Annotated in this window: 49 protein-coding genes and 1 pseudogene (1 of these 50 running past the window's edge); 28 read left to right on the forward strand and 22 right to left on the reverse strand. The window is 65.8% G+C overall.

Annotated features, from left to right (window positions below):
* From Q8J98_RS02615 to Q8J98_RS02630, 4 genes are all read left to right on the forward strand, one after another.
* Window positions 1-596: the 3' portion of a Gfo/Idh/MocA family protein gene (locus tag Q8J98_RS02615; protein ID WP_305293022.1), read on the forward strand. It extends 442 nt beyond the left edge of the window; only the last 596 of its 1,038 coding nucleotides appear in the window; the start codon falls outside the window, past its left edge; the stop codon is at window positions 594-596.
* Window positions 597-614: 18 nt separating this feature from the next.
* Window positions 615-1,379 carry an HpcH/HpaI aldolase/citrate lyase family protein gene (locus tag Q8J98_RS02620; protein ID WP_305293023.1) on the forward strand — a complete coding sequence of 255 codons (765 nt, stop codon included), beginning with the start codon at window positions 615-617 and terminating at the stop codon, window positions 1,377-1,379.
* 49 nt (window positions 1,380-1,428) lie between these two features.
* Complete coding sequence (locus tag Q8J98_RS02625; protein WP_305293024.1) at window positions 1,429-2,355, forward strand: AEC family transporter; 927 nt, start codon at window positions 1,429-1,431, stop codon at window positions 2,353-2,355.
* A gap of 687 nt (window positions 2,356-3,042) precedes the next feature.
* Window positions 3,043-4,974 carry an elongation factor G gene (locus tag Q8J98_RS02630; RefSeq protein WP_305293025.1) on the forward strand — a complete coding sequence of 644 codons (1,932 nt, stop codon included), beginning with the start codon at window positions 3,043-3,045 and terminating at the stop codon, window positions 4,972-4,974.
* A gap of 28 nt (window positions 4,975-5,002) precedes the next feature.
* Here the strand turns inward: Q8J98_RS02630 and Q8J98_RS02635 are convergent, their stop codons facing one another.
* The gene (locus Q8J98_RS02635) at window positions 5,003-7,453 is read right to left on the reverse strand and encodes an FAD-dependent oxidoreductase (RefSeq protein WP_305293026.1); all 2,451 of its coding nucleotides are present in this window, start codon (window positions 7,451-7,453) and stop codon (window positions 5,003-5,005) included.
* A gap of 123 nt (window positions 7,454-7,576) precedes the next feature.
* On the opposite strand from Q8J98_RS02635, the gene Q8J98_RS02640 reads away from it, so the two are divergent.
* The 3 genes from Q8J98_RS02640 to Q8J98_RS02650 all read left to right on the forward strand — a co-directional run bounded on the left by Q8J98_RS02640 (window position 7,577) and on the right by Q8J98_RS02650 (window position 8,711).
* Entirely contained in the window at window positions 7,577-7,891 is a 315-nt protein-coding gene (locus Q8J98_RS02640; protein WP_305293027.1) for a hypothetical protein, read from the forward strand.
* A gap of 70 nt (window positions 7,892-7,961) precedes the next feature.
* Window positions 7,962-8,147 carry a CTP synthetase gene (locus tag Q8J98_RS02645; RefSeq protein WP_305293028.1) on the forward strand — a complete coding sequence of 62 codons (186 nt, stop codon included), beginning with the start codon at window positions 7,962-7,964 and terminating at the stop codon, window positions 8,145-8,147.
* Window positions 8,148-8,222: 75 nt separating this feature from the next.
* On the forward strand, window positions 8,223-8,711 hold the full coding sequence (locus Q8J98_RS02650; protein WP_305293029.1) for a cytochrome b: 489 nt from the start codon (window positions 8,223-8,225) through the stop codon (window positions 8,709-8,711).
* Here Q8J98_RS02650 and Q8J98_RS02655 read toward each other — a convergent pair.
* A complete protein-coding gene (locus Q8J98_RS02655) occupies window positions 8,708-9,469 on the reverse strand; it encodes an alpha/beta fold hydrolase (protein ID WP_305293030.1) in 762 nt (253 codons plus the stop codon). The two genes, Q8J98_RS02650 and Q8J98_RS02655, sit on opposite strands and share 4 nt — an antisense overlap.
* A gap of 89 nt (window positions 9,470-9,558) precedes the next feature.
* Between Q8J98_RS02655 and Q8J98_RS02660 the strand changes: the two genes are divergently transcribed.
* Entirely contained in the window at window positions 9,559-9,930 is a 372-nt protein-coding gene (locus Q8J98_RS02660) for a hypothetical protein (protein ID WP_305185538.1), read from the forward strand.
* Here the strand turns inward: Q8J98_RS02660 and Q8J98_RS02665 are convergent.
* On the reverse strand, window positions 9,921-10,712 hold the full coding sequence (locus Q8J98_RS02665) for a DUF817 domain-containing protein (RefSeq protein ID WP_305293058.1): 792 nt from the start codon (window positions 10,710-10,712) through the stop codon (window positions 9,921-9,923). The two genes, Q8J98_RS02660 and Q8J98_RS02665, sit on opposite strands and share 10 nt — an antisense overlap.
* 59 nt (window positions 10,713-10,771) lie before the next feature.
* Window positions 10,772-12,067, reverse strand: a complete 1,296-nt coding sequence (gene glyA / locus Q8J98_RS02670) for a serine hydroxymethyltransferase (RefSeq protein WP_305293031.1) — start codon at window positions 12,065-12,067, stop codon at window positions 10,772-10,774.
* Between the two features lie 343 nt (window positions 12,068-12,410).
* Between glyA and Q8J98_RS02675 the strand changes: the two genes are divergently transcribed.
* On the forward strand, window positions 12,411-13,178 hold the full coding sequence (locus tag Q8J98_RS02675) for an NAD kinase (protein ID WP_305293032.1): 768 nt from the start codon (window positions 12,411-12,413) through the stop codon (window positions 13,176-13,178).
* A gap of 30 nt (window positions 13,179-13,208) precedes the next feature.
* Here the strand turns inward: Q8J98_RS02675 and prpE are convergent, their stop codons facing one another.
* Together prpE and Q8J98_RS02685 are read right to left on the reverse strand one after the other, a co-directional pair.
* Window positions 13,209-15,101: a propionate-CoA ligase PrpE gene (prpE, locus tag Q8J98_RS02680; RefSeq protein WP_305293033.1), complete on the reverse strand. Its 1,893-nt coding sequence runs from the start codon at window positions 15,099-15,101 to the stop codon at window positions 13,209-13,211.
* Between the two features lie 266 nt (window positions 15,102-15,367).
* The gene (locus tag Q8J98_RS02685; protein WP_305293034.1) at window positions 15,368-17,647 is read right to left on the reverse strand and encodes an NADP-dependent malic enzyme; all 2,280 of its coding nucleotides are present in this window, start codon (window positions 17,645-17,647) and stop codon (window positions 15,368-15,370) included.
* Between the two features lie 143 nt (window positions 17,648-17,790).
* Here Q8J98_RS02685 and Q8J98_RS02690 point away from each other — a divergent pair, with 143 nt between their 5' ends.
* The 6 genes from Q8J98_RS02690 to Q8J98_RS02715 all read left to right on the forward strand — a co-directional run bounded on the left by Q8J98_RS02690 (window position 17,791) and on the right by Q8J98_RS02715 (window position 23,565).
* On the forward strand, window positions 17,791-18,183 hold the full coding sequence (locus Q8J98_RS02690; RefSeq protein ID WP_305185533.1) for a cytidine deaminase: 393 nt from the start codon (window positions 17,791-17,793) through the stop codon (window positions 18,181-18,183).
* A complete protein-coding gene (locus Q8J98_RS02695; protein ID WP_305293035.1) occupies window positions 18,183-19,493 on the forward strand; it encodes a thymidine phosphorylase in 1,311 nt (436 codons plus the stop codon). The genes Q8J98_RS02690 and Q8J98_RS02695 overlap by 1 nt, the downstream gene beginning before the upstream one ends.
* Entirely contained in the window at window positions 19,490-20,701 is a 1,212-nt protein-coding gene (locus tag Q8J98_RS02700) for a phosphopentomutase (protein WP_305293036.1), read from the forward strand. Before Q8J98_RS02695 ends, Q8J98_RS02700 begins: the two co-directional genes overlap by 4 nt.
* Window positions 20,698-21,687 carry an adenosine deaminase gene (locus Q8J98_RS02705; RefSeq protein ID WP_305293037.1) on the forward strand — a complete coding sequence of 330 codons (990 nt, stop codon included), beginning with the start codon at window positions 20,698-20,700 and terminating at the stop codon, window positions 21,685-21,687. The genes Q8J98_RS02700 and Q8J98_RS02705 overlap by 4 nt, the downstream gene beginning before the upstream one ends.
* Window positions 21,680-22,312, forward strand: coding sequence for a uracil phosphoribosyltransferase (gene upp, locus Q8J98_RS02710; protein WP_305185529.1), 633 nt, complete (start codon window positions 21,680-21,682; stop codon window positions 22,310-22,312). The genes Q8J98_RS02705 and upp overlap by 8 nt, the downstream gene beginning before the upstream one ends.
* Window positions 22,313-22,377: 65 nt before the next feature.
* The gene (locus Q8J98_RS02715) at window positions 22,378-23,565 is read left to right on the forward strand and encodes an SPOR domain-containing protein (protein WP_305293038.1); all 1,188 of its coding nucleotides are present in this window, start codon (window positions 22,378-22,380) and stop codon (window positions 23,563-23,565) included.
* A gap of 32 nt (window positions 23,566-23,597) precedes the next feature.
* On the opposite strand, the gene Q8J98_RS02720 is transcribed toward Q8J98_RS02715, so the two are convergent.
* Complete coding sequence (locus tag Q8J98_RS02720) at window positions 23,598-24,587, reverse strand: hypothetical protein (RefSeq protein WP_305293039.1); 990 nt, start codon at window positions 24,585-24,587, stop codon at window positions 23,598-23,600.
* Between the two features lie 192 nt (window positions 24,588-24,779).
* On the opposite strand from Q8J98_RS02720, the gene Q8J98_RS02725 reads away from it, so the two are divergent.
* Entirely contained in the window at window positions 24,780-25,703 is a 924-nt protein-coding gene (locus Q8J98_RS02725; protein ID WP_305293040.1) for a DMT family transporter, read from the forward strand.
* 9 nt (window positions 25,704-25,712) lie between these two features.
* Window positions 25,713-26,360 carry a sulfotransferase family 2 domain-containing protein gene (locus tag Q8J98_RS02730; protein ID WP_305293041.1) on the forward strand — a complete coding sequence of 216 codons (648 nt, stop codon included), beginning with the start codon at window positions 25,713-25,715 and terminating at the stop codon, window positions 26,358-26,360.
* 61 nt (window positions 26,361-26,421) lie between these two features.
* On the opposite strand, the gene Q8J98_RS02735 is transcribed toward Q8J98_RS02730, so the two are convergent.
* From Q8J98_RS02735 to Q8J98_RS02775, 9 genes are all read right to left on the reverse strand, one after another.
* Window positions 26,422-28,614, reverse strand: coding sequence for a 3-hydroxyacyl-CoA dehydrogenase NAD-binding domain-containing protein (locus tag Q8J98_RS02735; protein WP_305293042.1), 2,193 nt, complete (start codon window positions 28,612-28,614; stop codon window positions 26,422-26,424).
* On the reverse strand, window positions 28,611-29,108 hold the full coding sequence (locus Q8J98_RS02740) for a cupin domain-containing protein (RefSeq protein WP_305185523.1): 498 nt from the start codon (window positions 29,106-29,108) through the stop codon (window positions 28,611-28,613). The genes Q8J98_RS02735 and Q8J98_RS02740 overlap by 4 nt, the downstream gene beginning before the upstream one ends.
* Entirely contained in the window at window positions 29,108-30,319 is a 1,212-nt protein-coding gene (locus tag Q8J98_RS02745) for an acetyl-CoA C-acetyltransferase (protein ID WP_305293043.1), read from the reverse strand. The genes Q8J98_RS02740 and Q8J98_RS02745 overlap by 1 nt, the downstream gene beginning before the upstream one ends.
* A gap of 10 nt (window positions 30,320-30,329) precedes the next feature.
* Window positions 30,330-30,965 (reverse strand): glutathione S-transferase family protein, encoded by a 636-nt coding sequence (locus tag Q8J98_RS02750; RefSeq protein WP_305293044.1) that lies wholly within the window; start codon window positions 30,963-30,965, stop codon window positions 30,330-30,332.
* Window positions 30,966-31,229: 264 nt separating this feature from the next.
* Window positions 31,230-31,442, reverse strand: a complete 213-nt coding sequence (locus Q8J98_RS02755; RefSeq protein ID WP_305185520.1) for a hypothetical protein — start codon at window positions 31,440-31,442, stop codon at window positions 31,230-31,232.
* 48 nt (window positions 31,443-31,490) lie between these two features.
* A complete protein-coding gene (locus tag Q8J98_RS02760; RefSeq protein ID WP_305293045.1) occupies window positions 31,491-33,269 on the reverse strand; it encodes an acyl-CoA dehydrogenase C-terminal domain-containing protein in 1,779 nt (592 codons plus the stop codon).
* Window positions 33,270-33,294: 25 nt separating this feature from the next.
* Window positions 33,295-33,693: a MerR family DNA-binding transcriptional regulator gene (locus tag Q8J98_RS02765; protein ID WP_305293046.1), complete on the reverse strand. Its 399-nt coding sequence runs from the start codon at window positions 33,691-33,693 to the stop codon at window positions 33,295-33,297.
* Window positions 33,694-33,828: 135 nt separating this feature from the next.
* Entirely contained in the window at window positions 33,829-34,197 is a 369-nt protein-coding gene (locus Q8J98_RS02770) for a MerR family DNA-binding transcriptional regulator (protein WP_305293047.1), read from the reverse strand.
* Window positions 34,198-34,255: 58 nt separating this feature from the next.
* The gene (locus tag Q8J98_RS02775; protein ID WP_305293048.1) at window positions 34,256-34,723 is read right to left on the reverse strand and encodes a putative manganese transporter; all 468 of its coding nucleotides are present in this window, start codon (window positions 34,721-34,723) and stop codon (window positions 34,256-34,258) included.
* Window positions 34,724-34,901: 178 nt separating this feature from the next.
* Here Q8J98_RS02775 and Q8J98_RS02780 point away from each other — a divergent pair, with 178 nt between their 5' ends.
* From Q8J98_RS02780 to Q8J98_RS02790, 3 genes are read left to right on the forward strand one after another with little or no spacing between them, the layout of a single operon-like run.
* The gene (locus Q8J98_RS02780; protein WP_305293049.1) at window positions 34,902-35,351 is read left to right on the forward strand and encodes a PaaI family thioesterase; all 450 of its coding nucleotides are present in this window, start codon (window positions 34,902-34,904) and stop codon (window positions 35,349-35,351) included.
* Complete coding sequence (locus Q8J98_RS02785) at window positions 35,348-35,893, forward strand: PaaI family thioesterase (protein ID WP_305185514.1); 546 nt, start codon at window positions 35,348-35,350, stop codon at window positions 35,891-35,893. The genes Q8J98_RS02780 and Q8J98_RS02785 overlap by 4 nt, the downstream gene beginning before the upstream one ends.
* The gene (locus tag Q8J98_RS02790) at window positions 35,886-37,193 is read left to right on the forward strand and encodes an MATE family efflux transporter (RefSeq protein WP_305293050.1); all 1,308 of its coding nucleotides are present in this window, start codon (window positions 35,886-35,888) and stop codon (window positions 37,191-37,193) included. The genes Q8J98_RS02785 and Q8J98_RS02790 overlap by 8 nt, the downstream gene beginning before the upstream one ends.
* 36 nt (window positions 37,194-37,229) lie before the next feature.
* Here the strand turns inward: Q8J98_RS02790 and trpS are convergent, their stop codons facing one another.
* A complete protein-coding gene (trpS, locus tag Q8J98_RS02795) occupies window positions 37,230-38,261 on the reverse strand; it encodes a tryptophan--tRNA ligase (RefSeq protein ID WP_305293051.1) in 1,032 nt (343 codons plus the stop codon).
* Between the two features lie 116 nt (window positions 38,262-38,377).
* Here trpS and Q8J98_RS02800 point away from each other — a divergent pair, with 116 nt between their 5' ends.
* A complete protein-coding gene (locus Q8J98_RS02800) occupies window positions 38,378-39,091 on the forward strand; it encodes a rhomboid family intramembrane serine protease (RefSeq protein ID WP_305293052.1) in 714 nt (237 codons plus the stop codon).
* A gap of 4 nt (window positions 39,092-39,095) precedes the next feature.
* Here Q8J98_RS02800 and murJ read toward each other — a convergent pair whose 3' ends face one another.
* The 3 genes from murJ to Q8J98_RS02815 form a co-directional block, all read right to left on the reverse strand.
* Complete coding sequence (gene murJ, locus Q8J98_RS02805; RefSeq protein ID WP_305293053.1) at window positions 39,096-40,643, reverse strand: murein biosynthesis integral membrane protein MurJ; 1,548 nt, start codon at window positions 40,641-40,643, stop codon at window positions 39,096-39,098.
* Window positions 40,640-43,354, reverse strand: coding sequence for a [protein-PII] uridylyltransferase (locus Q8J98_RS02810; protein ID WP_305293059.1), 2,715 nt, complete (start codon window positions 43,352-43,354; stop codon window positions 40,640-40,642). The genes murJ and Q8J98_RS02810 overlap by 4 nt, the downstream gene beginning before the upstream one ends.
* Window positions 43,355-43,424: 70 nt before the next feature.
* Window positions 43,425-44,600 carry a penicillin-binding protein activator gene (locus Q8J98_RS02815; protein ID WP_305293054.1) on the reverse strand — a complete coding sequence of 392 codons (1,176 nt, stop codon included), beginning with the start codon at window positions 44,598-44,600 and terminating at the stop codon, window positions 43,425-43,427.
* 161 nt (window positions 44,601-44,761) lie between these two features.
* Here Q8J98_RS02815 and rsmI point away from each other — a divergent pair, with 161 nt between their 5' ends.
* Genes rsmI through gshB form a run of 3 tightly spaced genes read left to right on the forward strand, consistent with a single transcriptional unit; the run spans window position 44,762 to window position 46,979 of the window.
* Entirely contained in the window at window positions 44,762-45,622 is an 861-nt protein-coding gene (rsmI, locus tag Q8J98_RS02820) for a 16S rRNA (cytidine(1402)-2'-O)-methyltransferase (protein WP_305293060.1), read from the forward strand.
* On the forward strand, window positions 45,619-45,975 hold the full coding sequence (locus Q8J98_RS02825; protein WP_305293055.1) for a YraN family protein: 357 nt from the start codon (window positions 45,619-45,621) through the stop codon (window positions 45,973-45,975). Before rsmI ends, Q8J98_RS02825 begins: the two co-directional genes overlap by 4 nt.
* Before the next feature lie 59 nt (window positions 45,976-46,034).
* Window positions 46,035-46,979, forward strand: a complete 945-nt coding sequence (gshB, locus tag Q8J98_RS02830) for a glutathione synthase (protein WP_305185506.1) — start codon at window positions 46,035-46,037, stop codon at window positions 46,977-46,979.
* Window positions 46,980-46,981: 2 nt separating this feature from the next.
* Here the strand turns inward: gshB and Q8J98_RS02835 are convergent, their stop codons facing one another.
* Together Q8J98_RS02835 and Q8J98_RS02840 are read right to left on the reverse strand one after the other, a co-directional pair.
* On the reverse strand, window positions 46,982-48,496 hold the full coding sequence (locus Q8J98_RS02835) for a YifB family Mg chelatase-like AAA ATPase (protein WP_305185505.1): 1,515 nt from the start codon (window positions 48,494-48,496) through the stop codon (window positions 46,982-46,984).
* 77 nt (window positions 48,497-48,573) lie between these two features.
* Window positions 48,574-49,320, reverse strand: coding sequence for a glutathione S-transferase (locus tag Q8J98_RS02840; RefSeq protein WP_305293056.1), 747 nt, complete (start codon window positions 49,318-49,320; stop codon window positions 48,574-48,576).
* 49 nt (window positions 49,321-49,369) lie between these two features.
* Here Q8J98_RS02840 and Q8J98_RS02845 point away from each other — a divergent pair.
* From Q8J98_RS02845 to coaBC, 4 genes and pseudogenes are all read left to right on the forward strand, one after another.
* Window positions 49,370-49,573, forward strand: a pseudogene (locus Q8J98_RS02845) (sigma factor); the annotation flags it as partial.
* 49 nt (window positions 49,574-49,622) lie between these two features.
* The gene (locus Q8J98_RS14775) at window positions 49,623-49,763 is read left to right on the forward strand and encodes a sigma factor-like helix-turn-helix DNA-binding protein (RefSeq protein ID WP_370868048.1); all 141 of its coding nucleotides are present in this window, start codon (window positions 49,623-49,625) and stop codon (window positions 49,761-49,763) included.
* On the forward strand, window positions 49,760-50,560 hold the full coding sequence (locus tag Q8J98_RS02850) for a ChaN family lipoprotein (protein WP_305293057.1): 801 nt from the start codon (window positions 49,760-49,762) through the stop codon (window positions 50,558-50,560). Before Q8J98_RS14775 ends, Q8J98_RS02850 begins: the two co-directional genes overlap by 4 nt.
* Before the next feature lie 57 nt (window positions 50,561-50,617).
* Window positions 50,618-51,817 carry a bifunctional phosphopantothenoylcysteine decarboxylase/phosphopantothenate--cysteine ligase CoaBC gene (coaBC, locus tag Q8J98_RS02855; RefSeq protein ID WP_305185502.1) on the forward strand — a complete coding sequence of 400 codons (1,200 nt, stop codon included), beginning with the start codon at window positions 50,618-50,620 and terminating at the stop codon, window positions 51,815-51,817.
* Window positions 51,818-51,954: the final 137 nt, after the last annotated feature.

Consider the following 51,954-nt stretch of genomic DNA (forward strand, 5'->3'; position numbering starts at 1 on the left):
ATTCGATGTTCTGGCTCTTCAAGCCCGACGACTATTTCGATGTTGCCTGGCGGCGCGAACCCGGTGCCGGGCCGGTATTCATCAACCTCATCCACGATGTCGATCTGTTGCGGTATCTGGTCGGCGAAATCACTGCCGTGCAGGCCGCGCAATCAAGCGCCGTGCGCGGCAACCGGGTAGAAGAAACCGCTGTTCTGACACTCGAATTCGCCAATGGCGCGCTTGGCACCGCCAATGTTTCCGACACCATTCCCGCGCCTTGGTCGTGGGAGTTGACCAGTGGCGAAAACCCCGCCTATCCGCAGAGCTCCGAGGCCTGCTACCTGATTGGCGGCACCCATGGCGCGCTGGAATTGCCTGCGGGCAGGCTCTGGCACAACGCGGGCAAACGCGGCTGGTGGGAGCCGCTTTCGGCCCGCATCGGCCCGCGGCCGTCGGGCGACCCGCTGGTGTTGCAGATTGAACAATTCGCCCGGGTCATTACCGCTGCCGAGGCACCGCTGGTTCCCGGGCGCGAAGGGCTGAAAACGCTGGCGGTGATCGAAGCCGTCAAAACCTCCGCCCGCGAGGGGTGCCGGATAATAGTGCAGAACTGACATCAGGGAGAGACGCAGATGGATTTGCCCAAGAACCACTTCAAGGCCGGGCTGGCCGCAGGCCGACAGCAGATCGGCATCTGGGTTACGATCGCCGGTTCCGGTCATGCCGAATCAATCGCCGGATGCGGCTTTGACTGGATGCTGATCGACACCGAACATTCGGTGATGGATCTGGCGACCGTGCAGGCCATGCTGCAAGCGGCAGCGCCCTATGCCACGCAGGTGCTGGTGCGGCCCGGCTCGCTCGACCTCGTGGAGATCAAGCGGCTACTCGACATCGGCGCGCAGACGATCCTCGTGCCTTATGTGCAAAGTGCCGAGGAAGCCGCGCGCGCGGTGCAGGCAGTGCGCTACCCTCCGCATGGGGTGCGCGGTGTCGCGGGCATCACCCGTGCCAGCCGCTACGGCGCGATACCTGATTACAACGCCCGCGCCAATGCCGAGGTCTGCCTGCTGGTGCAGGTCGAAACCGCCGCAACCCTGCCCCATATCGAGGCGATCTGCGCGGTCGAGGGGGTGGATGGCGTGTTCATCGGCCCTGCCGACCTTGCCGCCTCGATGGGCCATCCCGGCAACCCCGGCCACCCTGAGGTGAAGGCCGCGGTGCTCGACGCCGTGCGGCGCATCCGCAAGGCTGGCAAACCCGCGGGCATCCTGTCGCTCGACCCGTCGCTGCTTACCGAAGCGATGGCGGCGGGCACGCTTTTTACCGCGGTCGATGTCGATCAGGCAATCATGCTGCGCGGTGCCCGCGATCTGGCCAAGAAGTGGAAGACCTGACCCGGCACCACCCTGACTGCGCCACATCTGCGCCCCGCCGGGGGCGCTGATGCTGGCGGTATTTGCGCTGACGCTGCCGATTTACCTCATGATTGCGCTTGGCTTTTCCGTTGCCAAACTGGGCTATGTCGCGGTTTCCGACATGCGCGCCATCGGCCGCGTGGTGCTGCGCGTGGCGATGCCCGCGCTGATCTTTCTGGCGCTGGCCCGCGCGCCGCTGGCCGAAACCCTGCGCTGGGATTTCATCGCGGGCTACGCGGCGGGCTCGCTGGCGGTCTTTGCAGCGGGCTTTGCGCTGGCGCGCGGGCCGCTGCGCCGGCCGATGCCGCAAGCCGCGCTCGAGGCGCTGGGCATGTCATGCTCCAACTCGGCCTATCTCGGCATGCCGGTGGCGGCACTTCTGGTAGGTGATGTGGCGCTGCGGGCGTTTGCCATGGCGATGCTGGTGGAAAACATCCTGATCATGCCGCTGGCGGTGACGCTGGCCGAAGCATCGGGCGGCGGCGGGCGGCTGGCGGCGCTGCGCCGAACGCTTGCGGGCATGGTGCAAAACCCGCTGCTGATCGCGGTGCTGGTGGGGGTCGCCGCCTCGGTCACCGGCTTCGTGCTGCCCGACGCGGTGCTGAAGGTGCTGGGCATGCTTGCCCCGGTCGCGGCACCGGTGGCGCTTTTGGTGATCGGCTCGGCGGTCGCGGACCTGCCGCCATCGGGCATCGGAGGCGCGGCGGTGGCGCGGGTGGTGTTCGGCAAGCTGGTGTTGCACCCGGCGGCGGTGCTTGCCGGGCTCTATCTGCTCGGCCCCTCGCCGCCCGCGCTCCTCACCTCGGGCGTGCTTATCGCCTCGGTGCCGATGCTCTCGATCTATGCGCTCTTTGGCCTGCGCTGGGGCAACGAGGCGATGGCCGCCACCGCGCTTATCGTCGCCACGGTGGTTTCCTTCTTTACCGTCTCCGCGCTGCTGGCGCTCATGGGTTAGGCCGGTTCATTGAAATTATGCTCGAAATTGGCCCGAATCTTTGCATTCGCAGTGGTGAAAAGTCTGACAAATGCAACCAGAGCACAACGACCCCGCGCCCTGATCGGCCACCGATTCCACCCGCAACGCCACGCCAGCCAGAAAACCGCGGCCTGACCCGAAATGGAACGCCATGGCCTTTGACCGCCGCGCCGCCATTGACGAGTTGGCAACCGATCTTTCTGTCGCCTGGAATGGCGGGCCGCGGGTTCCGTCGCCCGGCCCCGCGCCTGCACCGCAAACACCGCCCGGCATCCGCGCCGCACCCCCCGTGCTGCGCTGATATATGTGGTGAACCACCCCGCCGCGCGTGGCATCAGGATTTGGGTCGGCATGGCCGTTAGCGTGGGTGCGCACTCCGCTTCCCTGCCAACGCCCGCAGGTCCGTGTCCTTGCGCTGATCTTGGAACGCTTGGCAGCATCGCCCCTGCGGCTGCCTGATTGCCCGCCGCAGCGGACCGATTGTCGCGGCAGCGCCGATAGACCGGTGCACGGCCTCTGAGCAGTTGCCCGTGCCGCTGACCCATGCAATTGTCGGAACGGGCCGCGGTCATGGTGGCCACAGGCAATCGGGGTGACGGATCGCAATCCGACCCGAACCCCGCCGGGTGCCATCCAGGTGCCCGGACAGACAGGAGGGTTTGACGGATGCGATGCTTTACAGTTCTTGGGCCATCCCAATCGGGCAAGACAACGCTCGTACGGGCACTGAGCCAGCTTGAGGGCGCGACCCCGCGCACGGAAACTGCCGGCAACCTCGCACTGACCCGCTTCACATTTCTGAACGAACCCTGGTGCGCGCTCGATGTCGCGGGCGGTGCCGAACCCTCGGGCACCACCGGCAGCGCGCTTGCCGCCAGCGATGCGGTCATTCTGTGCGTGCCATCCGACCCCGCGGCGGCGGTGCTCGCCGCGCCCTATCTGCGCGTCATCGAGGCCTCTGGCACGCCCTGCCTGATCTTCATCAACAAGATGGATACGCCGCAGGGCCGCGTGCATGACATCGTTTCATCGCTACAGGGGTATTCGCAGCACACCCTCGTTCTGCGCCAGATCCCGATCCGCGAAGGCGGCATGGTGGTCGGCGCGATTGACCTGATTTCGGAACGAGCCTGGCATTACCAGGAGGGCAAACCCTCGTTCATGATGGAAATTCCCGATTCGATGCGCGAGGTCGAGCATCAGGCCCGCGCCGAGTTGCTCGAACACCTGTCGGAATTCGATGACGGGTTGCTCGAGGAACTGATCGAAGACCGCGAGCCGCCGACCGGAGAGCTGTTCCAGACCGCCGCCCGCATCCTGCAAGACAACAAGCTGATCCCGGCCTATCTCGGTGCCGCAAGCCATGTGAACGGTGTCATGCGCCTGATGAAGGCGCTGCGCCACGAGGCCCCATCGGTCGCCACGTTGCGCGCCCGCCTCAGCCCAACGGGCGAAGCGATCGCGGTGGGCTTTCATGCCGAATTCCAGAAGCACCTCGGCAAGGCGGTTTATCTGCGGGCGCTTGGCGATGGCGTGAAGGCAGGCACCACGCTTGCCGGTGGCAATGTCGGAAACCTGACCGAGTTTGGGGAAACTGGTGCTGCAACGCTGGCTGCGGGCAGCGTGGGGGTTGCGGTCAAGGCCGATCATCTGAATTCCGGGCGGCTCTTTACTGCCAGCAGCGCGGTTGAGTGCCCAGATTGGGTGCGCGGCCACCGCCCGATTCTGGCGCGGATCCTGCTGCCATCCAACGAGCGCGACGAGGCGCGCATGTCAACCGCATTGGCGCGGATGCAGGAAACCGACCTTGGCATCGAAGTGGCGCAAGACGAAGATACCGGCCATTCTGTGTTGCGCGTGCAGGGGCCGTTGCATCTGCGCCGTATCCTTGCGTCGATCGCCGACGACTTCGACGTGAAGGTGACCGACCAGATCCCCGGCACCAGCTACCGCGAAACCATTTCGCGTCAGGCCGAGGAACACTATCGCCACCGAAAGCAGTCGGGTGGCTCGGGGCAGTTTGCCGATGTGGTGCTGATCGTGCGCCCGCAGGAACGCGGCGCGGGCTTTGCCTTTGACGAGGTGGTAAAGGGCGGCGCGGTGCCGCGCAACTTCATCTCGTCGGTCGAAGAGGGCGCGCGCGACGCCACAAAATCGGGTCCGCTCGGATTTCCGGTGATCGACGTTGCGGTGACGCTGACCGATGGCAAGCACCATGCCGTTGACAGTTCCGACCACGCCTTCCGCACCGCCGCCAAGATGGGTACGCGCGAGGCGCTGCAAAACGCCGGACCGGTGCTATTGCAGCCGATCGAGCGGATGGAAATTCACGCGCCGTCAGTGTTTTCGGGTGCCATCGTCTCGCTAATTTCGACGCTCAAGGGGCAGGTGCTCGGCTTCGAGCCGAACCCGGAGGCGCGCGGCTGGGATGTGACGCGGCTGCTGTTGCCCGGATCATCGCGCGATGATCTGATCCGGGGCCTCGGAACTGCCACGCAGGGCACCGGCTGGTTCGAGTCGAGCTTTGACCACTATCAGGAACTGCACGGCAAGGAAGCCGAGGCGATCTGCCGCGCGCACGCCAAGGAACACGCCTGAGCCGCCCCGGAACCGCCCGTGCGCCCGTTCAGGCGCGCGGGCGCTCCGACTTCGGGTCGTAAAGCGGCGCAAGGCTTGCCCGCGCCGCGATCCGCTGGCCCGCCACCTCGATCTCGTAGCGCGCCGCCAGCATTTCCGCGCCGCTTTCGCCCGCATGCGTGCAGGGCACATAGCCAAGCCCGACCGAACCGCCAAGGCTGTGTCCATAGGCCCCCGAAGCCAGCACCCCGACAATCCGGCCGTCGCGCAGGATCGGCTCGTTGTGGTAAAGCATCGGCTCGGGGTCGCTGAGAAGGAATTGCACCAGGTGCCGTGTCAGCCCGGCCTCGCGCTTGCGCAGCACTGCCTCGCGGCCGATGAAGCCGCCCTTGTCGGTTGCGACGGCAAAGCCAAGCCCTGCCTCAAGCACATGATCTTCATCGGTGATGTCATGGCCAAAACTGCGATAGGCCTTTTCCATCCGGCACGAATTCATCGCGTGCAGCCCGCAAAGCCGCAGCCCCGCCGCCGTGCCCGCTTCGGTCAGCGCCTCGAACACATGCGCGGCCTGATCGGTTGAAACATATAGCTCCCAGCCCAGTTCGCCCACATAGCTGATCCGGTGCGCCCGCGCGAGACCCATGCCCACCTCGATTTCGCGTGCCGTGCCAAAGCCATGCGCGGCATTGGAAAGGTCGGCAGGTGAGCAGGCGGCGAGCACCTCGCGGGCGCGCGGCCCCATCAGGCAGAGCACCGCTTCGGCAGCGGTGACATCGGTGATGGTGGCGAGATCGCCGCCGAGGTTGCGGCGCAGCCATGCCAGATCGCGCTGCAAGGTGGCGGCGGGCACCACCAGCAAGAACGCCGTTTCGGAAAGCCGGGTGATCGTGAGGTCGGATTCGATACCGCCGCGCGCATTCAGCATCTGGCAATAGACGATGCGCCCGTTGTCCACATCGATCTGCGCCGCTGCGACCCGCTCCAGAAACGCCAGCGCCCCCGGCCCCTCGACCCGGATCTTGCCGAAACTCGACATGTCGATAAGGCCCACGCCCTGGCGCAGCGCCCGGTGCTCGGCTGCGGAGTTTTCAAACCAGTTCTGCCGCCCCCAGGAATAGCGGTATTCCGGCACCTCGCCCGCTGCCGCGAACCAGTTCGCCCGCTCCCACCCAGCGGTCTCGCCAAAGACCGCCCCGGCAGCCTTCAGATGTTCGTGCACCGGCGAGCGGCGGATGCCGCGCGCCGTGGCTGGCTGGCGGCAGGGGAAATGGTCGGCATAAAGAAGGCCCAGCGTTTCGCTGACCCTTTCGCGCAGATAGCGGCGGTTTTTCTGGAAAGGCTGGGCGCGGCGGATATCGACATCCCAAAGGTCGAAGGGCGGCTCGCCACCATCCATCCAGGAGGCCAGCGCCATGCCCGCGCCGCCCGACGAGACGATGCCGATCGAGTTATACCCTGCCGCCACCCAGTAGCCGCTCAGCTCCGGGGCCTCGCCCAGATAATAGCGGTCGTCGGGGGTGAAGCTCTCTGGCCCGTTGAAAAACGTGTGAATCCCGGCGCTTGCAAGCATCGGCATGCGGTTGACAGCCGCTGCGAGGATCGGTTCGAAATGGTCGAAATCCTCGGGCAACTGATCAAAGCAGAAGCTTTCGGGAATTCCCTGCATGCCCCAGGGCTTGGCCTTTGGCTCGAACGCGCCCAGCAATATCTTGCCGGCATCCTCCTTGTAATAGGCGCATTCATCGGGCACCCGAAGCACCGGCAGCCTCTCAAGGCCCGCAATGGGTTCGGTGACGATGTAGAAATGTTCGCAAGCATGCAACGGCAGTGCCACGCTCGATGCCGCCGCCAGATCGCGGCCCCACATGCCGGCCGCGTTCACCACCAGATCAGCGGCAATGTGGCCCTGCGCCTCGCCCTGCACCCAGGTGACTCCGGTCACCCGGCCCGCCGCTTGCGTCACACTGGCAACTTTCACCCCCTCGGCGATCAGCGCGCCTTTCGCGCGCGCACCCTTGGCAAGCGCCAGCGCGATGTTGCCGGGGTCGGCCTGCCCGTCGGCTGGCAGATGCACCCCCATCGTTACGCCTTCGGTGTTCAGATGCGGATACATCGCCTTGATTTCGGCCAGCGAAAGCTCGGCCACCTCGACCCCGAAGGCCCGCGCCAGCCCGGCTTGCCGAAGCAATTCCTCGCGCCGCTCATTGGTCAGCGCCACCGAGATCGAGCCGCAGGCACGAAAGCCGGTGGCAAGCCCGGTTTCGTCGCCAAGGCGCGCGTAAAGATCGGCGGAATACTTGGCCAGCCGGGTCATGTTGAGGCTGGCGCGCAACTGCCCGACCAGCCCGGCGGCATGCCATGTGGTGCCCGAAGTCAGCTTTTGGCGCTCCAACAGCACGATGTCGCGCCAGCCAAGGCGGGCGAGGTGATAGGCCACCGAACAGCCCGAAATGCCGCCGCCAATGATGACGACGCGGGCAGAGGCAGGCAGGGCAATCATGGCGCACTCCGGGGTTCAAGGGAACGGTGCCAGAGTGCGGAGGCATGTGCGGAACTGCAACGCGATTCGGTGCCGCAGGCAGGCGGTAACTTTTGATTAACCATGCTGCGGCAGTCTCGCCGCATGCGCAGCCCGCTTCTCGTCTTCGCCCTCGTCACCGCTTGCGCCTCGCCCGCGCCCGAGTTCTTTGGTGCCACCCGCCACGAGATCACGCTCGAAGGCATTCGCTTTGTCGTGCTGCACAAGGGAAACGCCGCCGAGGTGATCCGCATGGGTTATCTCGGCCGCGCCGAACGCGTGCCGGTGGCGGAACTGATGCTGCGCGCTGTCGCCGAGACCACCGGCTGCCGGGTGCTGCCAGGAACTGTGGTCACCGGCCTGCCGGGTGATACCGGCGAGGCGCGGATGCGGCTTGCCTGCCCGGCCCCGACACCATGACCCAGATCAATGTCGGGTCCCGGGAAACCTGTTTTTGTGCCCATGAAGCGCGCGCTTTCAGGAGGCTTACATGTTTCGTCTTGCATCACTGATCTACGCTGTTGCGGGCCCGACCCTTGCTGGTATTCTCATTGTCGTGGCGCTGAGCACCGGGCGCGATGGTCTGAACGCGATCCTGTATGCGGCAGCCATTGGCGCGGTGCTGGCGCTACCGGCGTCTTGGCTCGTGGCCAAGAAAATGCTCGCGACCGCCTGAGATCGGCGACGGAAAGCCTTGTGGCGCACGTTGCACCCCAGGGTGCGACGGCGCGCTCTTGTATTTGAGGATAATATGCCAAACCCAACCGGATACTCCGCCTCGCAAATCTGGCTGCACTGGATCGTGGCGCTGCTGATCGTGCTGCAATTCGTGCTGAAAAACCCCATTTCCGAAGCCTGGCGCGCGATGGGCCGGGGCGAAGAGGTTGCGTTCAGCACGCTGATCGGGGCGCATGTGGCGGGTGGGCTGCTGGTGCTGGCGCTGGTGATCTGGCGGCTGGTGTTGCGCGTCACCCGAGGCGCGCCGCAACCGCCCGCCGAAGAATCGGCCCCGCTGAAGCTTGTGGCCAAGGCGACGCATGGGCTGCTTTACCTGCTGCTGATCGGCATGCCGGTTTCGGGCGCGACGGCATGGATTGGCGGCATTGAGGCTGCCGCCGGGGTCCATAGCGTGTTGAGGGTTCTGATGCTGCTTTTCGTGGCGCTCCATGTGGCGGGTGCGCTCTATCACCAGTTCGTGTTGAAAAACAAACTGCTGGCGCGGATGAAGCGCCCCGGCTAGGCGAGGAAACCGCGCACGATCTCTTCAAATTCGCGCGGGGCATCGGCGTGCAGCCAGTGCCCCGCGCCCGCAATTTCGCTGAACCGCGCCGCCGGAAACAGCGCAAGGATTGCGGCGTGGTGTTCAGGCCGGATGTAATCCGACAGCGCGCCTTTCACGAAAAGCGCCGGTCCCGCAAACTGCCCCGAGGTGTTGGGCCAACCGGTGATGCGTTCCATTTCGGCATCAAGCGCCGCGAGGTTCAGCTTCCAGCGCGCCGGTGTTGCCTTGAGGTCGAGCGATTGCAGAAGGAACGCCCGCACCGCCGCATCGGGCACCGAAAGCGCCATCCGCCGGTCGGCGTCGGATCGCAGGCTGAGCCCGCCAAGGTCAAGCGCCCGCATTGCCGCCACCAGATGTCGCTGGCTGTGGCCATAGGCCACCGGGGCAATGTCGGCCACCACCAGGCGGCGCACCCGCGCAGGGTCGCCGAGCGCCAACAGCATTGCCGCCTTACCGCCCATGGAATGGCCAAGCACATCGGCCTGCCCGCCGTTGGCGGCAATCACCTTGGCAAGGTCGTCGGCAAGCTCGGCGTAGCCATGCGCCGGGTTCCATTTGCTGTCGCCGTGGTTGCGCATATCGACCGCAAGCACCTGCCTGCCCTCAGCCAGGCGGCGGGCGATCACACCCCAATTGCGGGCCGAGCCAAAAAGGCCATGCACGATGAGTAGCGGCGGAAGTGCGCCAGGCGCACCATGGCTGACAAGGTTCAACATGGTGCCAGGCTAACGCAGCGCCCCCGCCGCTGCCAGTGCCGTTGCGTCGGCGCGACGCTGCGCATAGGCTTTGCCCAGCCGGAGGCCGCATGAACCCCCAGACCCTGCACCAGATGTCGGAACGCGTCGCGCAACTGATGGAAGAGCGGCTGAAGGCGCGCGGCACCGGCCTGCGCGCCAAACTGGCGCACCGTGGCCGCGCGCTGCCACGCAAACTGCGCGCCGAGGCGGAATTGCTGGTCGAGGCCGAAGCGCGCTCGGTCAGCCCCAAGCTGGCGCGGCAGATAGATATGGAGCGAGTATCGCTGGCCTATGACGCGCTGGTGCGGCACCTGAAGCCGATCGGTGCCAGCGCGCGCCGCGCGACGCTTGCCGTCAACCTCGCCGCGACCGTGGTTTTCGTGCTGGTTGTTACCGCCGCTGCGGTGCTCGCGGTAATGGTCTGGCGCGACTATCTGTAAAGCGGCGCGCGGCTGATCGCGCTGCGCGACACCAGCGAAACGGTGACAAAGCTCACATGCAGCAAGAGATACCACGAGCCGAGCTTGCCCAGCGAAACGATCTGCTGCGGGCCTTGCCCTGAATAAAGCCAGGTGCCGGTCGCGGTGCCGATATTCTCGGCCAGCCACAAGAACAGGCTCGCCAGAAACGCCGCCAGCGGCATCGGCATCCAGTAGCGCCGCCCGACCGTGAACCAGACCCGTGTGCGCCCGAACATCAACAGCGTGGCGGCAAAGAGCGCCAGCCGGATATCGGGCAGAAAGTGATGCGCGAAGAAATTGGCGTAAATCGCCGCCGCCAGCGCGAGGCTCTGCCAATAGCGCGGGTAGGGGGCAAAGCGCATGTCGAAAATCCGGATCACCCGGGCAATGTAGGAACCAACCGAGGCATACATGAAGCCCGAGAACAGCGGCACGCCGAGAAGTTTGAAAAGACCCGGCTCCGGGTAGCCCCATGACCCGGCACCGACCTTGAACCATTCCATCGCGGTGCCGGTGAGGTGGAAAAGCAGGATGACCCGCGCCTCGTCCCAGGTCTCAAGCCGCCACCACAGAAATGCCGCCTGGGTGAGCAGCGCAAAGGCAAAGAGCGCATCGTAGCGTTGCACCGGCCAATCCGGCTGCCAAACCGCCTTGCTGGCAAGGATTGCCGCCAGCATGAGCGCACCGAACAGGCAGGCCCAGCCCTGTTTCAGCCCGAACATGACGAATTCGGCCAGAACATGCGGCAGCCTTGCCCGCACCGCATCGCCCAGCCGCCGCTCGATCTCGGCGGTAGGCGGGGTGCTGCGGTGGTCCGGGTTCACAGCGCCGGATAAATCGGAAACCGGGCGCAAAGCGCCGCGACCTTGGCCCGCACGGCGGCCTCGACCGCGCCGTTATCCTCTTCGCCATTCGCCGCCAGACCATCGACGACATCCACGATCCAGCGCCCGATGTCGCGGAACTCGGCCTCGCCAAAGCCGCGCGTGGTGCCTGCCGGGGTGCCAAGCCGCACGCCAGAAGTCACCGTGGGCTTTTCGGGGTCGAAGGGAATGCCGTTCTTGTTGCAGGTGATATGCGCGCGGCCCAGCGCCTTTTCAGTGGCGTTGCCCTTCACCCCCTTGGGGCGCAGATCGACCAGCATCAGATGCGTGTCGGTGCCGCCGGTCACAATCGCCAGCCCGCCCTTCATCAGCTGATCCGCCAGCGCCTGCGCGTTCGTCACCACCTGCGCCGCGTAGGATGCGAACTCGGGCCTCAGTGCCTCGCCAAAGGCGACCGCCTTGGCAGCGATCACATGCATCAATGGCCCGCCCTGAATACCTGGGAAGATTGCCGAATTGACCTTTTTCGCGATCTCGTCGCTGTTGGTCAAGATCATGCCGCCGCGCGGCCCGCGCAGGGTCTTGTGCGTGGTCGTGGTGGCGACATCGGCAAAGGGGAAGGGCGAGGGGTGCGCGCCGCCCGCCACGAGGCCCGCGAAATGCGCCATGTCCACCATCAACAGCGCGCCCACCTCGTCGGCAATGGCGCGGAAGGCGGCAAAGTCGATCTGCCGCGGAATTGCCGACCCCCCGGCAATGATCAGCCGCGGCTTGTGTTCGCGCGCCAGCCGCGCCACCTCGTCATAATCGATGCGGTTATCCTGCGCGCGCACCCCGTATTGCACCGCATGGAACCACTTGCCCGACTGGTTCGGTGCCGCGCCATGCGTGAGATGCCCGCCCGAAGCAAGGTTCATGCCCAAAATCGTGTCGCCCGGCTTCAAGAGCGCGTTGAACACGCCCTGGTTGGCCTGACTGCCCGAATTCGGCTGCACATTGGCGTAGCCGCAGGCAAAAAGCTTTTTCGCCCGTTCAATCGCCAGCGTTTCGGCCACATCGACGAATTCGCAACCGCCGTAATAGCGCTTGCCGGGGTAGCCTTCGGCGTATTTGTTGGTCATCACCGAGCCCTGCGCTTCCAGCACCGCCGCCGAAACGATGTTTTCCGAAGCGATCAGCTCGATCTCGTCTTGCTGACGTCCAAGCTCCCGACGGATCGCCCCGGCAATCTCGGGGTCGCGGCTGGCAAGCGTTTCGGTGAAATAGCCGGGGTCGCGGACCGATGCTGTCATGGCGTGCTCCTGAAAATCGATGCGGGTTTGCAGGGTCTTTAGCCGAGGTGCAGACTTTCAGGAACAGCGAAATTGCGCGGCGCGTGCAAAATCCGGCGCGCTCAGGCCGCTCAGACCACGGTGAACTGGTCCATCAGGCCGCCGTCTTCTTGTTCGAGAACCTGGCAAGCAAGTAGCCCGGGGGTTCGCGGGTGAAGCCTGCCCTGCTTGCCTCACCGCCACGACAATGATTCCCGTCGAACGCCGTTGCGCGCTTGTCGCGGGGGTGCGCGCATTAAGCGCTTGTGCCGCCCGCCCCCAGCGGCAAGATTGCAGTCGCACCGCAACCGCGAGGATCAGGCGCATGTCATTGTCGGCCCATCTGAAAATCCGATTTGTCGCGGCGGGCACCGAACCCGCGCAAGCGGCACTCGCCGAACTGGTGGCGCGCTACGGGCAAGTTTCGCGCGACGTGGCAGAGGTGATCGTGGCGCTTGGCGGCGATGGGCTGATGCTGCAAACCCTGCACGAACGCGCGGGATTGCCGATTTATGGCATGAATTGCGGCACCATCGGCTTTCTGATGAACGATTACGCGGTCGAGGGCCTGCATGCGCGGGTGGAGGCGGCAGAAGAGGCGGTGCTCAACCCGCTCGCCATGCGCGCGGGCACCGAGGATGGTCAGGTGCACGAGGCGCTTGCAATCAACGATGTCTCGCTGCTCCGCGCCGGTCCGCAGGCGGCAAAGCTGCGTATCTCGGTGAACGGTGTGGTGCGGATGGATGAACTGGTTTGCGACGGGGCCATTGTCTGCACACCCGCCGGTTCCACCGCCTACAACTATTCGGCACATGGGCCGATCCTGCCGATCGGCTCCGATGTACTGGCGCTGACAGCGGTTGCCGCATTCCGGCCGAGGCGCTGGCGCGGCGCGATTGTGCCAAAATCCGCGACGGTCCGCTTTGACGTGCTCGAACCGGAAAAGCGCCCGGTCATGGCCGATGCCGATGGCCGCTCCGTCAGGCCGGTGCTCTGGGTCGAAACCCGCTCCGAACCGACGATTTCGCACCGAATCCTGTTCGAAACCGGCCACGGCCTTGGCGAGCGGCTGATGCGCGAACAATTCGTTTGAAGGGGCGGCGGCCTGCCGCCCCCGCCACCATCACGCTGCGGGCAGCCCGAGCTTGCCGAGCGCCACCGCGATTTCATCCAGTATCGCCGGGTCGTCGATGGTCGCCGGGGTCTTGTAGGTTTCGCCATCAGCGATCTTCACCATCGTCGCGCGCAATATCTTGCCCGACCGGGTTTTCGGCAGCCTGTCCACCACGCAGGCCAGCTTGAACGCCGCCACCGGGCCGATCTGGTCGCGCACCAGCTTCACGCAGTCTTTCACCACATCGGCAGGGGCGCGCGTTGCCCCTTTGTTGAGGCACAGGAACCCCAGCGGCTGCTGGCCCTTCAGCGCATCGGCGACACCGATCACCGCGCATTCGGCCACATCCGGGTGGCCCGCCAGCACCTCTTCCATTGCCCCGGTCGAAAGCCGGTGCCCCGCCACGTTGATCACGTCATCGGTGCGCGCCATGATGTAAAGGTAGCCATCGGCATCAATATACCCGGCATCGCCGGTTTCGTAGTAACCGGGGAAATGGTCGAGGTAGCTTTTGCGAAACCGCGCCTCGGCATTCCAGAGGCCGGGCAGGGTGCCGGGCGGCAGGGGAAGCTTGACCACGATAGCACCAAGCGTGCCGGGCGGAACCGGGTGGCCGCCCTCGTCCAGCACCTGCACATCGTAGCCCGGCATCGGCACCGAAGGCGAGCCGATCTTGGTGGGCAACTCCTCGATGCCCAATGGGTTCGCGGCGATTGCCCAGCCGGTTTCGGTCTGCCACCAGTGGTCAACCACCGGTACCCGCAAATGCCGTTGCGCCCATTTCACCGTGTCCGGGTCGGCCCGCTCACCGGCAAGGTAGAGCGCATCGAAATGGCGCAGGTTGTATTCGTCGATCAGCTTGCCTTCCGGGTCTTCGCGCTTGATCGCGCGCAGCGCGGTCGGCGCGGTGAAAAGCGCCTTCACCTTCTGGTTCTGCAGCACCCGCCAGAATGCACCCGCGTCAGGCGTGCCCACCGGCTTGCCTTCGTAAACGATGGTCGTCGCCCCGGCAATCAGCGGTCCGTAGCAGATGTAGCTGTGGCCCACGACCCAACCCACGTCCGAGGCAGCCCAGAACACGTCGCCCGCGTCGATGTTGTAGATTGCCTTCATCGTCCAGTTGAGCGCCACCAGATGCCCCGCGGTGGCGCGGATCACGCCCTTGGGTTGCCCTGTGGTGCCCGAGGTATAGAGAATATAGGCGGGGTGGTCGCCCCGCACCGGCACGCATTCGGCAGGCTCGACACCATACTGGAACGTATGCCAGGCAAAATCGCGGCCTTCGGTCAGCTGCGCCACTTCCTGCTCGCGCTGAAAGATCACGCAGAAGCCCGGCTTGTGCGCCGCCACCTCGATGGCCTTGTCGAGCAAGGGCTTGTAATGCACCACGCGGCCCGGCTCCAGCCCGCAAGAGGCAGCAATAATCGCCTTGGGCTTTGCGTCGTCGATCCGGACTGCCAGTTCATGGGCGGCAAAGCCGCCGAATACCACCGAATGAATGGCACCGAGCCGCGCACAGGCCAGCATCGCCTCCAACGCCTCGGGCACCATCGGCATGTAGATGATGACGCGGTCGCCCTTTTCCACACCCTTCGCGCGCAGCGCACCGGCAAGGCTCGCCACCCGCTTTTGCAGCTCGGCGTAAGTGATGCCCTTGCGCGAATGGGTGATCGGGCTGACATGGATGATGGCAAGCTGGTCGCCGCGCCCCGCCTCGACATGCCGGTCAACCGCGTTCCAGCAGGTATTCACCTCGGCGTCGCAAAACCATTCGTAAAGCGGTGCCTTTTCGGCAAAGAGCGCCTTCGAGGGCGGGGTTACCCAGTCGATGGCTTCCGCCGCCCGCATCCAGAAATCTTCGGGGTCATTCTGCCAGGCTTCGTACACGTCCCTGTATGCCATTGCATGCCTCCTCCGCATATTTCTGCTTGTTAGGCGTCGGCAAGGATTCCCGCAAGAATGTTACCGCAGATAGCGGCGCGCGCATGGCGGATATTTGCAGAAACCGGCAAGGCACCGCCGCAAAGTTTTGCAAACTGCGCGCAGATGCACGCCTATGCAGAACCCTGAGCAAGGTTTGCAAACCCGCCTCGCCCGGCGTGCCGCACGGTCGCCGCGCAGCTCCCCGCGCTTCTTCTATGCAATAATACCCCCCCCCGGATGGCGCTTCAGCTGTAATGCGAGACAGGCGTGCCCGCGATGGCTGACATGTTCAAAAGCCCGCGTGCCGTGATCGAAGGCGTAACCACATGTGCCCGGTTGCCCATGCCCATCAGGATTGGCCCGACTTCAAGCCCACCAGCCTTCGCCTTGAGGATGTTGCGCACCCCGGATGCGGCGTCGGTATTTGCGAACACCAGAACATTTGCCGCACCCTCGAAGCGCGCACCGGGAAAGATGCGGTCGCGCAGGGCCTGGTCAAGTGCGGCATCCACATGCATTTCGCCCTCATAGGCAAAATCGGCCTCGCGCGCGTCAAGCAGTTCAAGCGCCGCGCGCATCCGTTGGCCCGAGTCGGTGTTGAGATTTCCGAATTGCGAATGGCTGCAAAGCGCCACCTTGGGCGCGAGGCCAAAACGGCGCACATGCCGCGCCGCGCCGAGCACGCAGGCGGTGATTTCTTCGGGCGTCGGTTCGGGGTGCACATGCGTGTCGGTGATGAACAGCGGCCCGTCCTCAAGGATCATCAGGCTGAGCGCGCCGACCGGGCAAAGCCCGCCCCGCGCCAAAATCTGGCGGACGTATTTCAGATGCCAGAGGTATTGCCCGAAAGTGCCGCAAATCAGGCTGTCGGCCTCGCCGCGGTGCACCATCACCGCGGCAATCGCGGTGGTATTGGTGCGCATGATCGCCCGCGCGGTGTCCGGTGTCACGCCGCGGCGCGCCATCAGCTCGTGGTAGGTGCCCCAATAGTCGCGGTAGCGCGGATCATCCTCGGGGTTGACGATGTCGAAATCGACGCCGGGGCGAATTGGCAAGCCCGAGCGTTCGCAGCGCCGCGCGATCACCTCGGGGCGGCCGATCAATATCGGCTTGTCGGTGGTTTCCTCGATCATCGCGTTGGCGGCACGCAGCACCCGCTCATCCTCGCCCTCGGCAAAAACGATGCGGCGGGTGGCGGTGGCAGCGGCTTCGAACACCGGGCGCATCAGCAGCGCCGATTTGAACACCGAACCATCGAGCCGCGCCTTGTAGGCCGCAAGGTCGGCGATCGGGCGGGTGGCAACGCCGGTTTCCATCGCGGCTTTGGCAACCGCCTTCGCCACAGTGCCGATCAGGCGCGGGTCGAAAGGCTTCGGAATCAGGTAGTCCGGCCCGAAGGTCATCTTCTCGCCGCGGTAGGCGGCGGCGGCTTCGGCGCTGGTGGTGGCGCGCGCCAATGCCGCAATGCCTTCGATGCAGGCCAGTTGCATCTCGTCGTTGATCGTCGTTGCCCCCACATCCAGCGCCGCCCGGAAGATGAACGGGAAACAGAGCACGTTGTTGACCTGATTGGGGTAATCCGAGCGGCCGGTGGCGATCATGGCATCCGGTGCCACGGCGCGCACGGCCTCGGGCAAGATTTCGGGGGTGGGGTTTGCCAGCGCGAAGATGATCGGGCGCGGTGCCATGCGGGCGACCATTTCCGGCGTCAGCACCCCCGGCGCGGAAAGCCCGAGAAACAGATCGGCACCATCGACAACCTCGGCGAGTGTGCGCTTTTCGGTGGCCTGCGCAAAGGCCGCCTTTTGCGGGTTCATGTCGATTTCGCGGCCCTCGTAGATCAGCCCGTGAATGTCGCAAAGCCAGACGTTTTCACGCCGCACCCCCAGCTTCAGCAACATGTTGAGGCAGGCAATGCCCGCAGCCCCGCCGCCGGTGGAGACGATCCTGATTTCGTCAAACCGCTTGCCCGCAACATGCAGCGCATTGGTGACCGCAGCCCCCACCACAATCGCGGTGCCGTGCTGGTCGTCGTGGAACACCGGAATCCCCATCCGCTCCCGGCAGATCTGCTCGACGATGAAACAGTCGGGTGCCTTGATGTCCTCAAGGTTGATTGCCCCGAACGAAGGCTCCAGCGCGCAGACGATCTCGGCCAGCCTTACCGGGTCAGGCTCGTTCAATTCGATGTCGAAAGCGTCGATATTGGCGAATTTCTTGAACAGGACCGCCTTGCCCTCCATCACCGGCTTGGCCGCGAGCGGGCCGATATTGCCCAACCCAAGCACTGCGGTGCCGTTGGTGACAACCCCCACAAGGTTGGCGCGCGCGGTATAGCGGGCGGCGGTGGCGGGGTTGGCCTTGATCTCGAGACTGGCCTCGGCCACCCCCGGCGAATAGGCGCGGCTCAGGTCTCGGCCGTTCGCCAGAGGTTTGGTGGCGCGGATCTCGAGCTTTCCGGGCTTTGGAAACTCGTGGTACTCCAGCGCTGCCATACGGGCATTCTCGTACCGTGTCTCTTCCATCGCCAGCCCTCCCAGAAACTGGTTTAGCCTTAAACCGTTTTCACCTGGCGGGGAATAGCCTGCTTGCCTAATTGCCCTGCCGGAGCCCGGCTTGCATCGCGCCCGGCGTCGGCGCAGGATCGGGCCATTCAGCGGAGGCTCCCATGACGCTACTCAAAGCTGCGACCGAAGTGCGCGAAAATGCCTATGCCCCCTATTCCCGTTTCAAGGTCGGCGCGGCGATCCGGGGCAAATCGGGCGGGCTCTACCGCGGCTGCAATGTCGAAAACGTGGCCTACCCCGAAGGCACCTGCGCCGAGGCCGGGGCAATCGCCGCCATGATCGCCGCGGGAGAGACCGAATTCATCGAAATTTGCGTGATCGCCGATAGCCCCAGCCCGGTGCCCCCCTGCGGCGGCTGCCGCCAGAAACTGGCAGAATTTGCCCGCGCCGACGTGCCGGTGACGCTGGCCACTACCGACGGCAAGCAGGTGCAGACCACGGTGGGCGAGCTTTTGCCGGGCCGCTTCGATGCCAGCCACATGGGCCGTGCCTGATGGACGCCCGCGCCATCATCGCCGGCGTGCGCGACAGGCAGGGGCTGCCCGCCGACGCGGCGCGCTGGTTTGCCGACGGCCTCGCCTCGGGCGCGGTCAGCGATGCCCAGGCGGGGGCCTTTGCCATGGCGGTCTTGCTCAACGGCATCGGTGCCGAGGGCCGGGTCGCGCTTACCCGCGCGATGCGCGATTCGGGCCGCGTGCTTGAATGGTCGCTTCCCGGGCCGGTGCTCGACAAGCATTCCACCGGCGGTATCGCCGATTCGGTTTCGCTGCTTCTCGCCCCGGCGCTCGCGGCCTGCGGTGCCTTTGTGCCAATGATCTCGGGGCGCGGACTTGGCCATACCGGCGGCACGCTCGACAAGCTCGAGGCGATCCCCGGCTACCGCACCGATCCCGGCCTTGACCGGCTGCGCGAGGTGGTGCGCGAGGTGGGCTGCGCCATTGTCGGTGCCAGCGCCGACATCGCCCCCGCCGACCGTCGCCTTTACGCGATCCGCGATATTTCAGGCACGGTGGAAAGCATTGATCTCATTACCGCTTCCATTCTGTCCAAGAAGCTTGCGGCAGGGCTCGAGGTGCTGGTGCTCGATGTCAAGGCGGGTTCCGGGGCCTTCATGAAAACGCTTGATGATGCGCGCGCGCTTGCCCGTTCGCTGGTCGATACCGCCAATGGCGCGGGCTGCCGCACCGTCGCGCTCATCACCGACATGAACCAGCCGCTCGGGCAGTCGGCGGGTAATGCGCTGGAGGTGCTCGAGGTGATGGAAACGCTGACCGGCAGTGCCATCAACGAGGCGCTGTGGGAAGTGACAAGCGCGCTCGGCGGCGAGGCGCTGGCGCTCGCCGGGCTCGCCGGAGATGCCACCGAGGGTGCCGCGATGATCGAGGAGGCGCTCGAATCGGGGCGCGCCGCAGCAACTTTCGGGCGCATGGTGGCGGCCCTTGGCGGCCCCGCCGATTTCGTCGAACGCTACCCCGACCGCTTGCCCGCAGCACCGGTGACCCGCCCGGTTCCGGCACCGCGCGCCGGTTTCGTAACCGCCATCGACGGTTCCGCGCTGGGCCAGACGGTGGTCCGGCTCGGCGGCGGGCGGCTGGTCGGAACCGACCGGGTGAACCCCTCGGTCGGTCTTTCGCGCCTGTCACGGATCGGCGACGAGGTCGACAGGGGCGAGGCGCTGGCCTTCGTGCACGCTGCCACCGATGCCGCCGCCGACGCGGCGGTGGCAGCGGTCGCCGCCGCCTATGCGCTTGCAGCAGAAGCGCCGCGCGAACCAAAGCTGGTGGTCGAACGGGTGGCTGAATGACCCGCGCCTTTCTGCTGGTGCTCGACAGTTGCGGCATTGGCGGCGCGCCCGATGCCGCCAGCTTCTTCAACGGCACCGTGCCCGACAGCGGTGCAAACACGCTTGGCCATATCGCCGCCGCCTGCGCCGCGGGCCAGGCCGAAACCGGGCGCAGCGGTCCGCTGCGCGTGCCGGTGCTCGATGGTCTGGGGCTTGGCGCGGCGCTGCGGCTTGCCTCGGGCGCGGCGTCGCCGGGGCTTGCAGCCACGCCCACGGGGCTATGGGGCGCTGCCACCGAGATTTCGCGTGGCAAGGATACACCCTCGGGCCATTGGGAACTTGCCGGCGTGCCGGTGCCATGGGAGTGGACATATTTTCCCGCCACCATCCCCGCCTTTCCGCCCGAGCTTTCCGCCGAGGTGGCGCGGCTTGCGGGCACCACGGGCATTCTCGGCAACCGCCACGCGGCAGGGCTTGCGATCATCGACGAACTGGGTGCCGAGCACCTCCGCACCGGTTGGCCGATCTGCTACACCTCGGCGGATTCAGTGTTCCAGATCGCCGCGCATGAAGAGGCTTTCGGGCTGGAGCGGCTGCTGAAGCTGTGCCGCGACCTCGCGCCAAGGCTGCACGCAATGCGCGTGGGCAGGGTGATCGCACGCCCCTTCACCGGCACGCCCGGCGCATTTCGGCGCACCCCGAACCGGCATGATTATGCCATTGCCCCGCCCGCGCCGACCTTGCTTGACTGGGCCGCCGAGGCCGGGCGGGTGACCCATGCGATTGGCAAGATCAGCGACATTTTTTCCGGCCATGGCGTGACAAGAAGCCACAAGGGAAAAAGCGACGCCGCACTTTTCGAACATCTGTTGCGGTTGGCGGACGAAGCCGAGCCGAATTCCTTTACATTTGCCAACTTTGTTGAATTTGACAGCCAGTATGGCCACCCGCGCGACGTTTCCGGTTACGCCCGCGCGCTTGAGTGGTTTGATGCCGCAGCCGGGCGGTTTCTGGCGCGGCTCGGGCCGGGCGATCTGGCCATCTTCACCGCCGATCACGGAAACGATCCAACCTGGCTCGGTACCGATCACACCCGGGAGCGGGTGCCCGTCGTCGGCTGGGGCGTGGGCGCGCGCGGCATCGGTCAGGTCGGGTTTGTCGATGTTGCGGCCTCGATCGCGGCGCATATGGGGCTCGCGCAGACCGGCCCCGGAAGGAGCTTCCTGTGACCGAAGTCCTGCCCAAGGTCGAGTTGCACCTGCATCTGGAGGGGGCTGCGCCGGCTGCCTTCATCCGCCAGCTCGCGCATGAAAAGCGTATGGATATCAGCGGCATATTCGATGCACACGGCAATTATGCCTATCGGGATTTCTGGCACTTTCTGGAGGTCTACGAGGTTGCGACTGCAACCCTCACGCGCCCCGAAGATTATGCGCGCCTGACCCGCGCCGTGCTCGAGGCCAGCGCAGCCAGCGGGGTGGTCTATTCGGAAACCTTCCTCAGCCCCGATTTCTGCGGTGGACGCGATCTTGGCGCTTGGCGCGAATACCTCGCGGCTATCGCCGAGTCGGCGGCGGCGGCCGAGCGCGACCTGGGCATCACGCTTTGCGGCATCGTCACGCCGATCCGCCATTTCGGCCCCGAAAAGGCCCGTGAAACCGCCCTTTGCGCGGCGGAAACGGCGGGCGATTTCATCGTTGGCTTCGGCCTTGCCGGTGATGAGAAGAAGTGGCAGCCGATTGATTTCAAATGGTCGTTCGATCTTGCCCGCGAAGCGGGTCTGCACCTGACCTGCCACGCGGGCGAATGGGGTGGGCCCGAAAGCGTGCGCGCCGCCTGGCGCGATCTGGGGGTCGCGCGCATCGGCCACGGTGTGCGCGCCGTTGAAGATGCGCCGCTGGTTGATGAACTGGCCGAGGCAGGGGTGGTGCTCGAATGCTGCCCCGGCTCCAACATCGCACTGGGGCTTTATCCGAACTGGCCCGCGCACCCGATCGCGCGGCTGCGCGAAAAAGGCGTGCGGGTGACCATTTCGACCGACGATCCGCCGTTTTTCCACACCACCATGGCGCGCGAATATGCCCGCCTTGCCGAGGCCTTCGGCTGGGACGAGGCAATATTTCGCTCAATTGCAAGAACCTCTGCCGAGGCCTCGTTCTGTGCCCCTTCTACCCGAGAAAAGATCATGAAAAAACTGGAGAAAGCCGATGTCTGAGCATCTGACCGTGGTCAACCACCCGCTGGTGCAGCACAAACTCACCCTGATGCGCGAGAAGGACACCTCGACCGCAGGTTTCCGCAGGCTCTTGCGCGAAATCAGCCTGCTTCTGGCCTATGAGGTGACCCGCGGGCTCGATCTTACCACCAAGCACATCGAGACCCCGATCTGCGCCATGGACGCGCCGATTCTCGATGGCAAGAAACTAGCGCTGATCTCGATCCTGCGCGCCGGCAACGGGCTTCTCGACGGGATTCTGGAGCTGATCCCGGCGGCGCGGGTGGGATTCATCGGTCTTTACCGCGATCCTGCCACGCTGAAACCGGTGCAATATTACTACAAGGTGCCCGCTGAACTGGAGGAGAGAATTGTCATCGTGGTCGATCCGATGCTTGCCACCGGCAATTCCTCGGTAGCGGCAATCGACCTCCTGAAAAAATCCGGCGCGCGCAATATTCGCTTTCTTTGCCTGCTGGCGGCACCCGAAGGGATCAAGCGGATGACCGAAGCGCACCCCGATGTGCCGATTGTGACGGCTGCGGTTGACAGCCATTTGAACGCGCATGGCTACATCGTGCCGGGGCTAGGGGATGCGGGCGACCGCATGTTTGGCACCAAATAGGGGAATTGTCCTTTACTTGGACACAATCCTGCCGCATTTTCGCCTTAGTTCAACCGGGGGCGATCATGCGGGTTTCACGCGGTATTTCGGCAGCGGCTTCGGCGGCGGTTCTGGCAGGCAGCTTCAGCGCCGCCTCGGCGCTTGATATCAGCGGCCCTCTCGACATTCCCCCGGCAAGCTTCAGCGGGCGTCAATATGTCGATGCGGCGGGCTGCGTGTTCGTGCGCGCGGGAGTTGGCTCGTCGGTTAGCTGGGTGGCGCGGGTTGACCGCAGCGGCTCGCATCTGTGCGGCTATGTGCCCACCTTTGGTGCGACAGCGGTTGCGTCCGCCCCGCCGCCCGCCGCTGCCCCGGCCGCGCCGCGCCCCACCACGACCGCGCCAATGGCGACGATCGCGATGACCGCCACCCCGCCACCCCCCGGCCTTACCCCGCGCCCGGTGACGCAGCTTCCCGCGCCAGCCGTGGCCGTGGCCGCAGCGCCGGTGGCCGCGCCGCCCACACCGGGGCGATATGTGTCGCCCTATGTCGCGCAATCCGGCGCGGTGCCCCCGCAGCTTCCGACCATTGTTGCCACCGCCGAAGTCGTCAACCCGCAGTCGGTCTGCCCGAATCTCTCGCCCGTGGCGCAACGCTACATGCTGTCAGACGGGCGCAACGTGGTGCGCTGCGGGCCGCAGACCGCCGATCCGGTTGGCTATATCAATGGTGCCGGGGTGCCGGGCTTGCAGGTTGCATCGGGCATGGTACCTCAGCCCGCCCTACGCGCACTTCCGCCGGTGCCCCCGGGCTATCGCGCCGCATGGGATGATGACCGGCTCAACCCCTATCGTGGCGTGCCCTCGGGCAATGGCGCGGCGCAGATGGCGCAGCTCTGGAGCGACGAGGTTCCCGCCCGGATGCTGGCAAGCGCGCCCGCACAGCGGGTCGCGGTCTCTACGCCCGGCGCGCCGCAGGTCACTCTCTCCAGCAAATCGGCCCCCGCTGCGGTGCAGCCGCAGCGCGCCGCCACCACCGCGGCCCCGGCAGGGGCGCGCTTCGTGCAGGTCGGCACCTACGGCGTGCCCGCCAATGCCGATGCATCGCGCGCCCGGCTGCGGGCGCTTGGGTTGCAGGTGGCCTCGTCGCGGGTGGTGCAGGGCGGGCGCGAATTGCAGATCGTTTACGCCGGGCCGTTCGATACCTCCGATGCGCTCGCGAGGGCGCTGGGGTTGGCGCGCGGTGCCGGTTTCAGCGACGCATTCGCCCGCTGAACGCGGCAGTGCCGGGGCGCAAGACGCCTGGCCTACCGCATGCAGGCCCCTTGTAGCGTCACCCAATCGTCGTCGCTCATCAGCGCTTGCGGCGGCGGGGCGGCAATGGCGAAAGGCTCGCCGTCGTCAAGGCTTTTCAGATAGGCCGAAGGGTCAACCCCGGCGTCGAGAAGCCGCGCGGCCATCTCGGCCTTGTCGGGTGCTGCGGCGGGCTCGGTCAGCAGGCCCTGGCCGTATCCGGCCAGCGCGGTTGCAGGCAAGGCACCCGTCGCAAACAGCCGGAAAGCGGCGCGTAGCCCCGCCCAGCGCAGCGCCAGCAGCAGCGGGTCGTTCAGCGCGGCCGCGTCGGCTGCGGCCAAGAGATGCCCGGCGGCAGCCTCTGGCCCGTCCTGGCGCTGCACCAGCGGCATACCCAGCACCAGCATTTGCCCCGGCAGCGCCAGAACCCCGTGCAGCGCGGTTGGCACCAGCACGATCCGGCTTTCCGGCACCAGCCGCGCCGAAAGCGCGTCCAGCACCCGCCGCGCCGGTGCGGATTCACACGGTGCCCCGGTCAGCGTGGCAAGTTCGGCCAGCACCATGCCACCAATTTCGCTGCGTTGCGCGGGCGGAGCCACCGATGCGGTATGCGCAATCAGCGCGCCCGGCAGCCAGAACAACGCCAGCGCGACCGTTGCAGTGCTCAATCCCGCCACCACCCATAGCCGAAGCCGACCGGGGTGCGGTCGCCGCGCCACAAGCGCCTCGCGCACCTTTTCCACCGCGCCGATCATCGCCGGGTCTTCGATTTCCAGCTCTTCGTCGGCATCCGGGCTTGGGGCGTAAAGCGCAGGCTCGGTGCCGGGATTGAGCCGGGTCAGCGCGGGCAGCGACCAATGCGCCAGGGCGCGCGCCGAGCGGGGGTCGGATATGACCAGCGTCGCATCGCCAAAAGCAACGATCACCTCGCGCCGCTGCGCCTCGGGTGCCTCGCGCCAGATACCGGTGCTTTCGAGCCGCTGATATTCGCTGAGCGCTGTCATCGCCTGCCCGCCCCTTTTCTTTTGCCTCAGGATAGACGAAGCCATGGTCCGGTCAATGTTTCGCCTGCCGCCGAAGGCCCGCTGCGGCGCGTATCCGGCAGATTTCGCGGCAATTCGCGCCGCAATGTCGCTTTCGGGCGGGACGGGCAAGGGCCGACGGCAAAGATCGGGCGGGCAGGCGGAGGGCGGAGCATGGCAGAGGCGGGCGTGGTCGAGGTGCCGAACCGGGCGATTGCGGCGGCGGTGATGATCGGCGTCTTTGCCCTGATCATCGGCTATATCGACAATTATGTGCGCGTCATCGCCGCGGAAATCGGGCTCTGGCAGTTTCAGGCGCTGCGCTCGGCGCTGATGGTGCCGATGTTGGTGGTGGCGGTGCCGCTGATGCGCCTGCGGCTGCGCCCGGTCGCGCCGCGCGCGGTGCTGGCGCGCAGTCTCGTGCATGCAACCGGCATGCTGCTCTATTTCGGCGCGCTGGCGTTTTTGCCGGTGGCGCAGGTGGCGGCGGGGCTTTTCTCGGCACCGTTCTTCGTGCTGCTGATCCAGCGCCTTGCCTATGGCCAGCCGATTTCGCCGGTATCGGCCCTGTCGGTGGCGCTCGGCTTTGTCGGCATATTGCTGGTGCTCGGTCCCGGGGCGGGGGGGAGCATCGGGCTTGCCTCGCTGATGCCGGTGGCGGGCGGGGCGTTTTATGCGATGGGCAACATCGCCACCCGCGCCTGGTGCCCGCGCGAAAGCGTGGCGACGCTGACCGCAGGCTATATGGCGGCGCTTGGGCTGATGGGGCTTGCGGGCATGGCGGTGCTGGCGTTGCTTGCCCCCGAGGCGGCGGCGGGTGCGGACGGCTTTCTGACCCGCAGCGCCGCATGGCCTTCGGCGCAGGTCTGGTTCTGGGTCGCGGTGCAATCGGCGGGGTCGCTGATCGGCGTCGGGCTTTTGGTGCGCGGCTATCAGTTGACCGAGGCGCGTCAGGCCTCGGTGTTCGAATATTCGGTGCTGCCTGCGGCGGCGCTCTGGGGCTGGCTGCTCTGGGGGCAGGTGCCGGGCCCGGCGGCGGCAGCGGGCATGGCGCTGATTGTCGCGGCGGGGGTTTTGATCGCGCTGCGCGGGCGCTAGGCTTTTGCGATGATCATTTCGCGCGGCCGCCGCTATATCTTCGTCCACATCCCCAAGACCGGGGGCACGGCGCTCAGCCTCGCGCTTGAAAGCCGCGCTCTGGCCGATGACATCCTGATTGGCGATACGCCAAAGGCGCGGGCGCGGCGCGCGCGGCTGAAGGGGCTGAAGACTGCCGGGCGGCTTTGGAAACACGCGACACTTGCCGATGCGGTCGGCCTTTTCACCCCCGCCGAAGCGCAGGCGTTTTTCACTTTCACCCTGGTGCGCAACCCCTGGGACCGGATGGTGAGCTATTACCACTGGCTTCGCGCCCAAAGCTTCGCGCATCCGCAGGTGGCACTGGCAAAATCCACCAGTTTCAGCGGCTTTCTCAATGCCCCCGCAACGCTAGTCACGATCGGCAACGCGCCCTATGCAAGCTACATGACCCTGCCCGGTCTGGGCGAATGCTGCCGCGCCTACCTCCGGCTCGAACATCTCGCCGAAGATGCCGCCCCGCTCGAAGCGCATCTGGGTTTTGCGCTGCCGCCGGTGCCGCGCCTGAATGCCTCTGATCGAAGCGCCGACTGGCGCAAGTATTATTCCGAAGCCGATGCGGCGCTGGTGGGCAAGCTCTGCGCGGCGGATATCGCGCGCTTCGGCTACGGGTTCTGATTTCCTCCCGCCCGATTCACCGAACCGGGCAGGAAGCCAAGACCGCAGCCGCTGGCCCGGCTCAGGCCGCCTTCGCCGCGGTGAACCGGCCGTAGAAGTTTTGCCCCTTCGCCGCCATCTCGCGCAAAAGCGCGGGGGCGGCAAAGCGCGCGCCATGCGCCGCCTCCAGCCCTTCGCAAATTTCCACCGCACGCGGCGCGCCGATGATGTCGAGCCAGGCGAAAGGCCCGCCCGACCAAGGCGCAAAGCCCCAGCCGAGAATTGCCCCCACATCGCCCTCGCGAATGTCGGTCAGCACGCCTTCCTCCAGCGCCCTTACCGCCTCCAGCACCTGCGCGAACAAAAGCCGGTGCAGCACCTCGCCCAGCGCGGGCTGCTCGGTCGCCTCGGGATAACGCGCGGCCAGCCCCTCCCACAGCCCGGCGCGCTTGCCCGCCGGGTCATAGGCATAAAAACCGGCATTGGCTTTCTTGCCCAACCGGCCCTCGTCTGCCATCCAGAACAAGACCTCATCAACCGCGCCATCGGGGTAGTCCGCTCCCATCGCCGCCTTGGTCGCCTTGGCTATTTTCACGCCAAGATCGATCGAGGTTTCATCGACCAGTTGCAGCGGCCCAAGCGGCATGCCCACCAGTTTTGCCGCATTCTCGATCAGCACCGGGTTCACCCCCTCGGCAACCATCCGGATGCCCTCATTGATGTAGGGAATGATGCAGCGGTTGGCGTAGAAGAAGCGCGCATCATTGACCACGATCGGCGTCTTGCGGATCTGGCGCACGAAATCGAGCGCCTTTGCCACCGCGACATCGCCAGTTTGCTTGCCGCGAATGATCTCCACCAGCGCCATCTTGTCCACCGGGCTGAAGAAATGGATGCCGATGAACTGCTCTGGCCGCATGCTCGCCTTGGCGAGGTGCGAAATCGGCAGGGTCGAGGTGTTGGTGGCAAATACCGCAGAACTGGGTATCACCGCCTCGGCCTTGGCGGTTACCCCCGCCTTCACGCCGACATCTTCGAACACCGCCTCGACGACCAGATCGCAGCCTTCCAGCACCGCGTAATCGGTGGTCGCGGTGATCCGGCCCAGCACGTCGGCCTTCTTTTCCGCGCTGAGCTTGCGCCGCTGCACGGCCTTCTCAAGAAGTGCCTCGGAATAGCCCTTGCCCTTGTCGGCGGCCTCTTGCGAGGCATCGATCAGCACCACTGAAATGCCCGCCTGCGCCGCCACATAGGCAATCCCCGCGCCCATCATGCCAGCACCCAGCACGCCCAGCTTCTGCACGCTCTGGTCAGGCACCCTGGGCCGGTTCGCGCCCTTTTCCAGCGCCTCCTTGTTGATGAAAAGCGAGCGGATCATCGCGCCCGACGAGGGGTTCATCATCACATTGGTGAACCAGCGCGCCTCGATCTTCAGCGCAGTGTCAAAGGGCACCAGCGCGCCTTCGTAAACTGCCGCAAGCAGTGCCTTGGCGGCCGGGTAAACCCCCATGGTCTTGCCATGCACCATCGCGCTTGCGCCGACAAAGGTCATGAAGCCTGCCGGGTGATAGGGCGCGCCGCCCGGCATCTTGTATCCCTTGGCATCCCAGGGCTTGACCAGATCGGCATCGGTGGCGCTCAACACCCAGGCCCTGGCTGCCGCCACCGGGTCGGCCACCACCTCGTCGATGATCCCCGCCGCCTTCGCCGCCTTCGGATCGCTCAGCTTGCCTTCCAGCAGGAAAGGGGCCGCCGCCATTGCGCCAAGCTTGCGCGAAAGCCGCGTGGTGCCGCCCGCGCCGGGGAATATCCCGACCATGATTTCGGGCAGGCCGATCTTCGCCTTCGGGTTGTCGGCGGCAAAGATGCGGTGGCATGCCAGCGGCAGTTCCAGACCAATTCCAAGCGCGGTGCCGGGCAGGGCGGCGGCAATCGGCTTGCCGCCTTTCAGCGTTTTCGGGTCCATTCCCGCCCGTTCGATCTTGCGCAGGATGCCGTGCATTGCCATCACGCCTTCAAAAAGGCCCCGCGCAGGCTCCGCCCCGGCATCGTCCTTCATCTTGGCGATCACGTTGAGGTCCATCCCGCCGGCAAAATCCTTCTTGCCCGAGGTGATGACCACGCCCTTCACGCCTGCATCGGCCAAAGCCTGATCGACAAAGCCGCTCAGTTCGGCAAACCCCGCAAGGCTCATCACGTTCATCGACTTGCCGGGCACATCCCAGGTGATGGTGGCAACGCCGTCGGTGCCGACGGCATAGGTGAAATCGGTCATTCCTGTTCTCCTTTCGGGGCGAGGTCGCGCGGCCCGGACCAGTCGCTGCCGTCGTGATAGGTGAAACGGGGCTTGCCACCCGCCTTGTGTATCATCATGTCGACGTCGCCGTAGGTGGCGACTTCTTCGGGGTGGCTGGTGCCGACCACGAGGAAGCTGGCCGGGCTGGATGAGCGGTTTTCGAACCGGTGCGCATTGACCACGCCCGCCTTCCATGCCGCGCAATCGCCAACCCGCATGAGGGTTTCGCTCCCCTCCTCGACCAGCACCAGTTCGCCGGTCAAGACAATGGCGAATTCGTCTTCCTTCAGGTGCCAGTGGCGCAGCGATGCGGGCGCGCCGGGTTCAAGGTAAACGATATTCACCCCGAACTGGGTAAGCCCGGCCAACTGGCCCAAGCGGCGCGACGACCTTCCCGCCATCTGGCTGGCATAAGGCTCAGGATAGACCGAGCCGGTGAGCAGTTTTGCGCTGTCGATGTCAAGCCTGGGCATCACAGCCTCTCGATGATGGTCGCGACACCCATGCCCGAGGCGATGCAAAGCGTGGCAAGGCCAAGCCCCTTGCCGGTCCGCTCCAATTCATCAAGCAGCGTACCGATGATCATCGCGCCGGTGGCCCCAAGCGGGTGCCCCATGGCAATCGCGCCGCCGTTGACGTTGACGCGGTCGGGCGAAACGTCGAACGCCTGCATGAAGCGCAGCACGACCGAGGCAAAGGCCTCGTTGACCTCGAAAAGATCAATGTCACCAATCTTCATGCCGCTGTCGCGCAGGATCTTTTCGGTCACCGGCACCGGGCCGGTCAGCATGATCGTGGGATCGGTGCCGATCTTGGCGTTGGCACGGATGCGGGCGCGGGGTTTCAGGCCCCAGGCCTTGCCGAATTCGGCATTGCCGACAAGGATCGCCGAAGCACCATCGACGATGCCAGAGGAGTTGCCCGCGTGGTGCACATGGTTGATCGTTGCAAGATGCGGGTATTTCATCATCGCCACCTTGTCGAAGCCCGGCATCACCTCGCCCATGTCCTTGAAGGCTGGCTTCAAGGCGGCAAGGGTTTCCATCGTGGTTTCGGGGCGGATGTATTCGTCGCGCGCCAGGATCACCACGCCGTTCTGATCGACGACCGGCACGATCGAGCGGGCAAAGCGCCCCTCTTTCCAGGCAAGCGCGGCGCGGCGCTGGCTTTCCACCGCCAGCCCGTCGACATCCTTGCGCGAAAACCCGTATTCGGTGGCGATCACATCCGCCGAAATCCCTTGCGGCACGAAGTAGGTTTTCATCGCCAGCGTCGGGTCGGCTGCAATCGCCGCGCCATCGCTGCCCATCGCAACGCGGCTCATCATTTCGACCCCGCCGGCAATATAGCCCTGCCCGGCACCGCCCCGCACCTGATTGGCGGCAAGGTTCACCGCCTCGATCGCCGAAGCGCAGAAACGGTTGATCGAAAGGCCGGGGATGCTCTCGTCAAGCTCGGAAAGCAGCACCGCCGAGCGCGCAAGGCAGCCGCCCTGCTCGCCCACCGGCGTCACGTTGCCCCAGATCACATCCTCGACCGCATGGCCCGCAAGCCCGTTACGCGCCTTGACGGCGTTCAGGAGCCGCGCCGAAAGCGCGACCGAGCTGACCTCGTGCAGCGCGCCATCGGGGCGGCCCTTGCCACGCGGGGTGCGGACGGCATCATAGATATAGGCTTCGGTCATCATCTCCTCCTCAGGCCCGGTCGGCGGGGCTGCCGGGCATCAAATCGTAGGGGCTTTTCCAGCCGGGCAGGGCTTCGATGCGCCCCAGCCAGCGGTCGATATTGGGCCAGTCGGCACGCACGAAGCCAAAGGGCTCGGGGTAAAAGAGGTAGCCGCAACAGGCGGTATCGGCGATGGTCGGGCCCGAGCCCACGATCCAGGTATGATTGGCAAGGTGGCCCTCCAGCACCTGATAGGCCGCCTTGAGCCGCCCTTGCAGCCAGGCGATCACTTCAGGCTGGCGCTTGGCTTCGGGCAGGAAGTTCATCATGAAGCGCACGGAGCCCGCCTGCGACGACAGCTTGTGATTATCCCAGAGCACCCAGCGCAGCACCTCGCGCCGCTCGGCCGCCGACTTGCCGCAAAGCTTCGAGGTTTTCGAGGACACATAATCCTGAATGATCCCCGATTGCGTCAGCACCACATCGCCATCGATCAGCACCGGCACCTCGCCCATTTCATTGAGCGCTCGGTATTGCGGGCTGCGGGTTTCGCCGTGGAAGAAATCGACGAACACCGGCTCCCATTCGAAATCGGCAAGCTGCATGGTCAGCGCTGCCTTGTAGGCATTGCCGGATTCGCCAAAGCAGTAGAGTTTCGCGGTCATCGTCCGATCCTTTCGGCTGTCGCAAGGGCGGGGGTTTCACACCCCCGCGCCCCCGTGGGGTATTTGGGCGTTGAAGACAAACGATTTGTTAACCATGCCTCGTCAATATCGGTCTTGCGGTACAGGCTGGGGAGCCGATGACCGCCGTTGGAGACGACACACCGCCACCCGTGGCAAGCACCCGAGAGGATTGGGACGACAGGGGTGGTGGTGTTTTCCACCGCGCATGTCTTCAACGTCCAAATACCCATGCGCGCTATCCCCTTATGCCTTGCGGTCCGAGAGTTCGGCCTGAAACAGTTTCAGCCGCACCGCGAGGTTTTCCTTGTGGACCACCGAGCCGAAATTCTCGAACAAGAACACCAGTGCCTCGTCGGTGCTCAGGCCGGCATCCTCGGCAAGCCGGCAGAGCGCCCGGTAGGCGTCGTTGGTAAGGGCCACCGGAAAACGGCGGGTCAGGCGCAGGCGTTTGGGCATCGGTTCTCCCTTCCGGTCAAGGCGGCAGCCATGGGCCAGGCGGCAAGGTTAGAACGCATCCGGCCCGAGCGCCATCACCGGATCGGCGCCGGTGAAGATACGCGCGAGATGCAGGCTCGTGGAGGGCAGTTGCCGCGCCATGTAGAAGCGCCCGGTCGCGAGCTTTGCCTCGTAAAAACCCGCATCCGCAGCACCCGCAGCCAGCGCCGCCTGCGCGGCCCTGGCCATCCGCGCCCACATCAGCCCAAGGCAGACATGGCCAAAGAGGTGCATGAAGTCATACGAACCCGCCAGCGCCGCGTTGGGGTTTTTCAGCCCCGCTTCCGCAAAGAACATCGCGGCGGCCTGCAAGTCCTTCGAAGCTGTCTTCAGCGGGTCGAGAAACTGCGCCTTCAACGCGGCGTCGCCTTCGTTTTCCTTGATGAACGCCTTCACCAGATCGAAGAAGGCCATCGCGTGCTTGCCGCCATCCTGACCGATCTTGCGGCCCACGAGGTCAAGCGCCTGCACACCGTTGGCACCCTCGTAGATCATCGCAATACGCGCATCGCGGACAAACTGGCTGGCACCGGTTTCCTCGATATAGCCGTGCCCGCCAAACACCTGCTGTGCGTTCACCGCCGCCTCGAAACCCTTGTCGGTCTGGAAGCCCTTGAGCACCGGGATCATCAGGCTCACCAGCCCTTCGGCGGCCTCATCGCCTAGTCGGTGGCTGCGGTCGATCAACTCGGCCGCCCAATAGGTGAACGCCCGCGCCCCTTCGATGAAGCTTTTCTGCTCCATCAGGTTGCGGCGGATGTCGGGGTGCACGATCAGCGGGTCGGCCGGGCCGGAGGGGTTTTCAACCCCGGTCACGGCGCGGCCCTGCAGGCGGTCCCTGGCATAGGCGAGCGCGTTCTGGTAGGCGGCCTCAGCCACCGCATAGCCTTGCAGCCCCACCCCCAGCCGGGCCTCGTTCATCATCGTGAACATGGCGCGCATGCCCTTGTGCAGATCGCCGATGAGAAAGCCGGTGGCACCGTCAAAGTTCATCACGCAGGTCGAATTGCCGTGAATCCCCATCTTTTCCTCAAGCTTGCCGCAGGCAACAGCGTTGCGCGCGCCAGGCGCGCCATCGGCATTCAGCAGAAACTTCGGCACGATGAAAAGCGAGATGCCCTTGGTGCCCTCGCCGCCGCCCGGAGCCTTGGCCAGCACCAGATGGATGATGTTTTCCGCCAGGTCGTGTTCGCCCGCCGAGATGAAGATTTTCTGCCCGCTGATCCGGTAGCTGCCATCGGCCTGCGGTTCGGCCTTGGTGCGCATCAGCCCGAGGTCGGTGCCGCAATGCGGCTCGGTCAGGTTCATCGTGCCGGTCCATTCAAGGCTCAGCATCTTCGGCACATAGGCGGCCTTCTGTTCGGCGGTGCCGTGGGTGAGGATTGCGCCGATCGCGCCATGTGTCAGGCCCTGATACATGTTGAAGGCCATGTTGCCGGAGACGAAGAATTCGCCCACGGCGGTTCCGACGAGGTAGGGCAGGCCTTGGCCGCCGTATTCCTCGGGCAGATCAAGGCCGTTCCAGCCACCCTCCTTGACCGCCTCGAAAGCCGCCTTGAAGCCTTTCGGGGTGCGCACCACGCCATTTTCGAGGTGGCAGCCCTCGGTATCGCCCACCGCATTCAGCGGTGCCAGAATTTCCGAGGCAACCTTGCCCGCGGCATCGAGCACCGCGTCGGTAAATTCGCGGTCAAGGTCGGCGTAACCCGGTATCCCCGAATTCGCGATATCCAGCACCTCGTGCAGCACGAATTGCGCATCTTTGGCGGGGGCGGTGTAGGTGGGCATGTCTCTCTCCCTGACAGGCTTTGGTTCAGGCTTTGGGCTGGCTGGCACCGGCTTTCGCCAGCGTCTCTTCCCCCGTGCTGATCTGTTGACTCAGTTCTTCGATTGCCGTTTCAAGTTCCTGGTGCTGGCGACGCATTTCTTCCAGGCGTTCGCGCGCAACGGCCAGAGTGCGCACCATCTGGGTGCGCTGCTGGTCGCCGATGTGGTAGAGGTCAAGCAATTGGCGGATATCCTCGAGGCTGAAGCCAAACCGCTTGCCGCGCAGGATCAGCTTCAGCCGCGCCCTGTCGCGCCGGGTAAAAAGCCGCTTCTGCCCCTTGCGGACCGGAAACAGCAGTTCTTTCGATTCGTAAAACCGCAGCGTGCGCGGCGTCACCTCGTAGGCGTCGCACATTTCGCGGATCGTCATCATCTCGTCGGTCATCGTCCCGCCCCGCCACTCGCATGTCGTTACGTCATGCAACCAATGTGGAACCGTGGCGAAAGGATGCAAGAAAAGTTGACGTGCGCGTAAGCGTAACGTGACGTCACCGCCCCGTCTGACGCTGGGTCGCGCCGGTCAGTCTTGAAGCGAGGCGGCGGTTTCGTCGCGCAGCAGGCGCAGGTCGGCGATGGTGCGGGCAACCTCGGCCATCTGCGCCTCCAGCGCCTGCAATTGCCTGTCGGCCATCACCACCCAGGCCTGATACTGCTCGCGTGTGCCCTTCTGGTCATAAAGCAGCAGCCATTGGCGGATTTCCTCCAGCCCGAAGCCAAAGCGCCGCCCGCGCAGGATAAGCTTCATCCGCGCTACTTCGCGCGGGCCGTAAAAGCGGGCGCGGCCCTCTTTTTGCGGGCTGAGCAATTCGATGTATTCGTAATAGCGCAGCGTGCGCGGTGTCACCTCGAACCGCGTGCACATCTCCTTGAAGCCGAGCAGATCCGACATTCTGGCCTCCCTCCCGCAGCATGACGCTAGCGGCTTGGCCTGCGTTTCTCAACTCAGTTCATGAAGCCGGGCGCGAGGAAGTGAAAGCCGTAGCCAAGCAAAAGCGCCGGAATGGCCGAAAGCAGCGTTGCCTGCACTGCGGCGCGGGGGGCAAGCGCCAGCGCCCACCGGTGTACGAGGCCGTGACCATCACCGCGCCCGCACAGTCCGGCAACATTCCCAGAAACGCCGCTACCGGCACCTGCAACACCCGCCGCCCCTCAAGCGCGCGCCCGAACGACAGATTGAAGCCCCGCTCCGCGCCATAGGCGAGTGCCAGCGTTGCGGCAACAAAGACCGCGACCCTGACATAGGCATCGGCCAGCGTGCTGCGTACCATCGCGCCAAGCTGTCCCGGCCAAAGCGCCAACGCGCCTATGGCCAGCACCAGCAGCAGCCGCGCCGGGCGATGTGGCAGCAGATGCCGAATTGGGGTGGCTTGCTTTGATGACCGGTCCGAGGCGAGCACGGGGGCGATGTCGGGCATTTCACGAACCAATAGCTGAGTATTATTGTAAGGAATAACCGACCCGAACCTGACCACAAGCCCGCCCGCTCCGCGGCCCCTGCGGCAAAGCCGCGCGGCGGTGCCGGATTGCCCCTTGCGGGCCACCGCCAGCGCGCCAATAGTCGGGCCTGGGGCGGCGAACCGGCGAGGCGTGGCGATGGACCGAAGCGAAGAGGCAAAACTGCGCGTGGCGCGCCAGTTCATCGAGGCGATCCCGCATGCGCGCGCGCTCGGCATGCAGCTTGACCGCCTGCACGATGGCGTTGCCGAAATCTCGATGCCCTACGATCTGCGGCTGGTGGGCGACCCGCGCACCGGGGTCATTCATGGCGGCGCGGTATCGGCGCTGATGGACACCTGCTGCGGTGCCGCCGTGATGAGCCACCCCGAAGCACCGGCAGGCACCGCCACCATCGACCTCAGGATCGATTACATGCGCGCCGCAACCCCCGGCCAGCGCATCACTGCCCGCGCCGCCTGCTACCATGTCACCCGCACCGTCGCCTTCGTCCGCGCCACCGCGCATGATGAGGATGACGCGCGTCCCGTCGCCTCGGCGACCGGTGCCTTCACCATCGAGCGCCCGCACGAAGGGGCCAAGCCATGACCCCGCCCCCGACCAACTCGCGCAAGCGCCCCGAACCGGTGCAGGTGGTCAAAAGCCGCCGCGATGCAGCGCTTCGGGCGCTGGTCTCCGGGGTGCCCTACATCCAGTTTCTCGGCATCCGTTTCGATCGTCGCGGCGACGAGCTGACCGCCGAACTGCCGTTCGATGAAAAGCTGATCGGCAACCCGCTGTTGCCCGCGCTGCATGGCGGAGCCACGGCAGCCTTTCTTGAAGTGACCGCGATCATCGAGCTGAGCTGGACGCTGCTTTGGGAAGATATGGAGGCGGGCCGCATCGACCCCGCGTCGCTTGACCCGCTGCACCTGCCAAGGTTGCCGAAAACCATCGACTTCACCGTTGATTACCTTCGCTCCGGGCTGCCGCGCGATGCCTATGCGCGGGCCCGGGTCAATCGCTCGGGCCGCCGCTATGCCTCGGTGCATGTCGAGGCCTGGCAGGATAACCGGGCGCGTCTGGTGGCGCAGGGCACCGGACATTTCCTGATGCCGCCCGTCGGCCTTGTTCCGGGGCGCGATGACTGAGATCAGCCACCGCCGCGTGCTGCGCATCGCGCTGCCGATCGTCATTGCCAACGCCACGATACCGATCCTCGGCGCGGTCGATACCGGCGTTGTCGGCCAGTTGGGGGCCGCCGCGCCAATCGGCGCGGTTGGGCTTGGCGCGGTCATCCTTGCCTCGCTCTACTGGGTGTTCAGCTTTCTGCGCATGGGCACCACCGGGCTTGTGGCACAGGCACAGGGGGCAGGCGACCGCGCCGAGGTTGCCGCCAACCTCAGCCGCGCCCTGCTGATCGGCGGCAGCGCCGGGCTGGCGCTGATCGTGCTGCAAGCACCGCTTTTCGCTGCCGCCTTTCGCCTTGCCCCCGCCAGCCCCGAGGTCGAGGCGCTGACCCGCGACTATCTCGCCATTCGCATCTGGGGCGCGCCTGCAACCATTTCGATGTACGCCCTGACCGGCTGGCTAATCGCGCTTGAACGGGCGCGCGCGGTGCTTGCCGTGCAGCTTTGGATGAATGGCCTCAACATCGGGCTTGATCTCTGGTTTGTGCTCGGCCTTGGCTGGGGTGTGCCGGGGGTGGCCACAGCCACGCTGATTTCGGAATGGTCGGGCCTCGCGCTGGCGCTCTGGCTGGCGCGCGATGCGCTGCATGGCGGCCACTGGCGGCGCGCCGCCCTGGTCTTCGACCGCGCGCGTCTTGCGCTGATGGCCCGGGTCAATACCGATATCATGATCCGCTCGGTGCTGTTGCAGGCTGCCTTCACCAGCTTCCTCTTTCTCGGTGCCGGGCTTGGCGATACCACGCTTGCCGCCAATCAGGTGCTGGTGCAGTTCCTGTCGATCACCGCCTTCGCACTCGACGGCTTCGCCTTCGCCGCCGAAACCCTGACCGGGCAGGCGCTGGGGGCACGCAAGCCGTTGGTGCTGCGCCGCGCCGCCATTCTCACGTCGGAGTGGGGTGTCGGCGGCGCGGTGCTGCTCGCGCTATTCTTCTGGGTCTTCGGGGCCCCGCTCATCGACATCATGGCCACCGCGCCCGAGGTGCGCGAAGCCGCGCGTCTCTACCTGCCCTGGCTCGCCGCCGCCCCGCTGATCGGTATCGCAAGCTGGATGCTTGACGGGATCTTCATCGGCACTACCCTCACCCGCGAAATGCGCAACGCCATGCTGGCCTCGGTGGCGCTTTATGTGGGCGCGGTCCTGCTCTTGTTGCCTGCATTCGGCAACCACGGACTCTGGGCATCGCTGCTGGTGCTCAATGCCGCGCGTGGCCTGACAATGGTCGCCTATTACCCCCGCGCGGAAGCCCGCGCCCGCGCCTGAACCCGGTGTTTCTTCCCGCCGCTGGGCAAGCCCGCTTCAGCGCGAGCGGACCATGCCGACAATCTCGAAGGTCCGCTCCAGAATCGGCCGGGCAATCGCATCCGCCCGCTCCGCGCCTTGCCCCAGAATCCGGTCGATTTCGGCGGGGTCGGCCATCAGCCGCCCCATCTCCACCGAGATCGGCCCGAGCTTTGCCACCGCCAGATCGACCAGCGCAGGCTTGAACGCGCCGAAGCCCTTGCCGGCAAATTCGTGCACCACCGCCGCAGGCGTCCGCCCCGCCAGCGCCGCGTAGATATTGACCAGATTCTTCGCCTCGGCCCGGTCCTTCAGCCCCGCCAGATGCTCGGGCATCGGTTCCGCGTCGGTCTTTGCCTTGCGGATCTTCGCGGCGATCATGTCGGCGCTGTCGGTGAGGTTGATCCGGCTGGCGTCCGACGGGTCCGATTTCGACATCTTCTTGGTGCCGTCGCGCAGGCTCATCACCCGCGTCGCGGCACCCTCGATGACCGGCGCGGGGGCCGGGAAAAAGCTCACGCCGTAATCATGGTTGAACTTTGCGGCAATGTCGCGGGTCAGCTCCACATGCTGTTTCTGGTCCTCGCCCACCGGCACCATGGTGGCGTGATAGAGGAGGATGTCGGCGGCCATAAGCGACGGGTAGGCGTAAAGCCCGAGGCTTGCCGCCTCGCTGTTCTTGCCCGCCTTGTCCTTGAACTGCGTCATCCGGTTCATCCAGCCCAGCCGCGCGACGCAGTTGAGCACCCAGCCAAGCTCGGCATGCGCCCCGACCTGGCTCTGGTTGAACAGGATCGAGCGGGCGGGGTCGATACCCGCCGCAATGAACCCCGCCGCCGCCTCGCGCGTTGCGTGCCGGAGCTTGGCGGGGTCCTGCCAGACCGTGATCGCGTGCAGATCGACGAGGCAATAGATCGTTTCGATGCCTTCATCCTGCTTTTCGACAAAGCGCTTCAGCGCCCCGAGGTAGTTGCCCAGCGTCAGCCCGCCCGAGGGCTGGATGCCGGAAAAGATGCGCGGGGTAAAGCCGGGGTTGGCGGCGGCGGTCATGGCGGGGCTCCGTGCGGCGGTCGGGTTGGTGCCGAGGCTGGAAATCCGCGGCGCTTTCGCTTATCGCTGCGCCAAGCGGCGGCGTCAACCAAGCGCCGCTGCCCCAGGGAGGCCCCATGCATCGCCCCGACCCAGACCTTCACGACAGCCGCCCGGCACCTCTCGCGCCGCTGAACCCCCTGCCTTGGGTGGTCTGGCTGCTGGCGCTGCCGATCATCGCCTCGGAGGCGGCGTTTGCGCTTGGCCAGGCCGGGCTCGTCGGCGGCAATGCCGCCATCGGCTGGCGGCAGGAGGCGATCCAGCGCTTCGTCTATATCCCCGATTTCATGCGTGCGATGTGGGAGGCGCAGAGCTTTCCGCCGGCCGAGCTGGCGCGGCTTCTGACCTATTCCTTCGTGCACGGCTCCTTCACCCATGCGGCGATGGTGCTCGTTTTCATCCTCGCGCTTGGCAAGATGGTGGGCGAAATCTTTCGCCCGCTGGCGCTGCTCGCGGTGTTCCTTGGCGCGGCGGTTGCCGGGGCCTTGGCCTATACGCTGCTGCCGGGTACGCATGCCCCGCTTTATGGCGGGTATCCCGCGGTTTACGGGTTGGTGGGGGCGTTCACCTACATTCTCTGGGCACGGCTTGGGGCGCTGCACGCGAACCGGGCGCGGGCCTTCACGCTGATCGGTGCTCTGCTTGTCATCCAGCTTGTCTTCGGGCTGATCTTTGGCACCGGCTGGGATTGGGTGGCCGAGATCATGGGCTTTGCCACGGGCTTCGGGCTTTCGTTCATCGTTGGTCCCGGGGGATTGCGCCGTGCGCTGAACCAGTTGCGGCACCACTGAGGGCTCAACGCGCCCCGCGCCGCAGCGCCGCGCGAAAATCGCTCAGCCGGAACGCGCCGAGCGCGACACCTGCACCGAAGTAGCTCGCCAGCCCCAGCGCCACCAGCGCCGCAAGCGCGAGGTAGCGCGTGCCCGCTGCCGCAAGCATCGGTGCCGCAAGCCCGGCCGCCGCCCAAAGCACCAGCCCCATGAATAGCGCCGCCGCCACGATCCGCCAAAGCCTGTCGCGCAGCCGTGCGTCGGTCGCTGCCGCTTCGCCCATGCCGCGGCTGCCGAGCCAGAGCTGCCCGACCATCACCCATGCCGAAACCGAGGTGGCCAGTGCCGCCGCAAAGTAGCCCAGCACCGGCATGAGCCCGATCGCAAAACCCGCGTTCACCAGCATCGAGGCCACGGCATAGTAAAACGGCCGCCGCGTATCTTCGCGCGCGTAATATAGCGGCTGCAAGACCTTGTGCAGCACGAAGGCGGGCAGGCCGACGCCATAGGCGGCCAGCGCCCAGGCGGTGTTGACCGCATCCACCGCGCCAAAGGCACCGCGCTGAAAAAGCACCTGCACCAGCGGCAGCGCCAGCACCACCAGCGCCACCGCGGCGGGCACGGTAAGCATCAGCGCAAATTCGGTGCCACGATTGAAGCTGGCGCGCCCCCCCGCCGCGTCCCCCGCCCGCAACCGGCGCGAAAGATCGGGCAGCAGCACCACGCCAATGGCGATGCCCACCACCCCAAGCGGCAGTTGATAGAGCCGGTCGGCATAGCTCAGCCAAGCCACCGCGCCCTCGGTAAAGCTCGCCACCTGCCGACCGACAATCAGGTTGATCTGCACCACCCCGCCTGCCAGCACCGCAGGTGCCGCAATCACTGCAAGGCGCTTGAGATCGGGCGTCAGGCGCGGCCAGCGAAAGCCGAAGCGGAAACCGGAGCGGCGCACCGCGACGAAAGTGAAGGCAAGCTGCGCCATCCCGGTTATCGGAACGGTCCAGGCCAAAGTCAGCCCCATTGGCCAGCCCTGCGCATTGGCCACCAGCATCGCCACGATAAAGAGCGCGTTCATCAGGATCGGCACCGCCGCCGTGGCCATGAATCGCCCGGTGGCATTGAGCATGCCCGAGACCAGTGCGGTCAGCGAAATGAACAGGATGTAGGGGAAGGCGATATTGCCGAAAAGCACCGCCATGTCGAAGCGCGCATCATTGCGAAACCCCGAAGCCATCGCCAGCACCAGCCAGGGCATCGCCAGCATTCCCAGCGTGGTGAACACCAGCAACAGCGCGGTCATTCCCCACCAGGCATCGCGGGCGAAACCTTCTGCATCCTCGCCCGCTTCGAGCTTTTTGGAGAACATCGGCACGAAGGCCATGTTGAAGGCACCCTCGGCAAAGAACCGGCGGAACATGTTGGGCAGCGAAAACGCGATCAGGAACGCCTCGGCCACCGGCCCGGCACCAAGGTAGGCCGCCATCATCACATCGCGCAGAAAGCCCATCAGGCGGCTGGCAAGGGTCCAGCCGCCCACGGTCACAAACCCTCGCACCAGCCGGATGGGGGTCATGCGCGCGCCCTTTCAGCGCCCTCGGCAATGGCCGCTCGCAGCTTTTTCTCCAACGAATCCTGTCGCGGTTTGGAATGCAGCTTCAGCCCGAACATGTCTTTCACATAGAAGCTGTCCACCACCTGCGCACCAAAGGTGGCGATCACGGCACTGGCGATATAAATGTTGTTGGCCGCCATGGTGCGGGTGAGGTCATAAAGCAGGCCGGGGCGGTCGCGGGTATCGACCTCGATGATCGTGTAGATTTCCGAGCCTTCATTGTCGAACATGATGTGGGTGGGAAAGCGGAACTCGCGCTCGCGCTTTTTCACCTTGTCGCGGTCCTTGAAGGCCTCGCGGGCGACCAGTTCGCCCTTCAGCGTGCGCAGGATGGTTTCGCGCAGCCGCGGCAGGCGCGCCGCCTCATAGGGGTGGCCGTCGGCATCCTGCACCCAGAACACATCGGTCGCGTAGCCGTCCTTGGAAGTGTAGGTGCGCGCATCGACCACGTTGGCACCCGCCAGCGCCAGCGCCCCCGCCATGCGGGCGAAGATGCCGGGGTGGTCGGCCAGTGCAAAGGCCGCACGGGTGGCATCGTGATCGGGGTCGGGGTGCAGGTCGATGCGGATCTCGTCTTCGCCGAGGCCCCTGAGCAGATTGGCGAAAATCAGATGGCTTTCGGTTGAAAGCCCCTGCCAATAGGGCGCGTAGTGGCGGCCAAGCTCCTGCCGCACCTCCCTGGGGTCCCAGTCGGCAAGCGCCTCGCGCAAGGCTTTCTTGGCTTCGTCCTCGCGCTGCTCGCGGTTTACCGCCTCCAGCCCGGTTTCCAGCGCCAGGGCTGTTTCGGCATGCAGGCGGCGAAACAGCATCGCCTTCCAGTTGTTCCAGGTGCCGGGGCCGACGCCGCGGATATCGCAGACGGTGAGCACGGTAAGCAAATCCAGACGCTTGCGGGTTTTCACCAGCTTGGCAAAGTCGCGCACCGTGCGCGGGTCGCTCAGGTCACGCTTTTGCGCCATGTCCGACATCAGAAGATGCGAGCGCACCAGCCATTCGACGGTTTCGCATTCCTCCGGGTTCAGCCCGAGCCTCGGGGCCACCTTGCGCGCGATCTGTGCGCCGAGGATCGAATGGTCCTCGGGCCGCCCCTTGCCGATGTCATGCATCAAGAGCGCCACATAAAGCACCCGGCGGTTGACCCCGTCCTTGAGGATCTGCGTAGTCAGCGGCAACTCTTCGATCAACTCGCCGCGCTCGATCTGCGCCAGCGTCGAAATGCATTGGATCGTGTGCTCGTCCACCGTGTAGTGGTGATAGACGTTGAACTGCATCATCGCCACGATCGGCTCGAACTCGGGAATATAGGCGGCAAGCACGCCGAGCTCGTTCATCCGGCGCAAGGCGCGTTCCGGGTTGCCGTGCTTGAGCAGCAGGTCAAGGAATATCCGCGCGCCCTCTCGGTCTTCGCGCAAACGATCGTCGATCCGGTCAAGGTTGGCGGCCACAAGGCGCATCGCGTCGGGGTGTATCAGCAGACCCGTGCGCAGTGCCTCTTCGAACAGTTCGAGAAAGGCGATGGGGCGCTCCAGAAACGCCTTGGAGTCGACCACGTTCAGCCGGTTGCCGGTTTCGCGGTAGCCAGCCTTGAGCTTCTTGCGCCGTCGGAATATCCGCTCGAGCATCGGCGCGCGTTTCTTGTGCTGGGCTTCCAGTGCGGTCAGAAATACCCGTGTCAGCTCGCCGACCTTGGTCGCTTCGCGAAAGTAATCCTGCATGAAATGCTCGACCGCGCGGCGCCCGGCGGTGTCCTCATAGCCCATCCGCCGCGCCACCTCGACCTGCATGTCGAAGGTCAACTGGTCGGTGGCGCGGCCGGTGATCAGGTGCATGTGGCAGCGCACCGCCCAGAGAAATTCCTCGGCCGCCGCGAAGGTCTCGTATTCCTCGCGCGTGTAAACGCCGCGGTCCACCAGATCGGCGGCGGTTTCAACCTGGTGAATGTACTTGGCGATCCAGTAGAGCGCTTGCAGGTCGCGCAGGCCGCCCTTGCCCTCTTTCACGTTCGGCTCCAGCACATAGCGCATGCCGCCCTGGCGCTTGTGCCGCTCGGCGCGCTCGGCCAGCTTTGCCTCGATGAATTCCGCCTCGGTGCCGCGAAACAGATCGGTGCGCAACTGGCTGCGCAGTTCATCGGCAAGCGCCTGACTGCCGCCGATGAAGCGGTGCTCAAGAAGTGCGGTGCGGATCGTGTAATCCTCGCGCCCGAGCCGCAGGCAGTCCTTGACCGTTCGGCAGGAATGGCCAACCTTCAGCTTCAGATCCCAGAGCATGTAGAGCATGCTCTCGATCACGCTTTCGGCCCAGGGCGTCACCTTCCAGGGGGTGAGCAGCAACAGGTCCACATCCGAATGCGGTGCCATTTCCGCGCGGCCATAGCCGCCTACCGCCAGCACCGCGATGCGCGCGCCGTCGCTGGCGCTTTTGACCGGGTGCAGGAGCGTGGTGGCAACGTCGAGCACGGCCAGCACGATCGCATCGGTCAGATCGGAATAGGCGCGCACCACCACCCGCGCGGCGCGGGGGGCTTCGGCAAATCCGGCTTCGATGGTGGCGGTGGCGGCACGGCGCGCCTCGGTCAGCCTTTTCACGGTCAGGGCGCGGATTTCGCGGCTGTCCTGAAGCACCGCAAGTTCGGCGTGCAATGCGGCGCGGAATGCGGCGGGTGCTGTCATGAGATCTGCCCCGACCGAAACCGGGGCGGCGGCGGGATGGTCAGCAGTCGGCGCGCGCGTCGGCACCGGTTCAGAAGCCGGCACCACCGAAGCTTCTGGGGGCTGGGTCAATGACGATCACCTGATTGTTGCGCACCTCGGCCACCGCAAGCCCGCGCTCGTTTGTGCCGTCGGAAAGTAGCCGGAAGATGCCGTTGACTCCAACAAAGCCCGCGCCCTGGGTCAGCGCCGCAGTGGTCAGCGCATTTTCGTGGCCCGCCCGCACCAGCGCGCCGATCGCTGCGATACCGTCATAGGCAAGGCCCGAGATCGGGTGCGGCGGTTCGTTGAAGGCGGCCTGGTAGCGCGCCGCGAACTGGCCGTTGAGCCCCGGATCGGGCAGCGCGAACCAGCCACCCTGCACCCCCGGCAGCGCCAGTGTCGATGGCGGAATATCCCAGCGCGTAAGCCCGATGAACTGCACCTGTGCGCGGTCCACGCCCTGCTCGGGCAAAAGCTGGGTGAGGTAGGAAAGCGCGCCCGAGGTGTCGGAAGTCATGAAGATCGCGTCAACCTCGCCGCTTTTTGCGCGCTGGGCAATCGCCGGAATCGCATTGATGACGCCTTCTTGCGAGAACGGATAGGAGAAATTGCCTGCCGACAGCGCGCCGTTGCGGGCGATGGCGGCGACAATCGCCCGCGCCCCGGCCTCGCCCGCCCCGGTCTGCTCGTTCACTACCATGATCCGCTTCTTGCCAACCCGCGCGGCATAGCTGACCAGGCGGTTCGCAGTATTGGGGAAGGTCGGCCCGAGCACGAAAACGTTGCCGCCCGCGATGTCGGTATTGTTGGAGAACGAGAGCACGTTGATCCCCGCCGCCGCGACCGCGCGGCCCGCCGCGTTTGCGGCTTCGGCAAAGACCGGGCCGAGAATGATCTTGGCCCCGTCGTTTACCGCCTGTGCCGCCACCGCCGCTGCCTGCGCGGGGTCGCCGCCGGTGTTATAGACGCGCAGGTCGATCTTCACCCCCTGCAGATCGGCAATCGCCATTTCTGCGGCCTGCCTGAGACCGCGCGCCAGAAACTCGTCGCCCGAGTTACCGCCGCCGCCCGGCACCAGCAGGGCCACCGGAACCGGCGCGTCGGTATTGATCCGCGGTCCCGTGCCGCCGATCCCGCCGGTATCGCAGGAAGCAAGCCAGAGCGCCGAGGCGAGTGCAGCAAGGCGAAGCAGAAGGTTGCGGGGCTTGGGCAAAACGGCGAACATGGCGCGGGTCCTCGTATCCGGAAACTTGGGCATCATACTGGGGCATTGCGGCCGAGCCTATGCGCTTCGCCGGCCGAAGTAAACTTTACAACGCAAGCGATTGGCGGTGGCGAATGACGGAAACTACGCAGACGGGTGGCGCGGCACCGGGTGCAGCAACGATGGCGCATTCGGTGGTGCGACTGCCCCCCGGGCTCTATTTCGTTGCGACGCCGATCGGGGCCGCGCGCGACATCACCCTGCGCGGTCTCGACATTCTGGCCTCGGCCGAGGTGCTTGCGGCAGAAGATACCCGTACGCTGCGCCATTTGCTCGATATCCATGGCGTTGCGCTTTCGGGGCGGCCGCTCCTGGCCTATCACGAGCACAGCGGTGCCGCGGTGCGCCCGCGCCTGCTCGGTGCTCTGGCCGAGGGCAAGAGCGTTGCCTATGCAAGCGAAGCCGGCACGCCGTTGGTGGCGGACCCCGGCTTTCAGCTTGGCCGCGCCGCGATCGAGGCCGGATTTTCCGTGTTTGCCGCACCCGGCCCTTCGGCCGTGTTGGCGGCGCTGACGGTGTCCGGCCTGCCCTCGGACAGGTTCTTGTTCGCAGGCTTTCCGCCAGCGACACGGGCGGCGCGCAAAACCTGGCTGCGCGAGATGAAAACTGTTCAGGCGACGCTGATATTCTACGAATCACCGAAACGCGTTGGCCAAATGTTAATCGATTTGGCCGAAACTCTGGGGCAGGAACGACGGGCGGCAGTAGCGCGCGAGTTGACCAAACGTTTTGAGGAGGTGCGGCGCGGAACTCTTGCTGAGCTTGCAGCAGGTTTCGTGGGTCAGGCGGTCAAGGGCGAAATCGTGGTTCTGGTGGATCGCGCGCCGGCCCTCCGGGCCGGGGCAGAAGAGGTTGAGGCGGCATTGCGCGAAAGGCTGGTGCATCTGCGGGTAAGGGAGGCGGCGGCAGAGGTGGCCGAAGCCCTCGGCCTGCCCCGGCGCGAGGTCTATCAGATGGCGCTGCGGCTGGAGGGCGAGAGATGAGCGGTGCAGTTTCCTATCATGACGGGCTGGCCGCCGAGGCGCAGGTGGCGGCGCATTACCTGCAAAGCGGCAGGACGATTGCCGCGCGCCGCTGGCGCGGTTCGGGCGGCGAGATCGACCTTGTCGCCCGCGAGGGCGCGGGGCTGGTATTCATCGAGGTGAAGAAGGCGGAGAGCCATGCCCGCGCCGCCGAGCGGCTTTCGCGCCGCCAGATGGACCGGATCTATGCTTCGGCGAGCGAGTTCATCGCCGGTGAACCTTTGGGGCAGGGTACCGCCGTGCGCTTCGACGTGGCACTGGTCGATGCCGTGGGTCGTATCGAGATTCTGGAGAATGCCTTCGGGCTCGACTGAGGCGTGGTTGCATCGCGCTTTGCGCTGCGCCATGTAGGGTGCCAGCAAGGGGGTGCCGCATGGCCTTGAAGGTTGCAATCCAGATGGACCCTATCGGCGCGATCAACATCGACGCCGACAGCACCTTCCGTATTGCCGAAGAGGCACAGCTGCGGGGGCACAGTCTGTTTTACTACACCCCCGACAGGCTCGCTTACCGCGAAGGCCGCATTGTGGCGCGCGGCTGGCCGCTTGAAGTGCGGCGCGTGCGCGGCGATCACTTCACGCTCGGGGCCGAGACCGAGGTCGATCTGGCGGAATGGGACGTGGTCTGGCTGCGCCAAGACCCGCCCTTCGACATGAGCTATATCACCACCACGCATCTGCTCGGACGCATTCACCCCGGCACGCTGGTGGTCAACGATCCGTTCTGGGTGCGCAATTCACCCGAAAAGCTGCTGGTGCTCGACTTTCCCGACCTGACGCCGCCAACGCTTGTTGCGCGTGATCTTTCCACCATTCGCGCCTTTCGCGCCCGCCATGGCGACATCATCCTTAAGCCGCTTTATGGCAATGGTGGCGCGGGTGTGTTCCGGCTGGATCCGGGCGACAGGAACCTTGCCTCGCTGCACGAGCTCTTCAGCGGCATCAACCGCGAGCCGCTGATCGCGCAGAAATTCCTGCCCGATGTGGTCAAGGGCGACAAGCGCATCATCCTGATCGACGGCGCGCCGGTGGGGGCGATCAACCGGGTGCCCGCCGAGGGCGAGACGCGCTCCAACCTGCATGTTGGCGGGCGCCCCGAAAAGATCGGCCTGACGGCGCGCGATCTTGAGATCTGCGCCCGAATCGGTCCGATGCTGCGGCAAAAGGGTCAGGTCTTTGTCGGCATCGACGTGATCGGCGACTGGCTGACCGAGATCAACGTGACCTCGCCCACCGGCATTCAGGAGCTTGACCGGTTTGACGGCACCAACACCGCCGAGACGATCTGGCAGGTGATCGAGGCCAAGCGCGCGCGCTAGGTTCAGCGCCCGGCGGCGAGGGTCAGCCGGTAGCTGACAGCTTCGGCAATATGCGGCAGGCGCAGCGTCGGCGCGCCGTCAAGGTCGGCAATGGTGCGCGCCACGCGCAGCACCCGGTGATAGCCGCGCGCGGTCAGGCCAAAGCGGTCTGCCACCTTCAGCAAAAGCGCGCGGCCCTCGGCATCGGGGCTGGCCACCGCTTCCAGAAGCGCGCCTTCGGCCTCGGCATTGACCCGCACCTGCGGGTGGGCCGCATAGCGCGCCTCCTGGCGCGCGCGTGCCGACTGCACCCGGGCTGCAACCGTGGCCGAACTGTCGCCGGTGGAGGGCAGGTCGAGGTCGGCATAGGCCACCGGCGGCACCTCGATGCGCAGATCGAAGCGGTCCATCAGCGGCCCGGAGATGCGCCCGAGGTAGTCTTCGCCGCACATCGGCACCCGCGAACAGGCGCGCGCGGGATCGGCGAGGTAGCCGCATTTGCAGGGATTTGCCGCTGCCACCAGAAGAAAGCGGCAGGGGTAGCGCACATGCGCATTGGCGCGTGCCACCACCACCTCGCCGGTTTCAATGGGCTGGCGCAGGGTTTCGAGAACGGCGCGCGGGTATTCGGGAAACTCGTCCATGAACAGCACGCCGTTATGCGCGAGGCTGATTTCACCCGGTTTCGCGCCGCGCCCGCCGCCGACGATTGCCGCCATCGAAGCGGTATGGTGCGGCTCGCGGAATGGCCTTGTCCGCGAGATGCCGCCTTCGGAGAGCAGCCCCGAGAGCGAGTGGATCATCGAGGTTTCAAGCGCCTCGACGGGCGATAGCGGCGGCAGAATGCCCGGAATACGCGCCGCGAGCATCGACTTGCCGGCACCGGGCGCGCCCACCATCAGCAGGTGGTGGCGACCGGCGGCGGCAATTTCAAGCGCGCGCTTGGCGCGTTCCTGGCCCTTGACGTCGCGCAGATCGCGGATCGCCGCCTCGCGCAGCACCTCGCCCGGGCGCGCCGGGGAAAGTGGTGTGCGGCCGGTGAAATGGGCGATGGCTTCGGCAAGCGTTGCCGGGGCGAGCACCGGGGTCGCGCCGACCCAGGCCGCCTCGGCACCGCAGGCAGCGGGGCAGATCAGCGTGCGGTCATGCTCGGCCGCGGCCATTGCTGCGGGCAGCGCACCCGCCACCGCGATCAGCCGCCCGTCAAGCGCCAGTTCGCCAAGTGCGACGCAGGATTCGAGGTCTTCGCGCGGCAGGATCTCGATTGCCGCCAGCAGCGCCAGCGCGATCGGCAGGTCGAAATGCGAGCCTTCCTTGGGCAGGTCGGCGGGCGAGAGGTTGACGGTTATCTTCTTTGATGGCAGCGCGATGGAAAGCGCGGCAAGGGCGGCGCGCACCCTTTCGCGCGCCTCCGACACCGCCTTGTCGGGCAGGCCGACGATGGCGAAGTTCGGCATGCCTTGCGCCAGCGCGCATTGCACCTCGACCAGTCGCGCCTCGACGCCTTCGAAGGCCACCGTATAGACCTGCGCCACCATTGTGCACCCACGCTTCGCCCCTGCGAAAAGGCTTAGGCTGCGAGGGTTTAGGAATGGTTAATTCCGGTTAACCAGGATCACGCCGCGGGTCCGGGCCAGGGACGGGTTGGCCAGTCGCGTTTGTAGAACGGTTGGTCGGGGCCTTCGGCCAGAGCTTCCGCGCGCCAGTGGCAAAAGGCGGGGTCGGCAAGCGTGGTTGCCACATAGGCCGCCGCCACCGGCCCAACCGAAAGGTTATGCCCCGCAATGCGCGCCGCGACCGGGGCATAAAACGCGTCTGCTGCGGACCAGCGCCCGAAAAGCCACGGCCCGCCTGCGCCGAACTGGCCGCGCGCGAGGCCCCAGAGCTGCTCGATCCGCGCCAGATCCTCCAGCACCGGTGCGGGTGGCGCACAGTCGGAATAGCTGCGCCGCAGGTTCATCGGGCAATGGTTGCGCAGCGCCCCGAACCCGGCGTGCATTTCTGCCGAGATCCAGCGCGCCACCGCCCGCGCGGTTGCATCCTCTGGCCAAAGCCGCGCTTCGGGATGGCGCTCGGCAAGGGTTTCGGCAATTGCCAGCGTCTCGCCAATCACCTGCCCCTCGGGCAGGCGCAGCGCGGGCGCAAGGCGGGCCGGGGCAAAGGCACCCATCAACCGGGCGAAATCTGGTGAATATAGGCGGCCGGAATGGGTGGTTACGGCAATGCCGCCCTGCGCGAACAAAAGCCAGCCGCGCAGCGACCAGCTTGAATGGCTGCGATCGCCGATCGCCAGATCATACCCCATTTTGGATTCCTTGCCCCCGCGCCGGGTGATCCGGCTGGTGTTCTGGCGCGTATTCATCGGCAAATCGGGGGCGCTCTGCAAGCGCCGCAGCAAGACGGAGGCAGATATGGCATTCGACGGGGCACGGTCACAAGGCTTCCTCGCCCGCGCGATGAAGGCCGAAATGCTCGATGCTGAAACCGAACTGGCGCTGAAGCTGCTTGTCTCGGCTTACATCAAACTGGCGGTTTCGATGGCTGCGCGCTTTCGCCGCTACGGCGCGCCGATGGAGGAATTGGTGCAGGAGGCCACGCTGGGCCTGCTGAAGGCACCGTGCGCGGCGCTTGCTGTCGGCGCTACACGCGCGCAGGTCTGCCGAGGTGCCGCACACGTTTGACGATCTGGGCGGCGAGCTTCGCTCTTCCAAAGAGCGGGTGCGCCAGATCGAGGTCGCGGCGCTGGCGAAATTGCGCCGGGCCCTTGAAGCGCGGGGTGCCTCTGTGCAAGACCTGTGGGCATGAAAGTTCTCGGCTTTGCCTTTGCCATAACCCTCGCCCTGCCTGCGGCCGCCGAACGGATCGGCCCCGAGGCGCTTTTGGGTCTGCGCGCCCCGGTGGTGATCCTTGGCGAAGTGCATGACAACCCCGCGCACCATGCCAATCAGGCGCTGGCGGTGGCGTTTCTGCGCCCTGCCGCGATCGTGTTCGAGATGCTGAGCCCCGAGGCGGCCTCCCATGCGACCCCCGCCAACCGCGAAGACCCGGCAAAGCTGGCGGCGGCGCTTGGCTGGGATGGATCGGGCTGGCCCGATTTCGCCATGTATTACCCGATCTTCGATGCCGCCCCCGAAGCCACGATCCGGGGCGGCGATGTGCCGCGCGATGCGCTATTGCGCGCCATGGCCGAGGGTGCCGCCGCCGCTTTTGGCGAAGACGCGGCGCGCTATGGCCTGACCACGCCGCTTGCGCCCGATGTTCAGGCAGCACTCGAGGCCGAGCAGATGGCGGCGCATTGCAACGCACTGCCGCCCGCACGGATGGCGGGCATGGTCGAGGCGCAGCGGCTGCGCGATGCGGCGCTGGCGCAAGCGGTGCTGGAAGCCTTGCTTGAAACCGGCGGGCCGGTGGCGGTGATTACCGGGTCCGGCCATGCGCGCACCGATCTTGGCGTGCCGGCCGTGTTGCGCCGGGCCGAACCCGAACTTGCGGTGATCGCGGTTGGCCAGATCGAAGCCCCCGCCGAGCCGGTGCAGCCCTACGATCTCTGGATCGTCACCGCCCCGGCCCCGCGCGAAGACCCCTGCGCGGTGTTCCGCTAGCCCGCTTGCGCCGCAAGGCGGCCCTGCCTAGACTTCGGCCAGGCGACGGAGGGCAAAATGCTGGCGGGAAAGACGATTCTTCTCATCATCGGTGGCGGGATCGCCGCCTACAAGTCGCTCGAGCTGATCCGGCGCTTGCAGGAGCGGGGCGCGCGCGTGGTGCCGGTGCTGACCCGGGCAGGGGCCGAGTTCGTGACGCCGCTCAGCGTTGCCGCGCTGGCCGGGGGCAAGTGCCACACCGAGCTTTTCGATCTGACCGAAGAGGCGGAGATGGGGCATATCCAGCTTTCGCGCGCCGCCGACCTCGTGGTGGTGGCACCTGCCACCGCCGATCTGATGGCCAAACTTGCCGCCGGGCTGGCACCCGACCTTGCAAGCACGCTGCTGCTTGCCACCGACAAGCGCACCCTGCTGGCCCCGGCGATGAATGTGCGGATGTGGCAGCACCCGGCCACCCAGCGCAACCTGGCGCGGTTGCGCGCAGATGGCATCGCGGTGGTGGGTCCGAACGAGGGCGACATGGCCTGCGGCGAGTTCGGGCCGGGGCGAATGGCGGAACCGCTGGAAATTGCCGCCGCGATCAGTGCAGCACTTGGTGCCGGGCCGCTTGCCGGGCGGCATGTGCTGGTGACCTCGGGGCCGACGCATGAACCGATCGACCCGGTGCGCTACATCGCCAACCGCTCTTCGGGGGCGCAGGGGTCGGCGCTGGCCGCGGCACTGGCCGATCTCGGGGCGCGGGTGACCTTTGTCACCGGCCCCGCCTCGGTGCCGCCGCCTGCCGGAGTCGAGGTGGTGCGCGTCGAGACCGCGCGCGAGATGCTGGCGGCGGTCGAGGCGGCGTTACCCGCCGATGCGGCGATTTTTGCCGCCGCGGTGGCCGATTGGCGGGTGGCCAACGCTACCGGGCGCAAGATGAAAAAGGATGGCACCGGGCAGCCGCCGAAGCTGGACCTTGTCGAAAACCCCGATGTTCTCGCCCGCATCAGCCAGCTTGCCGAAGGTCGGCCCGCCCTGGTTGTGGGTTTTGCCGCAGAAACCGACAATGTGCTTGAACACGCTTCGGCCAAGCGCGCCCGCAAGGGCTGCGACTGGATCGTGGCCAATGACGTGAGCGCGGCGACCGGGATCATGGGTGGGGCCGAAAACGCGGTGACAGTGATCGACGCGGAAGGCAGCGAAAGCTGGCCGCGGATGAGCAAGACCGAGGTCGCGCGCCGCCTGGCTGCGCGTATCGCGGCAGCACTGGCAGGCTAGGTCACATACTCATAAAGGGGATTCACAAGGTTACGGAGATCTGATTCACTTTCCCGCAGCACGGGAGGTGTCGATGGCGCGCTTTGATCTGACGGATTTCGAGTGGGATGTGATCCAGCCTTTGCTGCCGACCAAGG

Origin of the sequence: Phaeovulum sp. (assembly GCF_030684035.1) — a bacterium.
Taxonomy (GTDB): domain Bacteria; phylum Pseudomonadota; class Alphaproteobacteria; order Rhodobacterales; family Rhodobacteraceae; genus UBA6213.

Excerpts from the sequence above, each read along its gene's own strand:
- rsmI (WP_305293060.1), top strand. The coding sequence starts at position 44,762 with ATGGCGCATTCGGTGGTGCGACTGCCCCCCGGGCTCTATTTCGTTGCG.
- Q8J98_RS02720 (WP_305293039.1), bottom strand. The coding sequence starts at position 24,587 with ATGACAGCGCTCAGCGAATATCAGCGGCTCGAAAGCACCGGTATCTGG.
- Q8J98_RS02630 (WP_305293025.1), top strand. The coding sequence starts at position 3,043 with ATGCGATGCTTTACAGTTCTTGGGCCATCCCAATCGGGCAAGACAACG.
- Q8J98_RS02790 (WP_305293050.1), top strand. The coding sequence starts at position 35,886 with ATGACTGAGATCAGCCACCGCCGCGTGCTGCGCATCGCGCTGCCGATC.
- prpE (WP_305293033.1), bottom strand. The coding sequence starts at position 15,101 with ATGGCATACAGGGACGTGTACGAAGCCTGGCAGAATGACCCCGAAGAT.
- upp (WP_305185529.1), top strand. The coding sequence starts at position 21,680 with ATGTCTGAGCATCTGACCGTGGTCAACCACCCGCTGGTGCAGCACAAA.
- Q8J98_RS02715 (WP_305293038.1), top strand. The coding sequence starts at position 22,378 with ATGCGGGTTTCACGCGGTATTTCGGCAGCGGCTTCGGCGGCGGTTCTG.
- Q8J98_RS02775 (WP_305293048.1), bottom strand. The coding sequence starts at position 34,723 with ATGCCCGACATCGCCCCCGTGCTCGCCTCGGACCGGTCATCAAAGCAA.
- Q8J98_RS02800 (WP_305293052.1), top strand. The coding sequence starts at position 38,378 with ATGCATCGCCCCGACCCAGACCTTCACGACAGCCGCCCGGCACCTCTC.
- murJ (WP_305293053.1), bottom strand. The coding sequence starts at position 40,643 with ATGACCCCCATCCGGCTGGTGCGAGGGTTTGTGACCGTGGGCGGCTGG.
- Q8J98_RS02660 (WP_305185538.1), top strand. The coding sequence starts at position 9,559 with ATGAACCCCCAGACCCTGCACCAGATGTCGGAACGCGTCGCGCAACTG.
- Q8J98_RS02745 (WP_305293043.1), bottom strand. The coding sequence starts at position 30,319 with ATGACCGAAGCCTATATCTATGATGCCGTCCGCACCCCGCGTGGCAAG.
- Q8J98_RS02815 (WP_305293054.1), bottom strand. The coding sequence starts at position 44,600 with ATGTTCGCCGTTTTGCCCAAGCCCCGCAACCTTCTGCTTCGCCTTGCT.
- Q8J98_RS02690 (WP_305185533.1), top strand. The coding sequence starts at position 17,791 with ATGACGCTACTCAAAGCTGCGACCGAAGTGCGCGAAAATGCCTATGCC.
- Q8J98_RS02625 (WP_305293024.1), top strand. The coding sequence starts at position 1,429 with ATGCTGGCGGTATTTGCGCTGACGCTGCCGATTTACCTCATGATTGCG.
- Q8J98_RS02645 (WP_305293028.1), top strand. The coding sequence starts at position 7,962 with ATGTTTCGTCTTGCATCACTGATCTACGCTGTTGCGGGCCCGACCCTT.
- Q8J98_RS02765 (WP_305293046.1), bottom strand. The coding sequence starts at position 33,693 with ATGACCGACGAGATGATGACGATCCGCGAAATGTGCGACGCCTACGAG.
- Q8J98_RS02850 (WP_305293057.1), top strand. The coding sequence starts at position 49,760 with ATGAAAGTTCTCGGCTTTGCCTTTGCCATAACCCTCGCCCTGCCTGCG.
- Q8J98_RS02640 (WP_305293027.1), top strand. The coding sequence starts at position 7,577 with ATGCGCAGCCCGCTTCTCGTCTTCGCCCTCGTCACCGCTTGCGCCTCG.
- Q8J98_RS02825 (WP_305293055.1), top strand. The coding sequence starts at position 45,619 with ATGAGCGGTGCAGTTTCCTATCATGACGGGCTGGCCGCCGAGGCGCAG.
- Q8J98_RS02675 (WP_305293032.1), top strand. The coding sequence starts at position 12,411 with ATGTCATTGTCGGCCCATCTGAAAATCCGATTTGTCGCGGCGGGCACC.
- Q8J98_RS02760 (WP_305293045.1), bottom strand. The coding sequence starts at position 33,269 with ATGCCCACCTACACCGCCCCCGCCAAAGATGCGCAATTCGTGCTGCAC.
- Q8J98_RS02835 (WP_305185505.1), bottom strand. The coding sequence starts at position 48,496 with ATGGTGGCGCAGGTCTATACGGTGGCCTTCGAAGGCGTCGAGGCGCGA.
- Q8J98_RS02785 (WP_305185514.1), top strand. The coding sequence starts at position 35,348 with ATGACCCCGCCCCCGACCAACTCGCGCAAGCGCCCCGAACCGGTGCAG.
- Q8J98_RS02695 (WP_305293035.1), top strand. The coding sequence starts at position 18,183 with ATGGACGCCCGCGCCATCATCGCCGGCGTGCGCGACAGGCAGGGGCTG.
- Q8J98_RS02840 (WP_305293056.1), bottom strand. The coding sequence starts at position 49,320 with ATGAATACGCGCCAGAACACCAGCCGGATCACCCGGCGCGGGGGCAAG.
- Q8J98_RS02620 (WP_305293023.1), top strand. The coding sequence starts at position 615 with ATGGATTTGCCCAAGAACCACTTCAAGGCCGGGCTGGCCGCAGGCCGA.
- trpS (WP_305293051.1), bottom strand. The coding sequence starts at position 38,261 with ATGACCGCCGCCGCCAACCCCGGCTTTACCCCGCGCATCTTTTCCGGC.
- glyA (WP_305293031.1), bottom strand. The coding sequence starts at position 12,067 with ATGACAGCATCGGTCCGCGACCCCGGCTATTTCACCGAAACGCTTGCC.
- gshB (WP_305185506.1), top strand. The coding sequence starts at position 46,035 with ATGGCCTTGAAGGTTGCAATCCAGATGGACCCTATCGGCGCGATCAAC.
- Q8J98_RS02685 (WP_305293034.1), bottom strand. The coding sequence starts at position 17,647 with ATGGAAGAGACACGGTACGAGAATGCCCGTATGGCAGCGCTGGAGTAC.
- Q8J98_RS02780 (WP_305293049.1), top strand. The coding sequence starts at position 34,902 with ATGGACCGAAGCGAAGAGGCAAAACTGCGCGTGGCGCGCCAGTTCATC.
- Q8J98_RS02735 (WP_305293042.1), bottom strand. The coding sequence starts at position 28,614 with ATGACCGATTTCACCTATGCCGTCGGCACCGACGGCGTTGCCACCATC.
- Q8J98_RS02700 (WP_305293036.1), top strand. The coding sequence starts at position 19,490 with ATGACCCGCGCCTTTCTGCTGGTGCTCGACAGTTGCGGCATTGGCGGC.
- Q8J98_RS02650 (WP_305293029.1), top strand. The coding sequence starts at position 8,223 with ATGCCAAACCCAACCGGATACTCCGCCTCGCAAATCTGGCTGCACTGG.
- Q8J98_RS02730 (WP_305293041.1), top strand. The coding sequence starts at position 25,713 with ATGATCATTTCGCGCGGCCGCCGCTATATCTTCGTCCACATCCCCAAG.
- Q8J98_RS02635 (WP_305293026.1), bottom strand. The coding sequence starts at position 7,453 with ATGATTGCCCTGCCTGCCTCTGCCCGCGTCGTCATCATTGGCGGCGGC.
- Q8J98_RS02755 (WP_305185520.1), bottom strand. The coding sequence starts at position 31,442 with ATGCCCAAACGCCTGCGCCTGACCCGCCGTTTTCCGGTGGCCCTTACC.
- Q8J98_RS02810 (WP_305293059.1), bottom strand. The coding sequence starts at position 43,354 with ATGACAGCACCCGCCGCATTCCGCGCCGCATTGCACGCCGAACTTGCG.
- Q8J98_RS02725 (WP_305293040.1), top strand. The coding sequence starts at position 24,780 with ATGGCAGAGGCGGGCGTGGTCGAGGTGCCGAACCGGGCGATTGCGGCG.
- Q8J98_RS02740 (WP_305185523.1), bottom strand. The coding sequence starts at position 29,108 with ATGCCCAGGCTTGACATCGACAGCGCAAAACTGCTCACCGGCTCGGTC.
- Q8J98_RS02655 (WP_305293030.1), bottom strand. The coding sequence starts at position 9,469 with ATGTTGAACCTTGTCAGCCATGGTGCGCCTGGCGCACTTCCGCCGCTA.
- coaBC (WP_305185502.1), top strand. The coding sequence starts at position 50,618 with ATGCTGGCGGGAAAGACGATTCTTCTCATCATCGGTGGCGGGATCGCC.
- Q8J98_RS02770 (WP_305293047.1), bottom strand. The coding sequence starts at position 34,197 with ATGTCGGATCTGCTCGGCTTCAAGGAGATGTGCACGCGGTTCGAGGTG.
- Q8J98_RS02750 (WP_305293044.1), bottom strand. The coding sequence starts at position 30,965 with ATGACCGCGAAACTCTACTGCTTTGGCGAATCCGGCAATGCCTACAAG.